Below are 48,881 nucleotides of genomic sequence, written 5' to 3'. Positions count from 1 at the left end.
CCGGGCGCTTCCCTCCGGCCCTTCCGGGCCTTTCGTGTTTCCAACCTTACCAGATCCGTTTTCCGTTCCGTTTCCGGTCCGAATTCCGTTTCCGGCCCCCTGTTGGAGCGGGGTGTTTCGCGCCTTCCGGCGTGTTCACTACTTTAGCGGATTCCCCCGGAAGCTCATAATCGAGCTTTTCGGTCCGGATTTCGGCATGCCGAAGTCGTTCCCGATTGGGGGTCGTGCTGAAGTGGTTTGCCGCCGGTGCGGCTCGAGTGCGTACCGACGAAGCGTTACGGCTCCGTGGCAGCTCGGGGAACATTACGGATCGGTCTGATCGGTGTCAACCCGTGTCGGCCGAATGCCTCAACCGAGGTCGTTCAGGCGCCCGTCGGCGTCCGGTTGGGTCTCCTCCACCCGGCGCAGGACGCGGGTGAGCAGCTCGCCGAGGGCGCCGCGCTCCTCGGAGGACAGGTCCTGGAGCAGGTCTTCCTCGAAGACGGACGCCCGGCGCATCGCCTCCAGCCACTTCTCGCGTCCGCCGGTCGTCAGCTCGACGATGACGCGCACGCGGTTGTTCTCGTCACGCTCCCGGGTGACGAGCCCCTCGTTCACCATGCGGTCGATGCGATGGGTCATGGCGGCCGGGGTGAGGCCGAGCCGCTTGGCCAGTTCGCCGGGGCCCAGCTGGTACGGGGAGCCGGACAGGACGAGGGCCTTGAGGACCTCGAACTCGACGTTGCTGATGCCGAGGGTCGATGACTGCCTGCTGTAGGCGACGTTCATCCGCCGGGTGAGCCGGCTCAGGGCGTTGACGACCTGCTCGACCTGCGGGTCCAGGTCCTGGAATTCGCGCTGGTAGGCCGCGATCTGCTCCTCGAGGGTCAGCAGGTCGTCCGGGTCGGGGGTCTCAGCCATGGGCGGAGTATGGCACGGAAGTCGTTCGCACCGAAGTTCTTCGCCGTGTACTCTTAATCATCGAAATTTAGCTTCGAAGTGTTGAGGCTTCGAGTACATGGGCTTCGTCCGACTCCGTACGACCTTCTCGACCTAGGTAGGTGAGTGTGACCACCGCGATGGGCGCAGCGCTGCGCCGGATCCAACTGGGCAACGCGCTGAGCGCGTTCGGCAACGGCTTCACGGTCCCGTTCCTGTTCGTCTATGTGGCGCAGGTGCGGGATCTCGGTGCGGATACGGCGGGCCTGGTGCTCGCGATGTTCGCGGTGGCCGCGCTTGTCGTGCTGCCCTTCACCGGTCGGGTGATCGACCGGCGGGGGCCGCTGTCTGTTGCCGTCGCGGGTGCGGTCGCCTCCGCCGTGGGATCGCTGGGGCTCGGCCTGGCGGCGAGCGAGCCGATGGTCCTCGCCGCGGCCGGGGTGCTCGGTGCGGGCATGGCGGTGATCCAGCCCGCGCTGGCCACGCTGATCGTGTGGTGCTCGACGCCCGCGACCCGGTCGCGCGCCTTCGCCATGCAGTTCTTCCTCAGCAATCTGGGGCTGGGCGTCGGCGGGCTGCTCGGCGGGCTGCTGGTGGACACCTCGTCCCCGGTGGGCTTCGTGCGGCTGTTCGCGATCGACGCGGTGATGTTCCTGGTGCTGGGTGCCGCGGTGGCGACCGTACGGCTGCCGAAGGGGCCGACGCTCGACGGTGCGGTGCCGACCGATGCGTCCTCCGGCGGGGCGGGCGGCTGGCGGGCCCTGCTGGGGCACCGGGCCATGGTGCAGCTGTGTGTGCTGGGCTTCGTGCTGTTCTTCGCCTGCTACGGGCAGTTCGAGTCCGGTCTTTCGGCGTTCGCGGTGGACGTCGCCCAGGTGTCCCCCGCGATGCTGGGCGTGGCGCTGGCGGCGAATACCGCGGCCATCGTGCTGGCGCAGTTCGTGGTGCTCAAGCTGGTCGAGCGGCGGCGGCGCAGCCGGGTGATCGCGCTGGTCGGGCTGGTGTGGACGGTCGCGTGGGCGGTGGCCGGGAGTGCCGGTCTGGTGCCGGGCAGCCAGGTCATGGGCACGGCCGCGATCATCTCGGCGTATGCGCTCTTCGGTCTGGGCGAGGCGATGCTGTCGCCGACCGTCGCGCCGCTGGTGGCCGACCTTGCGCCGTCGTCCCTGCTCGGGCAGTACAACGCGGCGTTCTCCCTCGTGAAGCAGTTGGCTCTGGCGATCGGCCCGGCAGCCGGCGGGCTGATGGCGGGGGCCGGTCTGTGGGGGACGTACATCGCGGTCCTGGTCGTCTGCTCGCTGGGCATATCGGTGCTCGCGCTGCGGCTGGGCGGGCGGCTGTCGGCGCGGCAGGACAATCCGCTGCGCGGGGCCGCCGGGGCCTCGGTGCCCGCGCCGCGTTCGGAGTCGTCCGCTCCGGTGACCACGGCGGCCTGACCGGCCGCCGTAACCCCCGGCTCTTCACCCCGCCGGAAGGCTCAGGTGCCTCCGGTGGGGAGGGCGAATTCGCACCACACCGCCTTTCCGCCGCCCGGTGTGCGGCGGGAGCCCCAGGAGGAGGCGATGGTCGCGACGATCGAGATGCCGCGGCCCGCCTCGTCGACCGGTTCGGCCCGGCGGCGGCGCGGCAGATGGTCGTCGCCGTCGGTGACCTCGATGATCAGGCGCCGGTCGGTACGGCGCAGCCGCAGCCGCATCGGGGGCGTGCCGTGCTGGAGGGAGTTGGCGACCAGCTCGCTGGCGGCGAGCACGCCCAGGTCGCGCAGCTCCATGGGGAAGCGCCAGCTGGCGAGGACGCCGGAGGCGAAGGCCCGGGCGCGTGGGGCGGCTTCCACTCCGCCGAGGAGTTCGAGGGCGGCGTTGTGGAACAGCTCCGCGTCATGGCCGGTGCGGGCCGGGTGCTGGAGGACCAGGACGGCGACGTCGTCGTCGTGCGCCGCGGTGATGCCGAGCGCCCGGATGAGGCGGTCGCACATCACCTGGGGGGTGCCGGTCGCGCCCGCGAAGACGCGCTCCAGCGCGGCGACGCCGTCGTAGATGTCCTTGTCGCGCCGCTCCACCAGCCCGTCGGTGTACAGGACGGCGCTGGCGCCGGGGCCGAGCGGGACGGACCCTGAGGTGTGCAGCCACCCTCCGGTGCCCAGCGGCGGTCCTGTGGGTTCGGCGGCGCGGCGCACGGTGCCGTCCGGGTCGCGGACCAGGATCGGCAGATGGCCCGCCGAGGCGTAGACGAGTCGGCTCTCGTTGGGGTCGTGGACGGCGTAGACGCAGGTGGCGATCTGGTTGGCGTCGATCTCGGCGGCCAGTCCGTCGAGGAGCTGGAGCACCTCGTGCGGGGGCAGGTCGAGTCGGGCGTACGCGCGGACGGCGGTGCGCAGCTGGCCCATGACGGCGGCGGCGCGGACGCCGCGCCCCATGACGTCGCCGATGACGAGGGCGGTGCGGCCGCCGCCGAGGGTGATGACGTCGTACCAGTCGCCGCCGACCGCCGCGTCCTTGCCGCCGGGCTGGTAGGTGGCGGCGACCCGCAGGTCGTCGGGCTGTTCGAGCTCCTGTGGGAGGAGGCTGCGCTGAAGGGTGACGGCGGCCTCGCGCTGGAGCCGCTCGCTGGCGCGCAGCCGCTCGGCGGACTCGACCTGATCGGTGACGTCGGCGCCGAAGACGAGGACGCCGCGGACCGGTTCGGCCGGGGCCTCGGTGCCGGTCAGGGTGGTCTGCGCCGCGATGGCAACGGCCGGGTCGAGGACCGCCGTGTCGGTGCCCGCCATGTCGGTGCCTGCCATGTCGGGGACGGCCCCGTCGTGGGCGGGAGCGGGCACGGGGTCGGGCGCGCGGGCCGGGCCGGGGACCGGGGCGGCCATCTCGATGGGCGAGCAGGTGAAGGTGTAGTACCCGTGCCGCGACCGCCCGGCGGCCTCGGTCTCGGCTTCGGCGCCCGGCGCGGAGCCGGGACCCGGCTCGGGGCCCGCGGGGACGCGGCGCGCCTTGACCGTACGGGGTGTGCCGCTGCGCAGGACCTGGTCCATCAGCGACAGCAGGCCCAGCTCGCGCAGCTCGGGCAGGGCCTGTCCGGCGGGGACGCCGCGGGTGCGGTGGCCGAACAGGTCGGCGTAGGCGTCATTGACGTAGGCGATGCGGTGCTCGGGTCCGTACACCACCGCGACCAGGGCCGGGACCTGGCCGAGGACGTCGTGGACGGACAGCCCGTCAAGGGTCGGGACGGCTGCGGGCGGCGGGATGTCGGGGGCGCTGCCGGGGGCTCCCGGCAGCGGCGGCTCGCCCGCGGCGGAGGGGTCGGTGCGCTCGCCGCGGGCGGCCGGGACGGAGCCGCCGCCCGCTGCGGGCTGCGGACGCCGCGCGGCACGGTCGGACCGCGCGGCGCTGCGTCGCTGCGTTCGGGGGAGCCGGGCGCTCCAGCGCGTGAAGTTCACTGCGGATTACCTCGTGGGGTGGTGGCTGAGCAGCGCGCCGGCGCGGGATCGGGGAGAGGGTTGCGGGTGCGGGGGACGGCCCCCGGGGGAATGCAGCAAACTTCCGAATCCTCGCGATTGTCACTCTTTGCAGATACGAGCCCACCCATGGTCACACGACCAGTGTGGCCGACCGGACTGACATCCGTGAGACGCCGATCGTGGGAGGGGAGTTCCCGACTCCGCCCCGATGGGGTCAACTGGCTTCGGGATGGCGTCCGGTGTCCGCGGCGAGCTTGAACTCCGCGCGCGGGTTCTCCAGCGATCCGAGCGAGACGATCTCCCGTTTGAACAGCCCGGACAGGATCCATTCGGCCAGCACCCGCGCCTTGCGGTTGAAGGTCGGCACCCGGCTGAGGTGGTAGACGCGGTGCATGAACCAGGCCGGATAGCCCTTCACCTTGCGCCCGTACAGATGTGCGACGCCGCGGTGGAGGCCGAGGGAGGCCACGGAGCCGGCGTACTTGTGCTCGTAGTCCGTGAGCGGTCTGCCGTCGAGTGAGGCGAGCACGTTCTCGGCGAGGACCTTGGCCTGGCGGACGGCGTGCTGGGCGTTGGGGGCGCAGACGGCGCCGGACTCGGCCGCCGTGCGGTCCGGTACGGACGCGGCGTCCCCGGCGGCCCAGGCGTGCTCCACGCCCTCCACTTGCAGCGCCGCGGTGCAGGTGAGGCGGCCGCGGGAGTTCAGCGGGAGGTCGGTGGAGGCGAGGATGGGCGCCGGTTTGACGCCCGCGGTCCACACGAGGGTGCGGGTGGGGAAGCGCGAGCCGTCACTCAGTACGGCGACCCGGTCCTGGCAGGAGTCGAGGCGGGTCTCCAGCCGTACGTCGATGTTGCGGCTGCGCAGCTCACGGACCGCGTAGACGCCCATCTCCTCACCGACCTCCGGGAGGATCCGGTTGGTGGCCTCGACGAGGATCCATCGCAGGTCCTCGGGCGCGATGTTGTGGTAGTAGCGCACGGCGTACCGGGCCATGTCCTCCAGTTCGCCGAGCGCCTCGACGCCCGCGTAGCCGCCGCCGACGAACACGAAGGTCAGCGCGGCGTCGCGGATGGCGGGGTCGCGGGTGGAGGACGCGATGTCGAGCTGTTCGAGGACGTGGTTGCGCAGCCCGATGGCCTCTTCGACGGTCTTGAAGCCGATGCCGGTCTCGGCGAGGCCGGGGACCGGGAGGGTGCGGGATACGGATCCGGGCGCCAGCACCAGCTCGTCGTAGTGGACGTCGATCGAGCCGGTGCCCTCTTCCTCGGTGGCGAGGGTTCTGATGGTCGCGGTGCGTTTGCCGTGATGGATCGCGGTCGCCTCGCCGATGATGACCTGGCAGTCGCCCAGGACACGACGCAGCGGCACCACGACGTGGCGCGGGGAGATCGATCCGGCCGCTGCCTCCGGCAAGAAGGGCTGATAGGTCATATACGGCTCGGGGTCGACCACGATGACCTGTACGGCGCCGTGCCTCAGCTCCCGCTTGAGCTTCCGCTGGAGGCGCAGCGCGGTGTACATCCCGACGTAGCCGCCGCCGACAACGAGAATGCGCGCTGGTTCCTTCACCCTCCCATGAGGCATGCGCGACCGCGGTTTGTCCACAGCCCCGACCAATTGTGTGACCGGAGGTCCGGAACTGCCCCGGGGTAGGACCCTGGTGCCGAGCGGGGCATATGCGCAGGTCAGGTCATGGTCACCGGGGGTTGGGCGGGCCGGGAGGCGGGGTAAGGTGGCCTGGTGGTCCGGTTGGGGGACGGTCTGTCCCGACCTACCCTCTTCATTCTTGACCTGGGCTCAACTATGTTCGTACTTCGTCGGGGTTGTGACTGCCCCGGCTGACAGGGCGGGGAGTCTCCGGGGGGAGACGTCATTACCGGGGGATCACTTATGCACCTTCAGGGTTCGTCATGGTCCGCAGCCGTCGCGTCCTCGGACGGGAACGGCGGCCGGAGCACTCCGCTGCGCGTGGACGCGCAGCGCAATCTGGAACACGTCCTGCGGGCGGCGCGCGAGGTCTTCGGGGAGCTGGGGTACGGCGCTCCGATGGAAGACGTCGCGCGGCGGGCGCGGGTCGGGGTGGGCACCGTCTACCGGCGGTTCCCCAGCAAGGACGTCCTCGTCCGCCGCATAGCGGAGGAGGAGACGGCGAGGCTGACCGATCAGGCACGGGCGGCGCTCGGGCAGGAGAACGAGCCGTGGTCCGCGCTGGCCCGGTTCCTGCGCACCTCGGTGGCGTCCGGCGCGGGCCGGCTGCTGCCGCCGCAGGTGCTGCGGGTCGGGGTCGACGCGGAGACGGAGATCCGGGTTCCGCAGCAGCGGCAGGTGGCGGCGTTAGCCGGCCCGGCACCGTCTGCGGTGCCGTCGGCCGCGTCGGCAGCTGTGCCGTCGACGGCGGTGCAGCCGGGGGTGGTGCCGTCCGCGGCGGTGCCGTCGGCCGCGATGCCGTCCGCGGCGATGCAGTCGGCCGGTGCGCAGCCTGAGCTGCGGCTGGTCGAGGAGCCGGGCGTGCCGCAGACCGAGCCGGACGACGCGGGGGCGGCGGCGCTGCTCCAGGTCGTTGGGCAACTGGTCGAGCGGGCGCGGGCCGCGGGCGAGCTGCGCCCGGATGTGACGGTCGCCGATGTGCTGCTGGTGATCGCCACGGCGGCGCCGTCGCTGCCGGACGCGGCGCAGCAGGCCGCGGCGTCGGCCCGGCTGCTGGACATCCTGCTGGACGGGCTGCGGTCGCGGCCGGTGGGGTGACCGGGGGGAGCCACCTTCTGAGCCATTCCTGACCGATCCGTTCGCCGGGTGCTCTCTGCCCGGCGAACGGCGTTTCGGGTTCGTGGTGCGCGTTTTCCCCGTACGGGTGAACGTATGCGCCCCGTGCTCGGGTCCCGCTCGGGTCAGCGGGTGGCGTCGGCCTCGGCGTCGTCCCCGAAGGGGGCCAGGACCTCTTCGACCAGGGCGATGGCCGCCTCGGCGGTCAGGGCCGTGGCCTCCTCGCGCAGTGTCCCGGCCTCGGCGGTGCCCAGCGCCGCGGCCGACCGCGCCTCGGTCTCCCGGACCTCCGTGAGCGCCCGCGGGGTGCGCGGCAGCCGCCCGCGCCAGCCGTCGGCCGCGCCCAGCAGCCGGACGGCGAGCCGCTCGTGGCCGTGCCGCACCAGGATGTACGCGGCGCACTCCGCCTGCTCGGCCAGCAGCGCCTCCGTACAGCCCACCTCGACGCCCTCGCGGAGGGCGTCGCGCAGCGTGCGCAGCCCGCCCCACGGATCGCCCTGCTCGGCACTGATCCGGCCCTCAAGACCCTGGACCAGGACCCAGAACTGCGGCGGCGGAGTCGCTTTGACAGCCTGCCGCCGGGCGTCCTCGCAGTGCGCCCGTGCCTCGGCCGGATCGCCGCGCAGCAGCTCGATGTGGCCGCGCAGCAGGCTGTTGAAAGCCCGGACGTCCACGGCGCCCCAGCGCTCGGCTTCCTGCTCGGAGTGGTCCAGCAGCTTCGCCGCGCCCTCGGTGTCCCCGGAGGTGAGGGCGAGGTCGGCCACCCGGGTGATGAGGAACGGCACCTCGGTGTGCGCGCCGATCTCCCGGGCCAGCCGCTGCGCCTCCGCGTAGGCGGCCCGCGCCTCGGAGAACCGGCCGCGCAGCGAGGCCATCTCGCCCCCGGCGCTCTCCACCTGGGCGAGCATCCAGCGGTCGCCGACGCGTGCGCTCAGCTCGCGCAGCTCGGCGTAGTCGGCCTCGGCGCGCTCGATGCCGCTCGACGTGTCGATGGCGAGGTGGGCGCGGAACATGAGCGTGACGCCGAGCGCCCAGTCGTCTCCGTTCTCGCGGCAGTTGGCCACCGCCTGGTCTATCAGTGGGATCATCGCGGGGTGGCCGTCGAGGATGTATCCGGCGAACGGCCACAGCAGACCGGGGAAGCGGGCGCTGCGCGGGCCCGGGTGGCTGCCGTAGGCGTCGCGGGTGTGCTGGGCTATCAGCCGCGTCTCGGGGTCTTGCACGTCCGGGCCGTGACCGGAGTCGGCGAGCAGGAAGAACCGCAGCAGCCTCAGGTCCATGTGGTGCCAGTAGCGGGTGGCGGCGGGGTCGTGCCCGTCGGTGCCGTCCGGCGGGGCGGGCGGCATGTCCGTCGCCGGTCGGCCGCCGTCGCGTTCGCCGTCGCGTTCGCGGTCCGGGACGGGGTCGAGGGTCAGGGCGCGGTGGGCCCAGGCGGCGCCCTCGTCGAGGTAGTTGCGCACCCACCAGAACCAGCCCATCGCGAGGATGATCGCGATCGAGGATTCCTCGTCGCGGGCTGTCAGGGAGCGGTGCAGGGCGGCCCGGATGTTGTCGAGGTCGGTCTCGACGCGGCGCATCCAGGGCAGCTGTTCGGCGGAGCGCAGCCGGGGCTCGGCGGCGCGTACGAAGTCCCTGAAGTGGGCGATGTGCCGGGCCGAGGCACCGGCGTGGTCGGCGCGGGCGGCGTCGTCCTCGGCGGCGCGCTCGCCGACGTACTCGTGGATCGTCTCCAGCATGCGGTAGCGGGCCTCGTCCAGCGGTCCGCCCGGCGGGTGGTCGACGGCCAGCAGGGACTTGTCGGCCAACGCCCCGAGCAGGTCGAGCACCTCCGGGGGCGCGATGGGGGCGGCGGTGTGCGCGGGCGCGGGCGGCGGGGTGTGCGCGCGGGTGTCGGCAGGGGCGCACGCACCGGCGCGTATGGCCTCACGCCCCGGCGCGTCCGCGCAGACGGCCTCCGCCGCGGCCAGGCTCCATCCGCCCGCGAAGACCGACGCCCGGCGCAGGACGGTGCGTTCCCGTTCGTCCAGCAGGTCCCAGGACCAGTCGACCACCGCCCGCAGGGTCTGCTGGCGCGGCAGGGCGGTCCTGCTGCCGTTGGTCAGCAGATGGAACCGGTCGTCGAGGCGGTCGGCGATCTGGCGCGGGGTCAGCAGCCGCAGCCGGGCCGCGGCCAGCTCGATAGCCAGCGGCAGCCCGTCGAGGCGGCGGCAGATCTCCGCGACCGCCGCCGCCGTGTCCGGGTCCCCTGCCGGGTCGAAGCCGGGCCGTACGGTCGCGGCGCGCTCCGCGAACAGCTGGTGGGCGGGGGCGGGCGGCAGCGGCTCCACGGGCCGTACGGTCTCGCCGGGCACGCCCAGCGGCTCCCGGCTGGTGGCCAGCACGGTGACGCCCGGACAGTGCGCCAGCAGCGCCTCGGCGAGCCGGGCCGCGGTGTCGATGACGTGCTCGCAGTTGTCGAGCAGGAGCAGCAGACGGCGGTCGGCGCAGTACTCGACCAGGCGGGTGGTCGGGTCGACGTGCTCCGGCCCGCCCGTCCGGCCGTCGAGCCCGGTGGCGAGCAGCGTCGTCTCGCGGCGGCCTATGGCGCTCAGGACAGCGCCGGGGACGGCGGAAGCGTCGTCGAGGGAGGCGAGTTCGACCGCCCAGATGCCGTCCGGGTAGGCGGCCGGATGGGTGGCCGTCACGGTCGCGGCGGCCTCCTCGGACAGCCGCGTCTTGCCGGAACCGCCGGGTCCGGTGAGCGTGACCAGTCGGGAGCCGTCCAGGTCCCGGCGGAGGGCGCCGATCTCGCTCTGGCGGCCGACGAAGCTGGTGAGTCGGGCCCGCAGGTTGCCGGGCGGCGGCACCGGGGGCGGGGCGGGGCGCGGCTCCCGGTCCGGGGCGCGGTCGCCGTCCCGGTCGGCGGCGGGTGGCTCCGGCGTGGGTGTGGGGCCGGTCGGCGGCGGTGTGGGACCGGTCTGTGGCACCGGCCCGCCCAACAGCAGTTGCCGGTGCAGCTCCCGCAGTTCCGTCCCCGGGTCGGTGCCGAGCCGGTCGGCGAGGAGCGCGCGGACCTCCTCGTACGCGGCAAGGGCGTCGGCCGAGTGCCCGGCGGCCCGCAGCGCGCGCATCAGCTGTGCGTGGAACGTTTCGTCGAGCGGATGGTCCGCGACCAGCTCGCGCAGCTCCGGCACCACGTCCGCCGGGCGGCCGCGGGCGAGGTCGGCGTCGATCCGGCGGTGCAGCGCCGCCAGCCGCAGCGCCTCGGCGCGGGCGGCGGCCGCGTCCCGCTCGGGCAGATCGGCGAGCGCCGGTCCGCGCCACAGCGCGAGCGCCTTCCGGAGCGTGGTGGCGGCGGTGTGCGGGTCACCGGTGTCGAGGGCGCGTATGCCGTCGTCGGCCAGCCGCTCGAAGAGCAGCAGGTCGACGTCGTCCCGGGGCGCGGCGGTCGCCAGACGGTAGCCGCCGGGAGAGGAGACCACGGCCTCCCGCCCGATCGCCCGCCGCAACCGGCCCACCAGCGCCTGGAGCGCGGCGGGCGCGTCGTACGGCGGGTCGGTGGCCCACACCTCGTCGATGAGGACGTCGACGGGTATCGGCCCGGGACGCGCGGCACGCAGGGCGAGCACGGCGAGCAGCGCGCGGATCCGGGGGCCGCCGAGGTTCAGCGGGTTCCCGTGTTCGTCGCGCGCTTCGGTGGTGCCGAGGATGAGATACCGCACGGCGGTCATTCTCCTAGGTTTGCCGTGGAAGGGGACGCTCCACCACGAGCGGGTCGCACACACGGACGACCGCGCGGCGCGTGCGGTGCCGGTACGGCCGCCGTGACCTGGTCACGGCGGGCCGCCAGAGCGATGGCCAGAGGCCACCGTAGTGCCGAGCCGCCACGCCGAGTGCCCGGCGGCGCGGCGGCCGAGGGCGACCGCCGCGGCGGGGACTCGACGGGTGCCCGTACGGCGTCCGGAACCGCCGGGGCACCCGCCTGACGCGGCGTCGCGCACGCCCCGGGCCGGGGCGCCGCGTTCGGCGGTCCACCTCGGCGGCCCGGCGCCGCGAGGCTTGCCCGTACGGGTGGGACGGCGCGACGCCCGGCTCGTACGGCAGCTGCCCCGACGGCCAACACCGCACCCCGAACCGGCGGCGCAGCGCCCGCTCGTGCGACGACAGCCCGGAGAGCCGCCTCCGCACCCGCCCCAGCTGCCAGGGCAGCACGCACCGTGGCCACCTCGGCGGCACCGCGGCCGTAACGCCGACGCGACGGGCCGCCCGGCAGCGACGGGGCCGCGCGGCACCCCGACCCGCGCAAGCGGCGCCGCGCGCCCCGGTGTCGCGCCGTGCGCCCCATCTGCCGTCACAGGCTGGGGCGTGGCACCACTCCGCCCGCTACCGCGCGTTGGCGGGGGGCTGCTGTGCCCGTCCAGCAGGTGCCGCGGCGGGACAGGAGGCGGCGGAGCCAGACTTCGGTGGAGACCAGTTCGGCCAGGCCGTCCAGGGGGAGCCGTTCGCCCTCGGCCGCGGCGCGCAGCGCCTTGCGGACGACGCGGGCCTCGATGAGCCCGGCGTCGGCCAGCAGGGGCGCGTCGAAGAGGGTGACGAGGTCGCCGAGCCAGGTGCGCAGGCCTGCCCGTACGGACGCGGCATGGGCGGCGTGGGAGGTGGCGCCCCAGCCGGTGGGGAGGTCGCGGATGCCCGCTCCGGCGAGGACCGTACGCAGGACGGAGGCGCGCGCTCCGGGCTGGACGCGCAGCGCTTCGGGGAGCGCGCGGCAGGCGCGTACGACCTGGTTGTCGAGGAAGGGGGCGTGCAGCCGCTGGCTGCGCACCTCCGCGGCCTGTTCGAAGACGCGGTGGTCGGCGGCGTAACGGGCGAGGGCGGCGTCGGCGCGGCGTTCGCCGGGGCGGCGCAGGAGGACGGGGCGCAGCGCCGCCTCTTCGAGGCGTACGGACACCTCGGCGAGGGCTTCCCCGGTGAGCCAGCGGGCGGCGGGGCCCGGGCGGCACCAGGCGAGGGAGGCGAGCGAGGCGGAGACGGCCCCGGCGGCCACACCCGCGCCGTCGTCGATGAACCGGCGCTCGAGGAGGCGCGCGGCGGCCTCCTGCACGCCGTCCCGGTAGGAGGTGCGGGCCAGGCGGCGGGCGGCGCGGTAGACGGTGAAGGGGACGAAGAAGGAGTGGGCGTTGGGCCCGTCTGCCTTGGCGAGGGCGGTGGTGGGGCGCAGCAGATGGCGTCTGCGGCGGTCGAGCAGCAGGTCGGCGAGGCGGGCCGGGTGGGCGTCGAGCACCTGGCGGGCGCCGTGGCCGACGAAGTGGTCGGCGCTGCCCGCGGCGAGGCGGCGGCGGTGGCGTTCGGCGATGACGAGGGAGGGTCCTGGCTCGTCGGTGAGGGCGCCCATGTCGAGGGCGGCGTAGGGGAGGGCCTCTTCGCCCCCGGCGACGACCACATGGTGCAGCCGGGGGTTGGCGGCGATGGCGCCCGCGCGCTCCAGTTCGGCCTCGCGGCTGCGGGCGCCGCCGGTGGTGGCGAGGTCGTTGAAGGTGACGGCGAGCAGGCGTTCACCGGCCTCGGTGCCGTGGCCGAGGAGGGTGCCGGGCATGCCGGGGAGCCCGGCCGCGAGCAGGGCGAGCGTGGCGGAGGCGCTGCCTCCGGACAGGTCGGCGCCGAGGCCGGGGGCGGGGGCGCCGCGGGCGGCGCGGCGTTCGGCGGGGCCCATGCCGGGGACGGGCCCGGGGTCGAGTCCGTCGGTGGCGGGGGCGTGGCGGGGTGCGGTGAGGCGGACGCGTACGGCGTCGAGCAGGGCGTCCCGTACGCCCTCCACGGCCTTGTCCTGGTCGAGCGGGGGCGCGGCGACGGCGAGCGAGGCGGTGGGCTCGTAACCCGTGACGTCGCGGGCGCCGTCGCGCAGGACGAGCGCGTGCCCGGGCGGCACCCGTCTGACGCCCATGTAGGGCGTGCCGTCGCCGACGGCCTCCGGGGAGTCGGGGCAGGCGAGGAGCGCACCGAGGTGGCTGACGTCGAGCTGGGCCTCGATGAGGTCGGCGAGCGGGAGCGCGGCGGTGGCGTACGCGGTGCCGCCGGACCAGTCGGTGTGGAAGACGGGCCGGGCCCCGGCCAGGTCACCGGCGATGGTGATGCGGCGGCCGACCTGGGCGACGGCGGTGTAGCTGCCGGGCCAGGCGGTGAGGTGGCGCAGGGCGCCGCCGCGGGCGGCGAACAGCCCGACCCGCAGCTCCTCGTCGGTGGCGCCGCAGCAGCCGAAGACGGCGAGCCGGGTGAAGGGGTCGGCCTGGACGACGCGCACCTCGTCGGGCCGCCAGTCGCCGACCGCCCACAGCGGATCGGGGTCGGACCACAGGAGTTGGGCACCGACGGGCTGGATCGCACGGCCTTCCGGGGGGACCGGGCCGGATGCGGTACTGCTCCACCCCACCAACCACCGCATCGCCGCCTCCACAGGCTGTGGGCATCCAGGGCAACCAAGAAGTAGGTGCCATCATGCACAGCATGTTGACGGTTTCGACATCGAACCGGACAACTACGTGGATCTCTTGGATGTCCCTTGACCGCAGATGACCGCGGTGATCCCCGGAGTTGAACAAGGTCCGTCACCGGTCACGACGCACCGTTCCGCCGTGGCCCATGCTGCCACGACCGGGGCGCACAACAGCGCAAGGACGCCGCCGTGTGTGCGAGGAGCCGCCAACACGGCGACAGGGAAAGGGGCTTCTCCGGAGCTAAGAGGGCTTTCCAGGGAAAAGAGGGAACCTTGGGAAAAGGGGCTCGGGAAAAGGGGCTTCCCGCGCCGGGCCTCCCCCTCCTCGGCCCGCCGCGGGAGCCCGGCACCGACAGGCGTGATCCGGCCAAATTCGCCGTGGCGCGCTCGGCGGTCTTGCGGATGCCCCGCCATCACCCGGACCGCCGCGCGCCATTCGCCTCAGCTCGCCTCCGCGTCTTCCCAACACGACAGTCCGGGAGGCGGCTTCCGCCTCCCGGACCGTTCCGCCACCCGCGGGGAATGAGGCGGCGGCGTCCCCCAGCCCACTGGATCCAGTACAGCGGGCCGACCCACGCAGGTCCTATCGAAACGTTCTCGCCGCGACTGAGACAGAGCGCACACACGGGCGCACAGCCACACACACCGGGAGCACGCGTCACGCCCCGCACGCCCGTTCGTACAAGAATCTCGCCATCCGGGACACCACCTCTTAACGGTCGGGATGCGGCGAACTACGCTGGGTTTACGAATGCCCCGCGCCCATGCCGGGGCGGCCGTCGGTGCTGTCGAGGGGTGCGCATGTCCAGGGAGCCACGCGGGCCGAACGAGAAGCTCGGCACCGTTCTCGCCCTCGCTGGGATCAGCAATGCCGGGCTCGCGCGCAGAGTCAACGACCTCGGCGCCCAGCGTGGTCTGACCCTTCGCTACGACAAGACGTCGGTAGCGCGCTGGGTGTCCAAGGGCATGGTGCCCCAAGGCGCCGCGCCCCATCTCATTGCTGCCGCTATCGGGAGCAAACTCGGCCGTCCCGTTCCGCTCCACGAGATCGGCCTCGCCGACGCCGATCCGGCCCCCGAGGTCGGGCTCGCGTTCCCGCGCGACATCGGCCAGGCCGTCCGCTCCGCGACCGAGTTGTACCGGCTTGATCTCGCGGGTCGGCGCGGCGGGGTGGGTATCTGGCAGAGCCTGGCCGGATCCTTCGCGGTCAGCGCCTACGCCACCCCTGCCTCCCGCTGGCTCATATCCCCGGCCGACACCTCGGTCGCGCGCGGGCCCGAGGACGCCTCGCCCGAGGACGCGGCCGCCGGTGCGGACGGCGGTACGGGCGGCAGCGGCGCCGCCGACGCCTTACCGCAGCGCGTCGGCCACAGCGACGTCACCAAGCTGCGCGAGGCCGCCGAGGACGCGCGCCGCTGGGACTCCAAGTACGGCGGCGGCGACTGGCGTTCCTCCATGGTCCCCGAATGCCTGCGGGTCGACGCGGCACCGCTGCTGCTCGGCTCGTACAGCGACGAGGTCGGCCGCTCCCTCTTCGGCGCCACCGCCGAACTGACCCGGCTCGCCGGCTGGATGGCCTTCGACACCGGCCAGCAGGAGGCCGCCCAGCGGTACTACATCCAGGCGCTGCGCCTCGCCCGCGCCGCCGCCGACGTCCCGCTCGGCGGGTACGTGCTGGCGTCGATGAGCCTCCAGGCCACCTACCGCGGCTTCGCCGACGAGGGCGTGGACCTCGCCCAGGCCGCCCTGGAGCGCAACCGGGGCCTGGCCACCGCCCGCACCATGAGTTTCTTCCGGCTGGTCGAGGCGCGTGCGCAGGCCAAGTCGGGGGACGGCCCGGCCTGCGGGGCGGCGCTGAAGTCCGCCGAGGGCTGGCTGGAGCGGTCCCGGGCGGGCGACTCCGACCCGTCCTGGCTCGACTTCTACAGCCACGAGCGGTTCGCGGCCGACGCCGCCGAGTGCTACCGCGACCTGCGGCTGCCGCGCCAGGTGCGGCGCTTCACCGAGCAGGCGCTGGCCCGGCCGACGGAGGAGTTCGTACGGTCCCACGGGCTGCGGCTCGTCGTCTCCGCCGTGGCCGAACTGGAGTCCGGCAACCTGGACGCGGCGTGCGCGGCGGGTGCCCGGGCGGTGGAGGTCGCCAACCGCATCTCCTCCGCGCGTACGACGGAATACGTACGCGATCTCATGCACCGGCTGGAGGCGTACCGCGACGAGCCGCGGGTGGCGGAGCTACGGGAGCGGGCGCGGCCGCTGCTGGTGACGCCCGCGTGACCCGGTTCGCGGCGTTTGAGGCTTTCGCGGCCCTGTTCTTGGCGTTCGTGGCGTTCGCGTGAGCACCGGGGAAAACCCGCGTGATCTTCACGCAGCCGTCCGGATCCGCCCGGATCCCAGGCGCCGCACGGGTTTCGGGCCGCTGTCAGTGGCGCAGGTCATGATAGGGATCGACGGTCGGGCGACCGGATGGCGGTTGTGGCGCGTGGGGAGGTGCATGGCGTGACGGCGGTGGACTGCGACGTGCTGGTGATCGGGGGCGGGATCGTCGGCCTGTCGACGGCGTATGCGATCACGCGCGCCGCGCCCGGCACCCGGGTGACCGTACTGGAGAAGGAGGCGGGCCCGGCCCGCCACCAGACCGGGCGGAACAGCGGAGTGATCCACAGCGGGATCTACTACCGGCCGGGATCGCTGAAGGCGCGGTTCGCGGTGCGCGGCGCGTCGGAGATGGTGAAGTTCTGCGCCGAGCACGGCATCCCCCACGAGGTGACGGGCAAGCTCATCGTCGCCACCGAGCGCTCCGAGCTGCCGCGGCTGCACGCCCTGGTCCAGCGCGGCCGGGAGAACGGGATCCCGGTGCGCGAGCTGGGCCCCGCCCAGATAGCGGAGTACGAGCCGTGGGTGCGCGGGCTCGCCGCGATCCACGTCGGGACGACGGGCGTGTGCGACTTCGGCGCGGTGGCGGCGCAGCTGGCCCGGCTCGCGCGGGACGCGGGCGCGTCCGTGCGGTACGGGGCGGGGGTGACCCGCATCGGGCGGCGCCCCACGGCGGTCGCGGTCCGCACGGCGGACGGCACGGTGCTGCGGGCGCGGGCCCTGGTCAACTGCGCGGGGCTCCAGTGCGACGCGATCGCCCGGCTCGCGGGCGACGACCCGGGCATGCGGATCGTGCCCTTCCGCGGTGAGTACTTCGAGCTGGCGCCGTCCCGCACCTCGCTGGTCAATGGCCTGGTCTACCCGGTGCCCGACCCGGCGTTCCCGTTCCTCGGCGTCCATCTGACCCGCGGCATCGACGGCGGCGTCCACATCGGCCCCAACGCGGTGCCCGCGCTCGCCCGCGAGGGCTACGCCTGGCGCACCGTCCGCCCGCGCGAGCTGGCCGGGACGCTGGCGTACCCGGGCTCCTGGCGGATAGCCCGCCGCCACTGGCGGTACGGGGCGGGCGAGCTGCGCCGGTCCCTGTCCAAGCGCGCCTTCACCGACGCCGTCCGCCGGCTGCTGCCGGATGTGACGCCCGACGACCTGATACCCGCCCCGGCCGGGGTGCGCGCCCAGGCGGTGCTGCCGGACGGCACGCTCGTGGACGACTTCCTGATCTCGCAGTCGCCCCGCGTCGTCCACGTCCTCAACGCCCCCTCCCCCGCCGCCACCGCCTCCCTCCCGATCGGCCGGGAGGTCGCGCGGCGCGTGCTGGAGACGCTGTGAGCGGCCGCGCGGCGGTCGGCGCCGGGTAGCCGGGGGCGGGGCCGCACCCCGTCACCTTCGGCCCCGGGCCCACGCCGCGGCGGACCGCCCAGAGGCCGTCCCGTAGGCCGCGTTCCATGGGCCCGCCCGGTGGGATCGCCCCCGCCCGTAGAATCGGAAGCACTGTGTCCGAGAACTCCACCGCCCCCGATTCCCGCGCGGAGCGCGACCGCACCGCCCCCGCCACGCCCGCTGCCCCGGTCGCACCCGCTGACCGCGACCGCGGGGAGCCGCGGTTCCCCGGCGGGCCCGTCGCCGATCCGGCCGGGTCGCACCATGAGCGCCGCATCCGGTCCTTCCGTCCCCGGCGCGGCCGGGTGACCGTCGGCCAGGGCGAGGCGCTGCGGCGCCTGTGGCCGCAGTGGGGGCTGGACATCGACGGGCTGCACCGCCTCGACCTCGGCAAGCTCTTCGGCGACCCGGACCTGCCCGTCGTCCTGGAGATCGGCTTCGGCATGGGCGAGGCCACCGCGCAGATGGCCGCCGCCGACCCCGGCACCGGCATCCTCGCCGTCGACGTCCACACCCCCGGCCAGGGCAATCTGCTCGCCCTCGCAGAGCGCGACGGACTGTCCAACGTCCGGGTGGCCAACGGCGACGCGATCATCCTGCTGCGCGAGATGCTGGCGCCCGCCGCCCTCGCCGGGCTGCGCGTCTACTTCCCGGACCCCTGGCCCAAGAAGCGCCACCACAAGCGGCGGCTGCTCCAGCCCGAGTTCGTCGAGCTGGCCGCCACCCGGCTGCGCCCCGGCGCGCTGCTGCACTGCGCGACCGACTGGGAGCCGTACGCGGAGCAGATGCTGGAGGTCCTGACCGCCAGCCCGTCCTTCGACAACACCCGGCCCGACGGCGGCTACGCCCCGCGCCCGGACTTCCGCCCGCTCACCAAGTTCGAGTCGCAGGGGCTGAACAAGGGGCATATCGTCCACGACCTGATCTTCCGTCGCAACGAGGCATAACGCCCCTGCGCACATGGGGATAATCACGCAGTCCGCCGCTCCCCCGTTCGTTAGGGTCGGTCGAGTGCATCAGTCCCCGTCCCCCCACCAGCCGCCCGATCCGCAGGTCACGCCGTACGACCAGCAGCCGTGGTTCGACGGCACGGCCGCATCGGGAGGCTGGCCGCACGCGCCGCACCCGGGGCATCCGGGACACGCGGGGCATCCGGCGGGGCCGTGGGGCAGGACGAGCCGGTTCAGCCGCCTCTGGGACAACAAGGCCCTGCGCGCCACCGCGCTCATCGGGCTGCTGTCGCTCTCCGGCCTGGTCATCCTGGCCCTCGTACGCGAGCAGACCGGCACCAAGGGCTTCCTGGTGGGGCTCGGCCTCGCCGTACTGCCCGTACCGCTGATCATCTCGGTGTTCCGCTGGCTCGACCGCGTCGACCCCAAACCCTGGCGGAACCTGATCTTCGCCTTCGCCTGGGGCGCGTGTGCCGCGACGCTCGTCGCGCTCATCGCGAACGGCTTCGCGACCGAATGGCTCATGACGACCATCGCGGACTCCTCCTCACCGGGCAGCAGCCGAGCCGACGCCGATGCCTGGGGGGCCACGCTCATCGCGCCGTTCGTGGAGGAGAGCGCCAAGGCGGCCGCCGTGCTGCTCCTCTTCGTGTTCCGACGACGCGACTTCAACGGCATCGTGGACGGCGTCGTCGTCGCCGGAATCACCGCCACCGGGTTCGCCTTCACCGAGAACATCCTCTATCTCGGCTCGGCGTTCGTCAGCGACCAGGAGTTCGGCTACTCGGGCATCCAGTCCACCACCGCCGCGACGTTCTTCATCCGCGGGGTGATGTCCCCCTTCGCGCATCCCCTGTTCACCTCCATGACCGGCGTCGGCTTCGGCCTGGCCGCCGCGGCCGCGAGCCACCAGCGCGTCCGCCGCGTCCTGCTGCCCATCGCGGCGCTGCTGGCCGCGATGGTCCTGCACGGCCTCTGGAACGGCTCGTCCACCCTCGGCGGCTACGGCTTCATCATCGTCTACGCCGCCTTCATGGTCCCCGTCTTCGGGCTGCTGACCTGGCTCACCATCTGGTCGCGCACGAGCGAGCTGCGCACCGTACGCGAGCAGCTCACCGCCTACCAGGCGGCCGGGTGGTTCACCCCGACCGAGCCGATCGCGCTGTCCTCGATGCGCGCCCGCGGCATCGCCCGCGACCTCGCCCGCCGCACCCAGGGCTCGGCGGCGGCCCGCACGGTCGGCGAGTACATCGCCTCCGCGACCTCCCTCGCCTTCCTGCGCCGCCGCGCGTACCGGGGCACGGCGGGCCCGGACTTCACCACGCGCGAGCGCGAACTGCTCGACGCCCTGTGGGAGCGCCGCGAGACCGCCCAACCGGCCCTGGCCCACGCGGCCCTCTCCCTCCCCCTCCCCTACCCGGGCCCACCCCAGGGCCCCCTCCCCCCGCCGTACTGGCCCTCCGGCGGCTACGGATACGGCTACGGCACCCCGGGCCCGGGTTACGGCTACGGCACCCCGGGCCCGGGTTACGGCTACGGCACCCCCAGCCAGGGCTACGGCTACGGCCCCCAGCCCCCGAGCGCCCAACGGACCCCGCACCCGACGTACGCCTTCCAACCGTCGTACGCCCCACAGCCGCCGCAGCTCCCGGCGGGCCCGCGGGGTCAGCTCTAACCCTCCGGGCGGACAACGCCAGGCATCACCGGGCCACGCCTCCCGAGATCATGCGCTTATATGACTAACGTATGGGTCGACCTTGGTTGATGGATCTTGGGGGACCCATGTGGGACATAGCGCTCGGCGAGGAACGCAAGCGGACGCTGATACAGGGCAAGTACGGCGGTAACTCCCAAAAGGGGATCGCCCACTCCAACTCGTCGGCGAACGTTTTGCTGTTCAGCAACCCCAAGCGTGGCCACAAAGTCGGCTACTTCGACGGCTGGGGCACAGACGGCTGCTACCACTACACCGGCGAGGGCCAGAAGGGCGACCAGCGAATGGCCCAGGGGAACCTGGCCGTTCTTCAGCACGTCCAGGATGGGCGCGCGCTGCGCCTGTTCGAGGCAGCATCCAGGGGCGTCTACACGTACCTCGGGGAGTTCACCCTCGCAGACCCTCCCTGGTACTACCGGGACACGCTCGACGCGAAGGACGAGCTGCGCAGCGTGATCATGTTCCGTCTCAAGCCGATCGGACAGGCGGCCGACCTCGGCGAGGATCTCTCGTTCACACCGCACGATCAAGACGTGATCGAAGACGTCGAAGTCGAGCAACACCAGACGGAGCGCACAACCGTCAGCTCGAAGAACAAGCAACACGAAGCTGAGCGGCGTGAGGCGCCCTTGGTCACGAAGTATCGCGACTACCTGGAAGCGCAAGGCCACACCGTCAAGCGCAAGAAGATCATCCCGGCGGGTGAGGTAAGGGCCCTCTACACCGATCTGTACGACGTCACCGACGACGCTCTCATCGAGGCCAAGGGCACGGTGGCCCGCGAAGCCGTGCGGATGGCCATAGGACAGCTGTATGACTATCGGCGCTACATCTCACCCCAGCCATCGCTTGCCGTCTTGCTGCCCACACGCCCCCGACAAGATCTAATTGACCTGTGCAACATGTCGGGCGCAGCGGTGATCTGGCCCGTGGGCGAGGTCTTCGAGAGCAGCGCCGCAGATCACCTGCACTGATGCTCGTCTGCCTGAAGTCGAGCAATTCACGCGCAGTGTCAGTGCCACTTGGTACAACATCCATGCCACAAAGCGACGAGGGGATGTTGCGATGGTCGAGCACCTTGCGGGCCAGGCCACACCAGTACCTGGCTTGTACGAGCGGCTGATCACCTCTCGCATCGAGGACCAGCTGAAGGCCCTAGACGCCGCAGGGTGGAAGACCATCCAGCAGAAGGTCGGCGAGCACTCATCCCCTCACGTGCTCGCACGCCACGTAGCCGACACGGTGCGGCAGATCTTCACCAACCTGTCCCCTGATGAGCAGGTCATCGCGGCCAACCACGTACTTGATTCGATCAGCACGCTCGACGGGGCCAAGGAGTGGGTGGACCTGATCGCGGACGGGCCTCGGCAGCTGATCGCCGTCGCGGAGCAGGAGGCGCCGGGCGTCTACTCCGTGCGCCCGGCGACGCCGCTCTCCGAGACGGCGCTCATCACCAACTCCCCCGAGGATCCGAACCTGGGGTTCGAGCTGCGAGCCGAGTTGGCCACCGCGGACCGGGTGGACCTGCTCTGTGCGTTCGTGAAGTGGCACGGCCTGCGCGTCCTGGAGGAGTCGCTGAAGGCGGCCCGAGATCGTGGGGTGCCGATCCGCGTCATCACAACCACCTACATCGGAGCCACCGAGCGGACCGCCCTGGATCGGCTCGTCAGGGAGTTCAACGCCGAGGTCAAGGTCAACTACGAGCTACGATCCACCCGGCTGCACGCCAAGGCCTGGCTGTTTCGGCGGAACAGCGGCTACGACACCGCGTACGTGGGGAGTTCGAACCTCTCCAGGACCGCACTGCTCGACGGCTTGGAGTGGAACGTCCGCCTCTCATCGGTAGCGACGCCGCCGGTGTTGAAGAAGTTCGAGGCCACCTTCGACTCGTACTGGAGCGAGCCCTCCTTCGAGACGTACGACCCCGACAGCGACGGCACTCGACTCGAAGAAGCGCTCACCCGGGCTAGCGGAAAGCAACGGACCGGCACCCACGCCATCAGCCTGTCCGGCCTCGTGGTACGCCCATACCCGCATCAGCAAGACATGCTCGAACGGCTCGACATCGAGCGGGACATCCACGATCGGCACCGGAACTTGCTCGTCGCGGCCACGGGTACCGGCAAGACCGTCATGGCCGCGCTCGACTACAAGGCGCTGAAGAGGAAGCACCAGGGGCGCCCGCTCAATCTCCTCTTCGTCGCACACCGCCAAGAGATCCTGAAACAGTCGCTACGGGCCTATCAAGAGGTGCTCGATGATGCGAACTTCGGGGAGCTCCTTGTCGGTGGGGACAAGCCACACGACTGGACGCATGTCTTTGCTAGCGTCCAGTCCCTCAATGCTCGCTCGCTGGAACAACTCGCTCCCGACCACTTCGACGTCGTCGTCATCGATGAGTTCCACCACGGCGTTTCACCGACCTACCGACGCATCATCGATCACTTCGAGCCGCTGGAGCTTCTGGGCCTGACGGCCACCCCAGAGCGCATGGACGGCCGGAACGTCCAAGACGAGTTCTTCGACGGCCATATCGCCGCCGAGATGCGCCTGTGGGAGGCGCTGGAGAATGACCTGCTCAGCCCCTTCCACTACTTCGGCATTGCCGACAGCACTGACCTCGAAGGACTCACCTGGAAGCAGGGTTCGTACGACACGGGCGAGCTGGGCCAGCTCTTCACGGGAAACCATGCGCGCGCTCGTCTCATCGTGAAGGCCGTGCAGGAAAAGGTGACGGATCCCGGCGCCATGCGGGCGCTGGGCTTCTGCGTCACCGTTTCGCACGCTCACTTCATGGCCGACTTCTTCCGCCAGGCTGGCATCAGCGCCCAGGCCCTCGATGGATCCACCCCCACTGCGGAGCGTACCCAGGCCCTGAATGACCTCCGTAACGGCACGCTACAGGTCCTGTTCTCGGTCGACCTCTTCAACGAAGGGCTCGACATCCCCGACGTGGACACCCTGCTCCTGCTGCGCCCGACCGCCAGTGCCACGGTGTTTCTCCAGCAGCTGGGCCGGGGCCTGCGACGCACGCCCGACAAGGCAGTGCTCACCGTCCTCGACTTCATCGGCCAGCACCGCAAGGAGTTCCGCTTCGAGGAGCAGTTCCGTGCGCTGACAAGCTTCACCCGCAACCGGCTCACGGAACACATCGAGCGCGACTTCCCGCAACTGCCCTCGGGTTGCGAAATCATCCTCGACCGCAAGTCCAAGCAGCGGATCCTGGAAAACATCAAGAGCCAGATCAACGTCAACGTTCGGCAGCTGACGCAAGAGGTGGCGGCATACGCCGAACCACGGCTCGATGCCTATCTCCGCGAGAGTCGCCGCGAGCTCAAGGAGCTGTATCGCAGCAACAACTCATGGACGCGTCTCTTGAGGCGAGCCCGCCTCCTTCCCGAGGAGCACCCCGAGGACGAAGAAGCGCTCCTCAAGCGCGTCTCAGCATTCCTCCATGTCGACGATCCACAACGCGTCCATGCCTACCAACGGATGCTCGCCGGTGACGCCCCGCCGTACGCCTCGCTCGATGCACCGGGGCAGGCGTACGCACGGATGCTCTTCTTCTCCCTGTGGCCACTGGGCGGAGGATTCGCCAGCTATGCCGAGGGCTTCGCGTCGTTGCGCCAGCAGAGCGCCTTCCGCAGCGAGCTGAGCCAAGTCCTCGCGTACAACCTGGAGCACACCGACCACTACCCGATCCCGCTCCTGGGCGAGCACGATGGCATCCCGCTAGCCGTCCACGCCTCCTACAGCCGCGAGGAAATCCTGCCCGCCCTCGGCCAGGCGGATGTGGGCGGCTTCATGCCGGGCAACTTCCGCGAAGGCGTGAAGTGGTGCGAAGGGCTTCGGACCGATGCGCTCTTGATCACCCTTGAGAAAGACGACAAGGACTTCTCGCCGCAGACCCGATACAAGGACTATGCGATGAGCCCAGATCGCTTCCACTGGGAATCGCAGAACCAGACGTCAGAAACCTCGCCCACCGGCCAGCGCTATCAGCACCATCGGGAGCGCGGCACCCATGTGCTGCTCTTCGTGCGGCGTTACAAGAAGACCGACATCGGCGGGCCTCAGCCATGGATGCTGCTCGGCCCCGCGACGTACGAATCCCACGAAGGCAGCAAGCCCATGGGCATCGTCTGGCGGCTCCAGCATCAACTGCCTGCCGACGTCTGGACGTACTCGGCCATCGCAGCGGGGTAGCCGCCGCTCAGCCGACCGCGCCGAGCTCCGATTCGAAGTGCATCTGGGCTCGGTCCAAGGCTGTGTCGGGGTCCCGCCCATGGGCTCGGAACCAGTGGAGCAGATCGGCGATCACAGCAATGGCCGCCTCCTCCGCCACGGCGTGGCTCAGCGTCGATGTGGGGCTCGCCCGAAGGAGTGGCTGACCGTAGAGGGTCAGCAAGGCCTCGGCGCGGTGAACCTGAGGTCGGTCAACGTGGGTGTCGTCCCGCCTGAGCTCGGTGGCGATCTCGCACCAGGTGGTCTTGCCTCGCTCGGTCGGGATCACTCCCCAACGGTCGGTCACGGCAGCGACCAGGGCCAGCCCCCGACCCGACTCGGCCGTGGTGGTCGCACTCAGCAGGGTGGGCAATGCACGGCAGTCTGGATCGCTGACTGCAATGCGCAGGTATGTGCCGTTCATGTCGACGGCCATCGTGGTCGGCGTCCCGACACCGACGTGAGTGATGACGTTGGCGACGAGTTCGCTGACGCAGATCTGCGCTGGCTCCACGACATCAGATAGGCCCCAAAGGGTCAGATGCGTCCGCATGAGGCGCCTCAGTGCGGCCACTTCACCCGGTTCCGCCAGGAAGGGAAGGTCCCACGCCTTCCTCTGCATGCACTGCTCGACAACCACGCGCTTCAACCCCTTGCCGGTGCGCCACACCAGGCGATGACCGATCGCAATCACCTTGTGTCTCTTGGTTACTTCGCATGAGAGCATGGCACCGCATATCCCGACATGCAATGTGCATATAGCGATTCGCCCGATTGAGTGACTGACACCTCCCCGAACACAGACAAGACTGAATGAACATCACTAGATGAGGAGTTCACCGTGCCCGGATCACCCACCGCACGACGTCGTCGCTTGGCGATCGAGCTCAAGAAGCTCCGTGAGGAGCACCAGCTCACCTGCGGTCAGGTAGGCGAAGAGTTGGACTGGAGCGGTTCGAAGGTCAACCGTCTGGAGACCGGCCAGGGTCGCGTACAGCCATCGGACGTCGATGCGATCTGCCGCTTCTACGGAACGTCCGACGATCTACGCGACCTCCTCAAGGAGCTGGCCAAGCAGTCCAAGATGCGGGGGTGGTGGCATGCGTATGGCAGCGCGGTGCCGTCGTGGTTCTCGGTCTACGTCGGGCTGGAGCAAGCAGCCTCGGGGCTACGGACCTATGAGTGCGAGTTCGTACCTGGCCTGCTTCAGACCGCCGACTACGCCCGCGAGCTCCATCTTGCCGCGCCTGACCAGGACCCCGACGATGCTGAGCGCATGATCAAGGTTCGGATGGAGCGGCAGGCACTCCTGACGGGCACGGCGCCTCTCAACTTGTGGGCGATTGTGCACGAGAGCGTGCTCCGGCACACCATCGGCAACGCCAAGATCATGCGTGCCCAGCTTGAACACCTGCTGGAGATGGCCCACTTGAAGAACGTCACGCTCCAGGTGCTGCCGTTCGACGCTGGCAGCTACCCCGCCGTCGGCGCATTCACGATGTTGGAGTTCCCGGCTCAGGAGGACCCCGACGTGGTGTACCGCGATGGCCTCACCGACTCGGTGTATCTGGAGCGTCCGGAAGACATCGCCCTCTACGCGAAAGCGTTTGACAATCTACGTGCTCTGTCCTTGAGTCCTCAGCGGTCGAGTGCCCTGATCAGACAGCGATACAAGGACGGTGCTGATGACTGACATAACACCTCTCCAGTGGCAGAGGAGCAGCTACAGCAATGGGACCGGGGGCAACTGCGTCGAGACTGCCAGCCTGGCGAGCAATGCGACCGCCGTGCGGGACTCGAAGCGTCCGGAGGGGCCCGTGCTCGGGTTCTCGCGGGGCGCGTGGGGCGACTTCGTCGCGGCCGTGCGGCGGGATGAGCTGGGCTGAGGTCTCGGAGAGGCCCTGAGAGCGGGAGGTAGCGGGATGGCTGGAGTACCGGCGGGCGTTGTGGCCGTGGGTGGGTTGGTCGGGGGGTACGGGGTGGCCCGGTGGACCAAGAAGCGGCCGCTCGGTGGGGTGGCGTTGGCGGCGGCCGGGGCCTTGGCCGCCAAGGGGTGGCGGGAGAAGGCGGGGAACGGGACGGCGGCCGTGCTCAGCGGGGCGTACGTGGCCGCGTTCGCCGGGTCGCATCCGCTGGCGAAGAAGATCGGCGCCTGGCCGTCCGTTTTCGCCGTGGCGGGCGGGGTCGGGCTCGCCTCGTGGGTGCTCGCCGACCGGCAGCAGGGCTGACCCGCCAGCCCCGGCCGGTTGCGGTGGGTTTGGGCCGTCCGCACTCCGGGCGACGGTGTGCGGACGGCACGGACTCACCGCAAACCCAGGGGCCGTCGGCACGTGGCGGCGAGCTCGCGTCGTGGTGCTTGCCCATCGGCGGGCGGCAGGACAGGCGTTGAGGCCGACGCAAGACAGTGACACGCCGACGACGCAGCGTGTCACTGTCTGGTTCGCGCCTCAACCGTCGAAGGCCGGACGACGAGGCCGCGACCAGGCCCGCCCGCCGATGGTGGGGGTCAGGCCGAGGCTGAGGTGAGGAGGTTCAGCTCGGGCTCGGTGAGGTGGAGGTCGGCCGAGGCCAGCAGGGACGGGAGCTGGGCCGGGACGCGGGCGCTGGCTACGGGGGCGACGACGGTCGGCTGGGCGGCGAGCCAGGCCAGGGCGACGGTGGCGTGGTCGGCGTCGTGGTTGGCGGCCACGTCGTCGAGGGCGGCGAGGACCTTCTGGCCGCGCTCCGTCTCCAGGTGCTTTGCGGCGCCCGTGGAGCGGGCGCTGTCGACCGTGGTGCCGGGGCGGTACTTGCCGGTGAGGAAGCCGGACGCGAGGGCGTAGTACGGGAGCGTCGCCAGGCCGTGGCGGGCTGCGACATCGGCCAGGTCGCCTTCGAAGGTGTCGCGGGAGACCAGGTTGTAGTGGGGCTGGAGGGCGACGTAGCGGGCCAGGTTCTCCTGCGCGGAGAAGGCGAGGGAGGCGTCGAGGCGCTCGGCGGAGATGTTGGAGGCGGCGATCTCGCGGATCTTGCCCGCCTTCACCAGCTCGTCGAGGGTGGAGATGATCTCCTCGACCGGCACCGACGGGTCGTCGAAGTGGGTGTAGTAGAGGTCGACGTAGTCGGTGCCCAGGCGCTGGAGGGATTCGTCCAGGCCGGACTTGATGGCGGAGGAGGAGAGTCCGCGGGGCTCCGGGTGGCCCGCGCCGACCTTGGTGGCGAGGACGATGTCGTCGCGGTTGCCGCGGGAGGCGAACCACTTGCCGAGGACGGTCTCGGACTCGCCGCCCTTGTTGCCGGGTGCCCAGGCGGAATAGACGTCGGCGGTGTCGATGAAGTTGCCGCCCGCCGCCACGTACGCGTCGAGCACCTCGAAGGACTCGGCCTCGTCGGCCGTCCAGCCGAAGACGTTGCCGCCAAGGGAGAGCGGGAAGACGGACAGCTTGCCGATGTTCTTTCGGGTCTCAGTCATATGTTTTGACAACGTGGCAGGCGGAGGGGGTTATTCCGTCAGAGCCCGGCGGAACCCGCGGGAAACGAACCGGCGGCCCTGGCGTCAAGGGGGGAGAGAGCGCCAGAGCCGCCGGAGCGAGGGGCCGCCGGGAGCGGCGGCCGGATCAGGGGGTCACGGGTTCAGCCCGTGGTCGCGCAGCCAGGGCATCGGGTCGATCGGGGAGCCGCCGCCCGGCCGGACCTCCAGGTGGAGGTGGGGGCCGGTGACGTTGCCGGTGGCTCCGACGCGGCCGATGGTCTCGCCCGAGGACACCTTGCCCGAGGTTACGACCATGGACGAGAGGTGGCAGTACCAGATCTCGGTGCCGTCGTTGAGCTTGAGCACGATGCGGTAGCCGTACGAACCGGCCCAGCCCGCCTGGGTGATGGTGCCGCCGCTCAGCGCCTTGACCGGAGTGCCGGTCGGGGCGGCGAAGTCCTGGCCGGTGTGGTCGGCGGACCACAGGTCGCCGGCCTGGCCGAAGCCCGCGGTCAGGGTGTACGAGGCGACGGGGAGGACGAACCCGCTGGTGGCGGCCTTGGCGGCGCGCTCGGCGGCGGCCTTGGCCGCGGCTTGCTTCTTCTCGGCCTCCGCCTCGGCCTTCGCCTTCGCCTCGGCGGCCTTCTTCTTGGCCGCGGCCTCGGCCTTCTTCTGGTCCGCCAGGTCGCGGGCCTTCGCGGCGGCCTTGGCCGCGTCGTCGGCGGCGGCCTTGGCGGCGGCCCTGGACGCCGCCTCGCGTCTGTCGTCGTCCGCCGCGGTCTGCTGGCCCTCGGCCTGCCGCAGGATGCGGGTGCGCAGCGCCTCGCCGGAGTCGGTGGCGCTGGTGGTGAGGGTGGCCGCGGCGGGCTGCGAGGAGTCCTGGTCGTCCCCCATCAGGGAGCCGATGCCGGGCAGGTCCTTGGCGGCGGGCAGCTGGGCCTGGACCTTGTCGGCGACGTGGGCGAGGTCCGGCATGGAGATCGGGACCGCCGGACGGTCCTTGGCGCTCGCCATGCCGCCCGCGCCGACCGCCGCGATGACGCCGACGCCGAGGACGGCGCCGCTGCGGGCCATGGTCCCGCCGCGCTGCTTGCCGACGCGGTGCCTGCCGCGGAGCGGGGCGATGGACTCCTCGGTGGGGTTCCATTCGTCCCAGACGGTTTCCTTGGCACCGGACGGCTCATCCGGTTCGGCGCCGAGGCCGACCGCGGGCCGGGCGCCGGCGTCGAAGCCGACCCCGTACGCGGTCGCGGTGCCGATGCCGGTGCTCGATGAGCGATACGGGGCTTCGTCCAGTACGGACCTGTTGGACGCCACCGGGGCGCACTCCTTTCCTTCCCTCTCGCCGACCGGGTTAGCTGACGGGTTCGGAGCAGGAAGGTCTCCTACGGGTCAGGTTCGACCCGATTCACCCCAAGATGGTGGTTCCCCGGCTCCCTCGGTGCCGCGGATGTCGCGCCACGTACGGGATTAGGCGACGGCGCACGGTGCCGCCACTGCGACGACTGTGTCGACCGCGCTGCGTTATCGAACGTTAATAGAGAGCGCGACATGATTCCAAGCTCTTCTGAAGAATCCGCGCAGCTTTGGCATGAACTTAGTAACCAAGGAAGGACAGATGGGGACGTTTCCCCTCGCTTGAAAAGGGTTGGTAAAAACCTCCCAGGAGCTGATCGTGCGTCAATCGTTATGCGTGGCCGTCACGGTCGACTACGGTCCGTGTCCGGAGCGGGGGGCGTGGTTCCGTTCGGTCCTGGCGGGCGATGGACCGCGAGCAGCGCCATGTCGTCCGAACCCTCCCCGCCCGTATGCAGGGCGATGTCCGCCACCAGCGCGTCGAGCAGCGCGCCAGGACCGGTGAAGCGGCGGCCGCGCAGCCGTTCCTCCGGGACGTAGAACGTGCCGTGCCGGTCGCGCGCCTCGGTCACCCCGTCCGTGAACAGCAGCAGGGTCGCGTCCTCGGGAAACCGCAGCTCCGTCACCCGGTCGGGCCACGCACCCAGTTCGCCCATCCCCAGCGGCAGCGCGGCCGCCGCGGGTTCCAGGGGCCGTACGCCGCCGTCGCCCGGCAGCAGCAGTGGCGGGGGATGACCGCGGTTGATGAGGCGGAGGGTGGAGTCGCCGCGCGGGATCTCGCCGAGGACGGCGGTGGTGAACCCCTCGAACGCCTCCAGCTCGGCCCGCCGCGCGCCCTCCCGTCGCAGCGCCCGCTCCAGCCGCCCCGCGAGCCCCTCCAGCGTCGACTCCTGCTCCGCCGCCTCCCGGAACGCGCCGATGAGGACCGCGACGACCTCCACGGCCTGGAGCCCCTTGCCGCGGACGTCCCCGACGAGCAGCCGCACGCCGTGCGGGGTGTCCTGCACCGCGTACAGGTCGCCGCCGATCGCCGCGTACCGATCGGCCGCCACGTAGCGCGCCGCGACGTCCAGTCCGGCGATGCGGGCGGGCGGTACGGGCAGCACGGCCCGCTGCGCCGCCTCCGCGATGCCGCGCGCCGAGGCCAGCCGCCGGTCGCTGCGGCGGACGACGCGGTTGATCACGAGCGCGAGGAGGGCGACGGTGGCCACCGTGGCGATCTCGGTCGCGGCCTGCGTCGGGTCCTTCACCCCGTGCAGCTCCGCCAGCAGGCATACGGCGATGAGGGCGAGGACGGTCGTGACGATGGTCGGCCGCAGCGGGAAGAGGGAGGCGGCGACCAGCGGGGCCGCGGCGAAGAAGGGGGAGGCGGTGTACGGGGCCGGGGCGGCGAGGTCGAAGGCGACGCCGCCGAGCAGCAGGACGGCGGGGGTCCAGCGGGCCAGCCGGCGCCCCGACGAGACCTGGGCGGCCTCCTCGGCCGTGAAGAGCCTGGCGCCCGCTCCCGGGGGCTCGGCGGCGGGCGTACGGGCGGGCGCGCGGACGCCCGTACGCGCCCTGCTCCCTCGCACCCGCGCCACCGGCCTGTCTCGCTTTCCCTGGTTCGTGACCCCGTTCGTGACCCCGCCCTCAGGCTTCCGGCTGCGGGGGCGGGGTGCGAGCCGGTGGCGGCCATGTGGGTGCGTCAGTGTGCGTCAAGATGCATCAGCGCGTGCGTCAAGGTGCGTCAAGGTGCGTCCGAAAACGCCGAGCGGCCCCGGATGGCAGGCATCCGGGGCCGCAGGGTGAGCCGGTGGCGTTCGCCGGGGCTCGGTGGGCGTCAGCCGCGGCCGTAGCCACCGCCGTTGCCGAGGGCGACGTTGCTGCAGCTGCCGCCCGCGTTGATGTCACCCGAGCTGGCGAGGCCGCCGATGTTGGTGATGAGGCCGGTAGCCGTGCCGCAGTTGTTTTCCTGGTAGGCCGAGGTGCCGTAGGTGTAGTTGACGCAGTTGGGGCTGATGCCGATGTCACCCGTGGTGGCGCCCACAGCCGTGTTGACGATCGGGGCGGTGGCCGTTTCACAGTTGTTGACCTGGATCGTCCCGAAGGGGTCGAAGCCCCCGCCGCCGTGGTGGGCGGCGGACGCCGCACCCGCACTCCCCAGGACCAGAGTGCCTGCCGCCACGGTCAGGACAGCAAGCTTCTTTCCGATGTTCACGAGATTTCCTCCAGAAGAGCCGAATCCGCGGAAAACCACACATTGCGATTCAACGAAAGGAAATCCGCGACATCGGGGAGGCGCGCACGTACTTCACCCGATGGGCCCACTGTCGGATCATTCCGAAGTCGGTGTTCTCAGGGATCGACACGGCCCTCAGAGGTCGACGCCGAGGGCGCGGGCGTGGCGGTCGGCCGCCAGCTCCGCCGAGACCTCGTCGAGGTACACCTCGCACACCAGTCGCCCGTCCCGGGTCAGGTTGTGCTCCAGCTCCCACAGCACGATCTCGTCCCCGCCCGCGAGCAGGAAGGCGTGCTCGTAGAAGCGGCACCAGGTGGCGTCGGGGCCGCCGGAGCGGCGGCGCGGCTTGGGGGCGAGGGCGATGTCATGGGCGAACGCGGTCGCCAGCAGCCGCTCGGTCTCCTCCCCCGGCCGGTCCGGGTTCTCCGCGCGGCGCAGGACGCGGCGGGCGTGGTCGGCCGAGTCGTCGGCCACGTACGCCCGCTGGACGCCCGGGGGCTCGGCGGCCCGGAACAGCTGGTCCGGCAGCCACAGCGGTAACCCGTCCAGCTCTTCCCAGCGGGAGCCGCCGATGCACCGGTGGACGCGGCGCTCGGCGAGCGCCAGGGCGTCCTCGTCCGCGTACAGCTCGAACAGCGGGTGGTCGTCCGGGCCGGTGTTGTGCTCCAACTCCCACAGCAGCAGGCTGCTGCCGTCGGGCAGCAGGAAGACATGCCGGTACGTCGTGTAGCCACGCGGACCTGACGGCTCATTGCACTGCCGGCAGGAACGCAGCTCGGACTGGTGCATCAGGGCGCTCCGCGCCCGGCTCAGCACCGCCTCACCGATCTCGAAGCCGTTCTGCGCACGGGCCAGCAGCCCGTCCATCAGCTCGGCGGGGGTTCCCCCCGCTCCTGAGTGCCCCACGTCTCTCCTCCCGCCCCCGGGTGACTCCCTCGCACACTTAGCGTAGCGACGTGAACACGCGCCGCGCCCGTGGTTCCGCGAAGCAGCCGGTCGGACTTGCGCCTCACTCACTCCTGCGTCGTGGAGCCAGGATGTATCACTTGTTCGACAGGTCGAACAACTCGGAATGTCATATTCCGGAAACCTGGCCGCCACCGGCACGGCATCGGACCGGCACCGGGCCGATCACCGGACCGACCATGAGGCAGGTATCGCTTTTCAGGATTTTCAGGGAGGCGATATGCCAGACGAGTGAATCGAAGTCCCGGCCCAATGCCTTTCCTGAATGCCTTCGTTGAGTCCAGCGTCCGTGAATCCGCGGAATAACCACACGGAGGATTAAGTGAACATCGGCAAGAAGGCAGCCTTCCTGACCGCAGCGGCCGGCGCTCTCGTCATCGTCGGCGCCGGCGCCGCGAGTGCCCACGCCTACGGCGGGGTCTACCAGGGCAACGACTGCGAAACCGCCACCGGCGCCATCATCACCGGCGCCGTGACCGCGCCGTCGGGTGACCTCAACGTCGGCGCCGACTGCGTCAACTTCACCAACTCCGGTGCTACGGCCTACCAGGGCAACGACTGCAGCACCGCCACCGGCCCGATCACCACGGCGCCCGCCCTGGCGCCCACCGGCGACATCAACCTCGGCGCCCACTGCACCAACATCGCGGTCACCCCGTGACGTTGCCGCGGCACTGAACACCTCACGGTGTTCCCGTAGAAACGGCGGCCCTGGAAGCACTCTTCCAGGGCCGCCGCCGCGTGAATGCCGCAATGGCCGCCGCCCCAACGATGTGTTTACTGCGCCATTCGGGTACGGCGACGGCGTTCCGGGGAGCCTCGGCTGGTCGGTGTCGTTCATCGGGTGTTCGCTGATATCGGGGAAAAATCACTTGGAGGCTCTTAGATGCACATGGGAAAAAGGACGGCGCTTCTCGTAGCGACGATGGGCGCACTGGTCATCGGCGGCGCGGGCGCCGCCGACGCCGCCGAGAGCGGCACCGGGCCGTCGACCCTCCCGCTGGGCGGAGGAGTGCAGCAGAACCGTTGTGACTCCAACTCCCTCATCGGCACCATCGAGATCACCGGCGGCGGTGAGGACATCACCAACGAGACCAATTGCGTCAACTACAGCGAGTCCGGGGTCTCGGAGCAGAAGAACCGCTGTCGGACGAATTCCGTGGTCGGGCCCGTCACGATCGCCCTGACGCCCGGTTCCGAGGTCACCAACAGGACCAACTGCATCAACGTCAGCGAGTCGGGCGAGGTGACGAAGCAGTCCAACGACTGCCGTTCGACCTCCGTGCTCGGCCCCATCACGATCGGCCCCGGTACCGAGGTCACCAACGAGACCAACTGCCTCAACATGGCCGGGAGCGGAGAGGGCCAGGGCAGCGGAACGCCGCAGTAGTCGACGGCTGATTTCTCGTCCTCGATCTCGTCGGCCACCTCGGGGCGGGATGAGAAACTCTCTCCCGGACATTCGCGCGACCCCCGGAACATTTTCACGGGGGTCGCGCATTTTTATACGGCGACAAGAGGTGAAGATATCCAAACTGCGGCGGACGGGTGAAGCTCTCCGCGATACCGGATCCTCTGCTCTTCGCCTTCGTTGATTGGGTGTCTGCGGAATATCGCGGAGAATCACCTACGGAGGCACCAAGCAATGAAGATCGGCAAGAAGGCAGCTCTCATGACGGCCGCGGCCGGGGCCATGGTCATCGGCACCGCGGGTGGCGCGAGCGCCTACGGCCTCGGCGGCCTGACCGGCGGCGGCAGCGGCGTCGCTCAGGCGAACTCGTGTGACACCGCGACCAGCGCCATCATCACCGGCGCCGTGACCTCCCCCTCGGGAGCGCTGGATGTCGCCGCCGACTGTGTCAACTTCACCAACGGCGGTGCGGCCTACCAGGGCAACGACTGCGACACCGCCACCGGCCCGATCACCACCGCCGCCGCGCTGGCTCCGACCGACGAGATCGACCTGGCCCCGCACTGCACCAACATCGCGCTCTCCGACCCGCCGCCGGTCGTCGTCAAGACGGTGGAGAAGAAGGAAAAGGCCCAGAAGTCCGTGAAGAAGGAAAAGAAGGCCAAGAAGAAGCACGCCAAGAAGAAGGCGCACAGCCACCACTGAGTTTCAGCGCACCGACGCGGCCCTGGAAGCGGAATTCGCTTCCAGGGCCGCGACCGCGTGCGGGGCAGGTCATCCGGAACAGCCCGCGAGCGCCGGGACGCAGTTGTTGGGGTTGTTGCCGAACACATACGTCGACAACAGCGACACCGAACCGCCGTCGGAAAAGATGCCGCCGCCCTGGCCGCCATTGGCCGTATTGCCGATGATGTTGGTACCGGTGATTTCCGTACTGCCGGCGTGACTGAAGACTCCGCCGCCATTCAGGGTGGCGACGTTTCCGGACACCACGGTGGACTGCAATTTCAGCGCGCTGCCGAAGTTCGCGATACCGGCGCCGTCGCTCCCTGCCGTATTTCCGATGATGCGTCCGCCGTTGAAGGTCATATTTCCGATGGACGTCCAGATACCGCCGCCCTCGAAATTGTTGGTGTGGTTGGTGTCGAGCGTCACGGCGCTCAGGGTGGTTTTCCCGAAGTTCGCGATGGCGCCGCCGGTGCTGTCGCCGGTGTTGTTCGAGAACGTGCCGCTGTTGACGTTCAGCGTGGCCCCCGTACCGACGTGCACGCCGCCGCCGTCGTTGGCGGTGTTGCCCGAGAAGGTGCTCAGGGAGAACGTGGCCGTGGCGCCCGGGGCGACCTGGACGCCGCCGCCGATGCCGCTCGCGGTGTTCGCGTTGACCGCGCTCTGCTGGAGGGTCAGGGAGCCCGCGTCGAGGATTCCGCCCCCGTCCACCGCCCTGCCGCCCGAGAGGGTCACCCCGCTGACGGTGAGCCGGCCGCCCGGTGCGACCTCCGCGATGCGGAAGTCCGGGGCCGAGGCGCTGCGTACGATGGTCGCTCCGGTGCCGGTGATGGTCACGTTCCCGGTGATGATCGGGAGCCCGTCCGGGCCGTTGGTACCCGTCGCCGCCACCGAGGTGAGGGTGTACACGCACCCGGTGGCCAGCTGGACCGTACCGCCCGAGGCCGCCACCTGGCCCACCGCGGTGACCAGGGCGGCCGCGTTCCCGCAGGGCACCGTGGCTTGGGGCGCGTCGCCGCCGCCCGCCCTGGTGCGCCCTCCCTCGGCCGACGCCGGCGCGGAAGCACCCCACGTCAAGAGCGCCAGCACCATGACGGGGAGGGTTCCGCGGATGGTAGTCACGAGTCGCACGAGGGTCTCCTTACGCGTTTCCTGGGGAGCTCCCTTGGGAGCAGCAGGCTTCAGCCTGTGCGGCGAGGAGATGTTCGGCATCCGCTCGGGCGCCGACCGTGTGACCGCCGATCGGCCGCGCACAGGGCGGTCCCGTCCCCCTGGAAAACGACGAAACCGCAGGTCAGCGATGCTGCCTGCGGTTTCTTGCGTGGGTCATCAGGGGCTCGAACCCTGAACCAATGGATTAAAAGTCCACTGCTCTGCCAATTGAGCTAATGACCCGCACCCCCGCAGCATAGCCCGGCCACGGGGTCCGCCCCGAGACAATATCCCCCCGGGTCGAAAGGCCGTGCAACCGCGGGGGGTTGCACGGCCCTCAGCGGCGTCGGTCAGCCGTTGCGCTTCCAGCGCGGCTTGTCGGCGCGGCGGTCGTGGGAGCGGCCGCCGGTGTTGCCGCCGCGGTGGTCGTCACGGCGCGCCGGACGGTCGTCGCGGCGGTCGCGGTTGAAGGGGCGGTCCCCGCCGCGGTGGTTGTGGTCGCGGCGCTCGAAGGAGCGGCCGCCACGGTCACCGTCACGGCGGTCGCGGTTGAAGCCACCGCGGTCGTCGCGGCGCTCGAACGAACGGCCACCGCGGTCGTTGTCCCGACGGTCCCGGTTGAAGCCACCCCGGTCATCCCGGCGGTCCCGGCCACCCGACGGACGGTCGTCACGGCGGTCCCGGTTGAACCCACCGCGGTCATCGCGGCGCTCGAACGAACGGCCACCGCGGTCGTTGTCCCGACGGTCCCGGTTGAAGCCACCCCGGTCGTCCCGGCGGTCCCGGCCACCCGACGGACGGTCGTCACGACGGTCCCGGTTGAAGCCACCACGGTCGTCACGGCGCTCGAACGAACGGCCACCGCGGTCATTGTCCCGACGGTCGCGGCGCTCGAAGTTGCCCCGCTCGTCCCGGCGGTCACCGGCCGGGGCCGCGGGCTCGGCCGCGCGCTGCGCGGGCACGAACGGAACGGCGCCCTCGGCGGTCTCGCCCGCCGTCGCACCGGCCGCCTCGGCACCGGCCGTGGACTCGGCACCCGGGGTGAAAGTCTCGCCGCGCTCGCGGGCCGCGCGGGCCGCCAGCCGGTCGGCCTCCTCGCGCAGCTCGGTCGCGCGCCGCTGGGCCTTCTCCAGCTGCCGGGTGAGGTCCTGCGCGTCGCGCTCGGCCTGCTTGGCGGCGTTCGCGGCCGCCTCCGCCTGCACCTCGGTGAGCGAGCGGGCGCCGGTGATCTGCGCCACGTCCTCGTCGAAGGCGCCCGCTCCGCCGACGATGTGACGGGAGGCGTCGACGCCCGCGTCCTCCATCAGCCGGAAGATCTGCCGCCGCTGGTGCGGCAGGGCCAGCGACACGACGGTGCCGCTCTGGCCCGCCCGCGCCGTACGGCCGGAGCGGTGCAGGTAGTCCTTGTGGTCACCGGCCGGGTCCACGTTGAGCACCAGGTCGATGCCGTCGACGTGGATGCCGCGGGCGGCGACGTCGGTGGCGACGAGCACGTTGACGTACCCGTCCTTGAAGTCGGCCAGGGTCCGGGTGCGGGCGCCCTGCGTCATGCCGCCGTGCAGCGCGTCGGCGCGCACGCCCGCGTCGCACAGCTGCTCGGCGACCCGGTCGGCGCCCAGCTGGGTGCGGACGAAGATGATGGTGCGGCCCTTGCGCGCCGCGATGGCGGCGGTGACCGGGGCCTTGTCCTTGGGCTTCACCACGAGCACGTGGTGGGTCATGGTCGAGACGGCGCCCTGGGACGGGTCGACCTCGTGGGTGACCGGGTCGACCAGGTAGCGCTTGACCAGGGTGTCGATCTCGTTCTCCAGCGTCGCGGAGAACAGCAGCCGCTGGCCGCCGCTCGGCACCAGGTCCAGGATCTCGGTGACCTCGGGCAGGAAGCCCATGTCGGCCATCTGGTCGGCCTCGTCGAGGACGGCGATCTGGACCTTGTCGAGGGACGCCGCGCCGCGCTCGATGATGTCGCGCAGCCGGCCCGGGGTGGCGACCAGGATGTCCACGCCCCGCTCCAGCGCGTAGATCTGATTGCCCATCGAGGTGCCGCCGCAGACCACCTTGAGCTTGAGGCCGAGGACGTCGCCGTACGGCTGGAGCGCGTCGCTCACCTGCATCGCCAGCTCGCGGGTCGGGGTCAGGATGAGACCCCGGGGGCGCTTCTTCTCGGTGTGGCCACCGGCCAGCGTGGTCAGCAGCGGAAGACCGAACGAGAGGGTCTTGCCGGAGCCGGTGCGGCCGCGGCCGAGGATGTCCTTCCCGGCCATGGCGTCGGGGATGGTCGCGGCCTGGATCGGGAAGGGCGTGGTGACGCCGTTCTGCGCGAGCTTGCGGACGATCTGCTCGGGGAGGCCGAGGTCGGCGAAGGTGATGTCGGTGCCCTTGGAGGTCTCGGGAGCGGTGGTGGATTCGGCGCGCTCGGATTGCCCGGGCTGCTCGGCCTGCTCGGCCGGTGCGGACTGCTCGGCCGGTGCGGACTGCTCGGCCTGGCCGGGCTGCTCGGCAGCTACGGACTGCTCGGCCGGCACGGACTGCTCGACCGGGTGGGACTGCTCGCCGTGGACGCCCTGCTCGTCGATGGCGGGCATGACGGCGTGGTCAGTGGAAACGGACATGCGAAATGCGAAACCTTCCGGAGTCTCGGCACGCGCCCAAACTCCGTGTGGTGTCGCAAAAGACCGCCTCTATGCGGTCAGCCACGGGATGGCAAGGAACGCGCCTCGCGGCGCACTTCGATGAGGCGCCGGGCAAATGGGATCAAACGATCTACCACCATACGCACCTCCACCCCCCAAGAGCAAATTCGCTTCCCCAACCCACCATCCCTGCCCCGCGTGCCCCGCGTCACACCGCGCGACACGCCGCATGTTCACCCGTGCTACGCCTGCTATCCCGCGGGCTCGGCGGGCGCCGAGGTGGGCGGGGACTCCGGCTCCGAGGGGGTGGGCTTGGGGTCGGGCGCGCTCGGCGCCTGGCTCGACGGACGCGGCTCAGGGGCGGCCTCGGAGGGCGCGGGCTCACCCGGCTCCGGCGGCGGGGAGGGGGCCGGACGGTGCGCCTGGGAGCCGTGCTTCCCGGCCGACGGCGAGGGCTCGGCCCCGGGCTCCGCGGCGGCGGACGCCGTCGGCGAACGGTGCTCGCCGCCCTTGCGCTTGTGCCCCTTGGCGTCCCGCGGCGCCACCGTGTACGTATGCCCCCGGCCGTCCGTACGCACCACCACGCCGCCGCCGGGCTCGTCCGCCCCGCCGCGCTTGCCGGAGCCGCCGCGGTGCTTGTCCGGCTTCCCGGGGTCGTCGGAGATGCTCATGCAGCCGCCCAGGGCCAGGGCCCCGGCCACCAGGGTCACCACCACGGCGCTCCGCGCCGAGACGCGGGGCGCTCGCGAGGCGCGGGGCGCGTCGGTCCGGGGGGAACGGTCGGTGCGAGGAGCGGGGGTTCCAGACATGCGCGGGCCACCTCCAGGCCGCAGGGCTGTGACGCAGTACCCAACTGGCCCCGCCCCCCTTAGGACACGCGTGCGGCGTAACCCGTCCGCAGGAGTCGGTCACACCCCTGGGCGCGGATCACCCGTAGCGGATCACCCGTAGCCGAGGGCGTGCAGCCGTTCGTCGTCGATGCCGAAGTGGTGGGCGATCTCGTGGACCACGGTCACCTCGGTCTCCTGGACCACGTCCTCCCGGGTCTCGCTCATTCGCAGCGTCGGCCCCCGGTAGATCGTGATCCGGTCGGGCAGGACGCCCGCGTACCACTCGCCGCGGTCGGTGAGCGGCGTCCCCTCGTAGAGCCCCAGCAGCTCGGGGTCGTGGGACGGCGGCTCGTCCTCCACGAACACCGCGACGTTGTCCATCAGCCGCGTCAGCTCCGGCGGGATCCGGTCCAGCGCCTCGGCGACCAGTTCCTCGAACTCCTCGCGCGTCATCTCCAGCACGTGGCCATTGTCGGACAGCCGCGGCCGGAACGGGACGGTCCGCGCCCGGAAACGACCGCCCGTACGCCCGGAAACGACCGCCCGCGCGGCAGCGCATGCGGGTCCGGCGCCCGGGCATACGGGACCAATGGCCCGCGCCCGCGACCGCGACCCGCTCCCCCTCGCCGCCGCCACCGAGCGGCCGCGGCCGGTGCTCCGCGCCGCCGGTCTCGCCGCGGTGACCGTCCTCGGGGCGTGGATGGGGCTGCTGGTCGTCGGGAGCGTCCACGCCTCGGTGGGGCCGATGGACACCCGGATGGCGCTCAGGCCGTCCCTCACCGGCGGCACGAAGATCAACGTCTCCCCGCTCGGCGCCCTCGAACTCCGCAGCCACCACGCCCCGCTCCGCCTCGACGTCGACGTGGACCGGCTCGACCCCATCCGGTCCGCGGCGCTGGTCGACCACCCCGAGCGGCTGTCCGGGCTCCAGGACGAGGTGGCGGGCGATGTCGTCCGCGGCACCCGGGACCTCGCGGCGCGCTCCTGCGCGGCCGTCGTCTTCGGCGCCACTGCGCTGAGCCTGGCGGTCTACCGCCGCCCGCGCCGGGCGCTGGCCGCGGGCGGCCTCGCGCTCGGGCTGCTGGCCGCGTCCGGCGGCGCCGCGTACGCGACCTGGAACCCGAAGTCGGTGCTGGAGCCGCGCTATTCGGGGCTGCTCTCCAGCGCCCCCTCGGTGGTCGGCAACGCGCGCAGCATCGTCACCGACTTCGACGTGTACCAGCGGGAGCTGGCCCGGCTGGTGACCAATGTCACGCGGCTGTACGACGCGACTTCGACCCTGCCCGCCTACCGGCCCGACCCGACGACGATGCGCGTCCTGCACGTATCGGACATCCACCTCAACCCGGCCGCCTGGCACATCGTCCAGTCGCTGGTCGAGCAGTACAAGATCGACGTGATCATCGACACAGGCGACACGATGGACCACGGCACCGCCGCCGAGAACGGCTTCCTCGAACCGGTCTCCGACCTCGGCGCCCCCTATGTGTGGGTACGCGGCAATCACGACTCGGCGACGACGCAGCGCCATCTCTCCGGCCGCAAGGGCGTCCACGTCGTGGACGGCGGCCGGACGGTGACCGTCGCGGGCCTGCGGATCGCGGGCATCGGCGATCCGCAGTTCACCCCGGACCGCTCAGCCGCCGTGGCCGGTGACGCCGCCGAGCACCGGGCGGGCCGGACGCTGGCCGGCGCGATCCGGGCCCGGAAGGCGGCGGGCGCGCCCGTGGACATCGCCGTCGCCCACAATCCGCTGGCCGCCAAGGAGACCGACGGCACGGTCCCGCTCGCCCTCACCGGTCATGTCCACCACCGCCGGACGGAGGTGCTGCCCGGCGGCACCCGGCTGATGACGGAGGGCTCGACGGGCGGCAGCGGGCTGCGCGCGGTGGACGACGCCGAGCCCGACACGGTGCAGGCGTCGGTCCTCTACCTGGACCGGGACACGCGGCGGCTCCAGGCCTGGGACGAGATAGATCTCGGCGGGCTCGGGCTGGCCAAGGCCGAGGTCAGCCGTCATCTCCCGGCCGAGAACCGGCCCGGCGCGACCCCGGCGCCGACCGCTCCGTGATCCGTCCGTAAACAGTTTTGGCGAACCCCGACGGCATCCCATATGCTTCTCGCGTCCCCGAAAGCGCCGCAAGGCGCCCAGGTGGGCCATCGGCCCTCATCGTCTAGTGGCCCAGGACGCCGCCCTTTCAAGGCGGTAGCACGGGTTCGAATCCCGTTGGGGGCACCCACATCGTTTTGGTGCGAAGGCCGCGACTCGCGTGAGCGAGGCGCGGCCTTCGTGCTTTCCGCCTCTGTGCGTACCGCTTTCAGCGCGGCAGCGTGAAGCCGACGCCGAACCGCGTCCGGGCCGCCCGCAGCTCGTACGGGGCGAGGACGCCCGGGCCGCAGGAGGCGGTGCCGATGCCGTGGTGGGCCGCGTCCAGGTCGAGGTGGAGCACCTCGCCCGGGGTCAGGTCGGCCGGGTGCCGGGCGGCCTCCAGCTGTTCGGTGGTCCAGCGGCGCGCGGTGAGCGCGAAGGCGGGGCGGCCCTCGATGCGCAGCCCGCCGCCGTCCGGGCCGCGCAGCTCGGCCCAGCGGACGTCGCCGCGGCTGCCGTTCTCCTGCGGGAAGACGTACGGCGTCTGGAACCCGTCCACGGTCGTCGCCCAGCGGCCGACGCGCGCCGCCCGCCGGGTGTCGGGGTACGACTCGCCGGGGCCGCCGCCGTACCACTCGATCCGGTCCAGCGGCGCCCGTACGCCAAGGGCCAGCCCGAGCCGGGGCAGCGGGCAGGGCCACTCGCCGTCCGGGGTGATGTCGACGGCGAGGTCGAGCCGGGTGCGGTCGTCGGACTGCTCACTGGTCCAGCGGTAGACGACGGACAGGCCGAAGAATCCCCCGGGCGGTGCCACCCGGGCCGTGACGACCAGCGATTCGCCGTCCACCGTGACGCCGTCGACGCGGTGCCGCATCCGGTCCAGGGCGTGGCGGCGCCACTGCGTGGCGAGGGACTTCGCCTCGTCCGGGCCGCGGTCGTTGTCGGTGGTGGCGCGCCAGACGTTCAGCCGGGGCGGGACGGCGATGGGCAGGCCGTGGAGGGTGCGGAGGCTGCCGTCGAGGGGGTCGAAGGAGGCCGGGCCCAGGGTGATGGCGCCGCCGGATTCGGGGGCGCGTACAGGGGTGATGCGCGCCCCGGGCGTACGGATGACAGCGGGGCCCCGGGCGCGCGCCTGGCCCCACGCCACCTCGTGGCCCGCGGGCGCCCAGGCGGTGTCGGCCGCCAGGACGGCCCGTACGGTCCACCACTCCTCGCCCTCGGTCTCCCCATCGGGCTCGGGCAGCGTCACCTCGGCGGACTCCCCGGGGGCGAGCGGCGGCACATCGAGCGCGCCCTCGGCCACCCGGCGCCCCTCCACCTCGTGTGACCAGCCGAAGGCGAGCCCCGACAGATCGACGACGTCGTACTTGTTGGTGACGCGGACGGTGCGGGCGGCGACGTCCACGCAGATCCCGACCGGCTCGACGACCTTCTTGTACTCCAGCAGCCCCGGGGACGGCGTCCGGTCGGGGAAGAGCAGGCCGTCCGCGCAGAAGTTGCCGTCGTGCAGCGGCTCGCCGAAGTCGCCGCCGTACGCGAAGTACGGCCGCCCGGCGGCGTCCCGGGCGCGCAGCCCGTGGTCGATCCACTCCCAGACGAAGCCGCCCTGGAGCCGCTCGTACGTCTCGAACAGCCGCTGGTACTCGGTGAGGCCGCCCGGTCCGTTGCCCATCGCGTGCGCGTACTCGCACTGGATGAACGGCAGGGCGCGGCGGCGGGCGTCCAGCCGGGGATCGTCCAGCGGCTTCTCGGCGCGGCGGCCGATCGCCTCGACCTCCTCGTGCGAGGCGTACATCCGGCTGTAGACGTCGGTGTGCTCGCAGGACCAGTCGCCCTCGTAGTGGATCAGGCGGTGCGGGTCGCGGTTCCGTATCCAGCGGGACATGGCGGCCAGATTGCGGCCGGTGCCGGACTCGTTGCCCAGCGACCACATGATCACGCTGGGGTGGTTCTTGTCCCGCTCGACCATCCGGGCGGCCCGGTCGATCAGGGCCTCCTCCCAGGCGGGGTCGTCGGCGGGGTTGCCGCGCCAGCCGTCGTAGATGAAGCCGTGGGTCTCCAGATCGGCCTCGTCGATCACCCACAGCCCGAACTCGTCGCACAGGTCGAGGAAGGCGGGGTCCGGCGGGTAGTGGCTGGTGCGGACGGCGTTGATGTTGTGCCGCTTCATCAGAGCCACGTCCTCGCGCATCGTGGCGTACGGGACGGCGCGGCCGTGGTCGGGGTGGAACTCGTGGCGGTTGACGCCGCGCAGCAGCAGCGGCCGTCCGTTGACGGTGATCACTCCGTCCTCGACGGCGACGGTACGGAAGCCCAGGCGCAGCGGGACGCGCTCGCCGTCGGTCGCGAGCGTCGCCTCGTACAGCCGGGGCGCCTCGGCGGACCAGGGCTGGACGCCGGGGACGGTCACGGTCTCGCCCGTCGCGAGGGTCAGGCCCAGCTCGGGGACGGTGACGCGGCCGCCCGCGGGCGTCGTGTCCACGCGCAGGGTGCCGTGACCGGTGCGGTGGTCGTACCCGGCGTGCACGAAGACGTCCTCGACGGCGCCCTCGGGGCGGTGGAGGAGCGACACCCCGCGGAAGATCCCGGCCAGCCACCACATGTCCTGGTCCTCGACGTAAGCGCCGGAGGACCACTGGTGGACGCGTACGGACAGCACATTGCCGCGGCGCAGCAGATGGGGGCCGGTGTCGAACTCGTGCGGCAGGCGGCTGCCCTTGGCCGTGCCCAGCTCGTGGCCGTTGAGGTGGACCCGGTAGCAGGACTCCACGCCGTCCAGGCGCAGCAGGGTGCGGCCGCCTGCCCCCTCGTCCGGCCCCGGCCAGTCGTCGGGGAGGTCGAAGACGAGGCGGTGGTCGCCGGTCGGGTTCTCGGTGGGGACGCGGGGCGGGTCGACCGGGAAGGGGTAGCGGATGTTGGTGTACTGCGGGGCGCCGTGGCCGTGCAGGGCCCAGTGGGAGGGCACGGGGAGCTTCTCCCAGCCGTCGTCCGCCGTGTCTGTTTCCGCCGTTTCCGCGTGGGCCACGGTGAGGAAGAGCCGGAAGTCCCACTCGCCGTTCAGGGAGAGGGTCCGCGCGTCGGAGCGGAAGGCAGCGCGGGGGGCGAGTGCTCCGGTGCCGGGCGAGGGGTCCTCGTAGTACGTGATCATGGCTCGATCTGAGCGTCGGCGGAGTCCGATGACTGACCTCCGGAGCAGGGAGCCGCATGGGCGGCGAGACGGTCGCACGCCCGGCAAGGGCGTCCGGGCGCGTGTTGATCATTGTCCGCATCTCTCTCGAAGATCCGAGAGATGCCCTGTTCAGCGAGGGATGTGGAGGCAATGATTCCGACTTAGCAAACAACACTGCACACAGCGAAACAAGTATTGACAGCCATCTCGGAGCGCTCTAGCGTCCCGCCATCTGGTTCGTAGACATAACCAGTGTTCATCTATACGAACGGGCGGTGGCCATGTTCAGACACTCAGCCATGACGAGGCGACTGGCACCTCTGGCATGCGCGGCACTCGCCGGTTCCCTCGTCGCCGGGTGCGGCGCGAGCACCAGCGGCAGCGGCGGCGGCAGCGCCAAGGGGCCCCTGGAGGTGTGGACCCGCAGCGACACCGTGGACGCGAAGGCATACAAGAGGATATTCGCCGCCTTCACCAAGAAAACCGGCATCAAGGTCGACTACAAGCCCGTCGTCGACTTCGACAAGCTCCTCCAGCAGCGCGCCGCCTCCAAGAACCTCCCCGACGTCACCGTCAACGACATGGGCAGCCTGGGGAACTACCAGTCCCAGGGGCTGCTCCAGCCCATCGACAAGAAGGCGCTCACCGGCACCTCCGACATCACCTCCACCGCCTGGTCCGGCGCGGTCGGCACCGACGGCAAGGTCTACGGCATTCCGTTCTCCCGCCAGGCCCAGGGGATGTTCATCCGCAAGGACTGGCTGAAGAAGGTGGGCATGAAGGCCCCCAAGACGTGGGCCGAACTGCTCGACGTCGCCAAGGCGTTCACGGACAAGGACCCGGACGGCAACGGCAAGAACGACACCTACGGCCTGCTCGTCCCCGGCTCCACCAACAACGGCTACCTCGCCTGGTTCGCCTCCAACTTCATCTGGCAGGGCGGCGGCGACATCGTCGCCTCGCGCGGCGGCGGCAAGTACCAGGCGGTCGCCGACTCCCCCGCGAACGTCAAGACGGTCAACTGGCTCAAGGGCCTCTACTGCTCCAGCAAGGTCACCCAGCCCGGTTCGCTCACGATGACCACCGGCGACTCGTACCCCTTCTTCACGCAGGGCAAGGTCGGCATCTCCCTCACCGGTCCCTATGAGTTCCCGCTGTTCGACAAGACGCCGGGCAAGGACAAGCTCGACGTCATCCCCGCCCCCAAGGGCCCGGACGGCAACACCGTGCTGGCCGAGGGCGAGAACGTCTACCTGATGGCCGGGTCGAAGAAGACCGAGCAGCAGCGCAAGCTCGCCGAGTTCCTGATCAGCCCCGAGGCGCAGAAGCTCGGCATGACGGCCCCCGACGCCCCCGTCGTGCGGCTGTCGGTCAACACCAAGGTGGACACCGGCAAGGTCTACAACGACCCGCGCTGGAAGATCTTCTCGGACGCGTACGGACACGACTCCAAGCCCTTCCCGTCCGCGATCAACTACCAGCCCATCCGGCAGGACACCGCCGAGTCGCTGAACAAGCTCTTCGCCAACTGCGGCTCCAGCGTGAAGGGCGGGCTGAGCGAGCTGAACTCCACGCTTGAGCAGGAGCTGAAGTCCCAGGGAGTGGCCAAGTGACCCAGCCCCTGGGCGCCGCAGGGACGCCGCTGGGCCGCTCCGGGGCGCCCCTGGGCGCCCAGGGGGCCTCGACGGCCGTCTCTTCGACGGCGGCCGCCGAGGCGCGGCCCGGCGGTGACCGCCGGGCCGCCGCCCCGCCCGCCGGAGCGGTGAAGCGGGGCCCGCGCGGCCGCCGCTTCACCGCCTCGGCGTGGGTGCCCTGGCTGTTCGTGGCCCCCGCCCTGCTCCTCTTCGTCGTCTTCAAGTACCTGCCCATGGCCAAGGGCGTCCAGCTCAGCTTCTACGACGTCCGGCCGTTCCTCGGCAATCTGTGGGTGGGATTCAACAACTACCGGGCGGTCTTCGACGATCCGCAGTTCCAGGCCGCGCTGGGCCACACCGTGGTGCTGGCGGTCGGCGGAACCATCGGCTCCGTCATCGTCGGCTTCGTCCTGGCGCTGCTGCTCGAAGGCCCGGCGCGCTCCCTGTGGTTCATGCGCTCCGCCGTCTTCCTGCCGGTCGTCACCGCCACGGCCGTCGTCGGCGAGATCTGGCGGCTGCTCTACTACCCGACCAGCGCCGGATTCCTCAACACCGTCCTCGGCTTCCTCGGCATCGGCCCGCTGCACTACCTCGACCACACCGGCTCCGCCCTCTGGTCGGTCATGGCGGTCGCCATCTGGACCGGCGGCCCCTACAACATGGTCATCGTCCTCGCCGGGCTCACCCAGGTCGACCGCGGGCTCTACGAGGCGGCCGCCCTCGACGGCGCCAACACCTGGCAGCGGCTCCGCCACATCACCCTGCCCGCGCTGCGCCCCGTCGTCACGATCCTGCTCACCCTCGCCGCCATCCGCGGGTTCCGCACCTTCACCGAGGTCTACGTCCTCACCGGAGGCGGACCCGCCGGATCCACCGACGTCTGGATGACCCGGATCTACCAGCTCGGATTCACCCGCAACGAGATCGGTGTCGCCTCCGCCGCCGCCACGCTGCTGTTCCTGGTCACGGTGTGCCTGACAGTCGCGATGCAGTGGTACCAGCGACGGAAGGAGGCCCGGCCATGACGCTCTCCCTCTCCCGCGCGCCGTCGGCCAGGCGGCGCCCCGGTGGCGGCGTCGGCGTCTCGCAGAGCGTCGAGACCGCGCTCGGCTGGCGCACCGGACGCAACCATCTGCTGAGCATGGCGCTCCGGGCCCTGCTGTGCCTGCTGGCGCTGGCCCTCTTCGCCGGGCCGCTGATCGTGCTGTTCTCCGGCGCGTTCGACAACAACCCGGACCCGACGAAGCTGTCCATCATCCCCAACTCCCCGACACTGGAGAACTTCAAGGTCGCGGGCGAACGGGACGTCTGGCACTACCTCGCCAACTCCCTCATCGTCGCGGGCGGCGCGCTGCTGCTCCAGGTAAGCGTCAGCGTCTTCGCCGCGTACGCCCTGGCGCGCAAGCGGTTCCGGGGACGGGCCATCCTGTCGCTGCTCTTCCTGACGACGATGATGCTGCCCGAGGAAGTCATCGCGATCCCGCTCTCGCTCGTCCTCGGCGACCTCCCGGTCGTCCATCTGAGCCTCAAGGGCACCCTGCTCGGCATGATCCTGCCGCTCGGCGCCTGGGGATTCTCGATCTTCGTGATGACGGAGTTCATGCGGGAGCTGCCCGCGGAGCTGGAAGAGGCCGCCAAGATCGACGGCGCCGGGGAATGGCGCATCTTCGCCCAGGTCGTGCTGCCGCTGTGCCGCCCGGCGCTCGGCGTGATCACCGTCTTCGGCTTCATCATGATCTGGGACCAGTACCTGCTGCCGCTGATCGTCGCCAACGACCCGTCGGACTACACCCTGTCCGTCGCGCTCTCCACGATGCGCAGCGACACGATCGGGCCGGGTCTTGTGCTGGCCGGTTCGCTGCTCGCGCTCATCCCGAGCCTGGTCGTCTACCTGCTGCTCCAGCGGTCGCTGATCCGCGGCATGACGGCCGGAGCGCTGAAGGGCTGACGGCTGTCAGCTGTCGGACGTCGTCAAAGCGCTGACAGATTTCACCGTCTGTCATCCGCTATCCGACGCCTGTCACCTGCCATCGGTCATCGGTAATCCGCCATCGGCCATCCGCCGTCGGTCATCCACTCTTCGACTTTCCCACCCCCCACTGATGAGGTCCCGCATGAGACTCACCGGAGTGCTCTTCTTCCCCGTCACGCCCTTCACCGCGGACGGCACCGTCGACGAGAAGACCCTCGCCACCCACATCGAGCAGGGCGTCGCCGCCGGACCGGGCGGGGTGTTCATCGCCTGCGGCACCGGTGAGTTCCACAGCCTGGAGCCCGGCGAGTACGAACGCGTCGTCCGCATCGCCGTCGAGGTCACCGACGGCCGCGCCCCCGTCTACGCGGGCGCGGGCGGGCCGGTCGCAGTGGCCGCCCAGTTCGCGCGCGCCGCCGAGCGGGCCGGGGCGGACGGGCTGCTCCTGCTGCCCCCGTACCTGGTCACCTTCCCGCCCGAGGGCATGGTCCGCTACGTCGAACAGGTCACCGCCGCCACCCGGCTGCCCCTGATCGTCTACCAGCGCGGCAACGCCGTCTTCACCCCGGAGACCGCCGCCCGCATCGCCGCCCTCCCCGGCGTGACCGGCTTCAAGGACGGCATCGGCGACCTCGACCTGATGCAGCGCATCGTGCTCACCGTGCGCTCCGCGGTCGGCGAGGACTTCCAGTTCTTCAACGGCATGCCCACCGCCGAGATGACCGTGCCCGCCTACCGGGCCGTCGGCGTGGACCTCTACTCCTCAGCGGTGTTCTGCTTCGCCCCCGAGGTCTCCCTCGCCTTCCACCAGGCGGTCGGCTCCGGCGACACCGCGACCGCGGAACGGCTGCTGACCGACTTCTTCCAGCCCCTGGTCGCCCTGCGGGACAAGGTCCCCGGATACGCCATTTCCTTGATCAAGGCGGCGGTGCGGCTGCGTGGGCTGGACGTCGGCGGGGTACGACCGCCGCTGGTGGACCCGAGCGAGGAACACCTCGCCGAACTTCAAAAGATCATCGACTCCGGACTGG

General features: G+C 71.3%; 35 protein-coding genes, 2 tRNA genes and 1 riboswitch (1 of these 38 running past the window's edge). Of the genes, 20 read left to right on the top strand and 17 right to left on the bottom strand.

Annotated features, from left to right (window positions below; genetic code table 11):
• Nucleotides 1-348: 348 nt before the first annotated feature.
• The gene (locus ACH4TL_RS17625; protein ID WP_398314884.1) at nt 349-900 is read right to left on the bottom strand and encodes a MarR family winged helix-turn-helix transcriptional regulator; all 552 of its coding nucleotides are present in this window, start codon (nt 898-900) and stop codon (nt 349-351) included.
• Nucleotides 901-1,046: 146 nt separating this feature from the next.
• Here ACH4TL_RS17625 and ACH4TL_RS17620 point away from each other — a divergent pair, with 146 nt between their 5' ends.
• The gene (locus ACH4TL_RS17620) at nt 1,047-2,354 is read left to right on the top strand and encodes an MFS transporter (protein WP_398314955.1); all 1,308 of its coding nucleotides are present in this window, start codon (nt 1,047-1,049) and stop codon (nt 2,352-2,354) included.
• Between the two features lie 41 nt (nt 2,355-2,395).
• On the opposite strand, the gene ACH4TL_RS17615 is transcribed toward ACH4TL_RS17620, so the two are convergent.
• Together ACH4TL_RS17615 and ACH4TL_RS17610 are read right to left on the bottom strand one after the other, a co-directional pair.
• Nucleotides 2,396-4,348 carry a SpoIIE family protein phosphatase gene (locus tag ACH4TL_RS17615; RefSeq protein WP_398314882.1) on the bottom strand — a complete coding sequence of 651 codons (1,953 nt, stop codon included), beginning with the start codon at nt 4,346-4,348 and terminating at the stop codon, nt 2,396-2,398.
• A gap of 235 nt (nt 4,349-4,583) precedes the next feature.
• Nucleotides 4,584-5,954 carry an NAD(P)/FAD-dependent oxidoreductase gene (locus tag ACH4TL_RS17610; protein WP_398314881.1) on the bottom strand — a complete coding sequence of 457 codons (1,371 nt, stop codon included), beginning with the start codon at nt 5,952-5,954 and terminating at the stop codon, nt 4,584-4,586.
• Nucleotides 5,955-6,260: 306 nt separating this feature from the next.
• On the opposite strand from ACH4TL_RS17610, the gene ACH4TL_RS17605 reads away from it, so the two are divergent.
• Entirely contained in the window at nt 6,261-7,115 is an 855-nt protein-coding gene (locus ACH4TL_RS17605; protein WP_398314879.1) for a TetR/AcrR family transcriptional regulator, read from the top strand.
• A 143-nt stretch (nt 7,116-7,258) separates the two neighbouring features.
• On the opposite strand, the gene ACH4TL_RS17600 is transcribed toward ACH4TL_RS17605, so the two are convergent.
• Together ACH4TL_RS17600 and ACH4TL_RS17595 are read right to left on the bottom strand one after the other, a co-directional pair.
• Entirely contained in the window at nt 7,259-10,834 is a 3,576-nt protein-coding gene (locus ACH4TL_RS17600; protein WP_398314953.1) for an AfsR/SARP family transcriptional regulator, read from the bottom strand.
• 629 nt (nt 10,835-11,463) lie between these two features.
• A complete protein-coding gene (locus ACH4TL_RS17595) occupies nt 11,464-13,551 on the bottom strand; it encodes an asparagine synthase-related protein (RefSeq protein ID WP_398314877.1) in 2,088 nt (695 codons plus the stop codon).
• Between the two features lie 852 nt (nt 13,552-14,403).
• On the opposite strand from ACH4TL_RS17595, the gene ACH4TL_RS17590 reads away from it, so the two are divergent.
• From ACH4TL_RS17590 to ACH4TL_RS17565, 6 genes are all read left to right on the top strand, one after another.
• Complete coding sequence (locus ACH4TL_RS17590) at nt 14,404-15,876, top strand: MFS transporter (protein ID WP_398314875.1); 1,473 nt, start codon at nt 14,404-14,406, stop codon at nt 15,874-15,876.
• Nucleotides 15,877-16,098: 222 nt separating this feature from the next.
• Nucleotides 16,099-17,304, top strand: coding sequence for an L-2-hydroxyglutarate oxidase (gene lhgO, locus ACH4TL_RS17585; protein ID WP_398314873.1), 1,206 nt, complete (start codon nt 16,099-16,101; stop codon nt 17,302-17,304).
• Nucleotides 17,305-17,420: 116 nt separating this feature from the next.
• Nucleotides 17,421-18,302 (top strand): tRNA (guanosine(46)-N7)-methyltransferase TrmB, encoded by an 882-nt coding sequence (gene trmB / locus ACH4TL_RS17580; RefSeq protein WP_398314871.1) that lies wholly within the window; start codon nt 17,421-17,423, stop codon nt 18,300-18,302.
• A gap of 64 nt (nt 18,303-18,366) precedes the next feature.
• Nucleotides 18,367-19,980: a PrsW family intramembrane metalloprotease gene (locus ACH4TL_RS17575; protein WP_398314869.1), complete on the top strand. Its 1,614-nt coding sequence runs from the start codon at nt 18,367-18,369 to the stop codon at nt 19,978-19,980.
• Nucleotides 19,981-20,087: 107 nt separating this feature from the next.
• Entirely contained in the window at nt 20,088-20,993 is a 906-nt protein-coding gene (locus ACH4TL_RS17570) for a restriction endonuclease (protein ID WP_398314867.1), read from the top strand.
• Nucleotides 20,994-21,084: 91 nt separating this feature from the next.
• Complete coding sequence (locus ACH4TL_RS17565; RefSeq protein WP_398314865.1) at nt 21,085-24,225, top strand: DUF3427 domain-containing protein; 3,141 nt, start codon at nt 21,085-21,087, stop codon at nt 24,223-24,225.
• A 7-nt stretch (nt 24,226-24,232) separates the two neighbouring features.
• Here ACH4TL_RS17565 and ACH4TL_RS17560 read toward each other — a convergent pair whose 3' ends face one another.
• Complete coding sequence (locus ACH4TL_RS17560; protein ID WP_398314951.1) at nt 24,233-24,865, bottom strand: ATP-binding protein; 633 nt, start codon at nt 24,863-24,865, stop codon at nt 24,233-24,235.
• Between the two features lie 252 nt (nt 24,866-25,117).
• Here ACH4TL_RS17560 and ACH4TL_RS17555 point away from each other — a divergent pair, with 252 nt between their 5' ends.
• Genes ACH4TL_RS17555 through ACH4TL_RS17545 form a run of 3 tightly spaced genes read left to right on the top strand, consistent with a single transcriptional unit; the run spans nt 25,118 to nt 26,471 of the window.
• Nucleotides 25,118-25,936 (top strand): helix-turn-helix domain-containing protein, encoded by an 819-nt coding sequence (locus ACH4TL_RS17555; RefSeq protein ID WP_398314863.1) that lies wholly within the window; start codon nt 25,118-25,120, stop codon nt 25,934-25,936.
• The gene (locus ACH4TL_RS17550; RefSeq protein ID WP_398314861.1) at nt 25,929-26,129 is read left to right on the top strand and encodes a DUF397 domain-containing protein; all 201 of its coding nucleotides are present in this window, start codon (nt 25,929-25,931) and stop codon (nt 26,127-26,129) included. The genes ACH4TL_RS17555 and ACH4TL_RS17550 overlap by 8 nt, the downstream gene beginning before the upstream one ends.
• Nucleotides 26,130-26,165: 36 nt before the next feature.
• Nucleotides 26,166-26,471, top strand: a complete 306-nt coding sequence (locus ACH4TL_RS17545; protein WP_398314859.1) for a hypothetical protein — start codon at nt 26,166-26,168, stop codon at nt 26,469-26,471.
• A gap of 278 nt (nt 26,472-26,749) precedes the next feature.
• Here the strand turns inward: ACH4TL_RS17545 and ACH4TL_RS17540 are convergent, their stop codons facing one another.
• The 5 genes from ACH4TL_RS17540 to ACH4TL_RS17520 form a co-directional block, all read right to left on the bottom strand.
• Nucleotides 26,750-27,694, bottom strand: a complete 945-nt coding sequence (locus ACH4TL_RS17540) for an aldo/keto reductase (protein ID WP_398314857.1) — start codon at nt 27,692-27,694, stop codon at nt 26,750-26,752.
• 153 nt (nt 27,695-27,847) lie between these two features.
• Nucleotides 27,848-29,011: a M23 family metallopeptidase gene (locus tag ACH4TL_RS17535; RefSeq protein ID WP_398314855.1), complete on the bottom strand. Its 1,164-nt coding sequence runs from the start codon at nt 29,009-29,011 to the stop codon at nt 27,848-27,850.
• An 11-nt stretch (nt 29,012-29,022) separates the two neighbouring features.
• A riboswitch (cyclic di-AMP (ydaO/yuaA leader) is annotated at nt 29,023-29,181 on the bottom strand.
• A 213-nt stretch (nt 29,182-29,394) separates the two neighbouring features.
• Nucleotides 29,395-30,621 (bottom strand): PP2C family protein-serine/threonine phosphatase, encoded by a 1,227-nt coding sequence (locus tag ACH4TL_RS17530; RefSeq protein WP_398314853.1) that lies wholly within the window; start codon nt 30,619-30,621, stop codon nt 29,395-29,397.
• A gap of 248 nt (nt 30,622-30,869) precedes the next feature.
• Nucleotides 30,870-31,247, bottom strand: coding sequence for a hypothetical protein (locus ACH4TL_RS17525; protein WP_398314851.1), 378 nt, complete (start codon nt 31,245-31,247; stop codon nt 30,870-30,872).
• Nucleotides 31,248-31,403: 156 nt separating this feature from the next.
• On the bottom strand, nt 31,404-32,174 hold the full coding sequence (locus ACH4TL_RS17520; protein WP_398314849.1) for a DUF6227 family protein: 771 nt from the start codon (nt 32,172-32,174) through the stop codon (nt 31,404-31,406).
• Between the two features lie 382 nt (nt 32,175-32,556).
• On the opposite strand from ACH4TL_RS17520, the gene ACH4TL_RS17515 reads away from it, so the two are divergent.
• The 3 genes from ACH4TL_RS17515 (at nt 32,557) to ACH4TL_RS17505 (ending at nt 34,350) form a co-directional block, all read left to right on the top strand.
• Nucleotides 32,557-32,895, top strand: coding sequence for a hypothetical protein (locus tag ACH4TL_RS17515; protein WP_398314848.1), 339 nt, complete (start codon nt 32,557-32,559; stop codon nt 32,893-32,895).
• Between the two features lie 264 nt (nt 32,896-33,159).
• Nucleotides 33,160-33,624, top strand: a complete 465-nt coding sequence (locus tag ACH4TL_RS17510; protein WP_398314846.1) for a hypothetical protein — start codon at nt 33,160-33,162, stop codon at nt 33,622-33,624.
• Nucleotides 33,625-33,879: 255 nt separating this feature from the next.
• Nucleotides 33,880-34,350, top strand: a complete 471-nt coding sequence (locus tag ACH4TL_RS17505; RefSeq protein WP_398314844.1) for a hypothetical protein — start codon at nt 33,880-33,882, stop codon at nt 34,348-34,350.
• Nucleotides 34,351-34,419: 69 nt separating this feature from the next.
• Here the strand turns inward: ACH4TL_RS17505 and ACH4TL_RS17500 are convergent, their stop codons facing one another.
• The 5 genes from ACH4TL_RS17500 to ACH4TL_RS17480 form a co-directional block, all read right to left on the bottom strand.
• The gene (locus ACH4TL_RS17500) at nt 34,420-35,502 is read right to left on the bottom strand and encodes a right-handed parallel beta-helix repeat-containing protein (protein WP_398314842.1); all 1,083 of its coding nucleotides are present in this window, start codon (nt 35,500-35,502) and stop codon (nt 34,420-34,422) included.
• 191 nt (nt 35,503-35,693) lie between these two features.
• Nucleotides 35,694-35,766: transfer RNA gene (locus ACH4TL_RS17495), tRNA-Lys, on the bottom strand.
• A 107-nt stretch (nt 35,767-35,873) separates the two neighbouring features.
• Nucleotides 35,874-38,135, bottom strand: a complete 2,262-nt coding sequence (locus ACH4TL_RS17490) for a DEAD/DEAH box helicase (protein ID WP_398314840.1) — start codon at nt 38,133-38,135, stop codon at nt 35,874-35,876.
• A gap of 272 nt (nt 38,136-38,407) precedes the next feature.
• Nucleotides 38,408-38,965 carry a hypothetical protein gene (locus ACH4TL_RS17485; RefSeq protein ID WP_398314838.1) on the bottom strand — a complete coding sequence of 186 codons (558 nt, stop codon included), beginning with the start codon at nt 38,963-38,965 and terminating at the stop codon, nt 38,408-38,410.
• 132 nt (nt 38,966-39,097) lie between these two features.
• Nucleotides 39,098-39,448: a metallopeptidase family protein gene (locus ACH4TL_RS17480; protein WP_398314836.1), complete on the bottom strand. Its 351-nt coding sequence runs from the start codon at nt 39,446-39,448 to the stop codon at nt 39,098-39,100.
• Between the two features lie 127 nt (nt 39,449-39,575).
• Here ACH4TL_RS17480 and ACH4TL_RS17475 point away from each other — a divergent pair, with 127 nt between their 5' ends.
• Nucleotides 39,576-41,057, top strand: a complete 1,482-nt coding sequence (locus tag ACH4TL_RS17475) for a metallophosphoesterase (RefSeq protein WP_398314834.1) — start codon at nt 39,576-39,578, stop codon at nt 41,055-41,057.
• 92 nt (nt 41,058-41,149) lie between these two features.
• Nucleotides 41,150-41,222 (top strand) — tRNA-Glu (locus ACH4TL_RS17470).
• A gap of 82 nt (nt 41,223-41,304) precedes the next feature.
• Here ACH4TL_RS17470 and ACH4TL_RS17465 read toward each other — a convergent pair.
• Nucleotides 41,305-44,223: a glycoside hydrolase family 2 TIM barrel-domain containing protein gene (locus tag ACH4TL_RS17465; protein ID WP_398314832.1), complete on the bottom strand. Its 2,919-nt coding sequence runs from the start codon at nt 44,221-44,223 to the stop codon at nt 41,305-41,307.
• A 320-nt stretch (nt 44,224-44,543) separates the two neighbouring features.
• On the opposite strand from ACH4TL_RS17465, the gene ACH4TL_RS17460 reads away from it, so the two are divergent.
• From ACH4TL_RS17460 to ACH4TL_RS17445, 4 genes are all read left to right on the top strand, one after another.
• On the top strand, nt 44,544-45,857 hold the full coding sequence (locus ACH4TL_RS17460; RefSeq protein ID WP_398314830.1) for an ABC transporter substrate-binding protein: 1,314 nt from the start codon (nt 44,544-44,546) through the stop codon (nt 45,855-45,857).
• The gene (locus ACH4TL_RS17455) at nt 45,854-46,903 is read left to right on the top strand and encodes a carbohydrate ABC transporter permease (protein WP_398314828.1); all 1,050 of its coding nucleotides are present in this window, start codon (nt 45,854-45,856) and stop codon (nt 46,901-46,903) included. The genes ACH4TL_RS17460 and ACH4TL_RS17455 overlap by 4 nt, the downstream gene beginning before the upstream one ends.
• Nucleotides 46,900-47,826 (top strand): carbohydrate ABC transporter permease, encoded by a 927-nt coding sequence (locus ACH4TL_RS17450; protein ID WP_398314826.1) that lies wholly within the window; start codon nt 46,900-46,902, stop codon nt 47,824-47,826. Before ACH4TL_RS17455 ends, ACH4TL_RS17450 begins: the two co-directional genes overlap by 4 nt.
• 166 nt (nt 47,827-47,992) lie before the next feature.
• Nucleotides 47,993-48,881: the 5' portion of a 5-dehydro-4-deoxyglucarate dehydratase gene (locus ACH4TL_RS17445; protein ID WP_398314824.1), read on the top strand. It continues 11 nt past the right edge of the window; 889 of the gene's 900 nt are visible here — the first part of the coding sequence; it begins with the start codon at nt 47,993-47,995; the stop codon falls past the right edge of the window.

Origin of the sequence: Streptomyces sp. NPDC021115 (assembly GCF_044333065.1) — a bacterium.
Taxonomy (GTDB): Bacteria; Actinomycetota; Actinomycetes; order Streptomycetales; family Streptomycetaceae; genus Streptomyces.
Note: the sequence above shows the minus strand (reverse complement) of the source record. Positions and strands in the feature narration are given on the sequence as shown.

Bases quoted from the DNA above. Each gene is read 5' to 3' on its own strand.
- ACH4TL_RS17625 (WP_398314884.1), bottom strand. From the start codon at position 900: ATGGCTGAGACCCCCGACCCGGACGACCTGCTGACCCTCGAGGAGCAG.
- ACH4TL_RS17610 (WP_398314881.1), bottom strand. From the start codon at position 5,954: ATGCCTCATGGGAGGGTGAAGGAACCAGCGCGCATTCTCGTTGTCGGC.
- ACH4TL_RS17605 (WP_398314879.1), top strand. From the start codon at position 6,261: ATGCACCTTCAGGGTTCGTCATGGTCCGCAGCCGTCGCGTCCTCGGAC.
- ACH4TL_RS17595 (WP_398314877.1), bottom strand. From the start codon at position 13,551: ATGCGGTGGTTGGTGGGGTGGAGCAGTACCGCATCCGGCCCGGTCCCC.
- ACH4TL_RS17590 (WP_398314875.1), top strand. From the start codon at position 14,404: ATGTCCAGGGAGCCACGCGGGCCGAACGAGAAGCTCGGCACCGTTCTC.
- trmB (WP_398314871.1), top strand. From the start codon at position 17,421: ATGGGCCCGCCCGGTGGGATCGCCCCCGCCCGTAGAATCGGAAGCACT.
- ACH4TL_RS17570 (WP_398314867.1), top strand. From the start codon at position 20,088: ATGTGGGACATAGCGCTCGGCGAGGAACGCAAGCGGACGCTGATACAG.
- ACH4TL_RS17565 (WP_398314865.1), top strand. From the start codon at position 21,085: ATGGTCGAGCACCTTGCGGGCCAGGCCACACCAGTACCTGGCTTGTAC.
- ACH4TL_RS17560 (WP_398314951.1), bottom strand. From the start codon at position 24,865: ATGCAGAGGAAGGCGTGGGACCTTCCCTTCCTGGCGGAACCGGGTGAA.
- ACH4TL_RS17550 (WP_398314861.1), top strand. From the start codon at position 25,929: ATGACTGACATAACACCTCTCCAGTGGCAGAGGAGCAGCTACAGCAAT.
- ACH4TL_RS17545 (WP_398314859.1), top strand. From the start codon at position 26,166: ATGGCTGGAGTACCGGCGGGCGTTGTGGCCGTGGGTGGGTTGGTCGGG.
- ACH4TL_RS17540 (WP_398314857.1), bottom strand. From the start codon at position 27,694: ATGACTGAGACCCGAAAGAACATCGGCAAGCTGTCCGTCTTCCCGCTC.
- ACH4TL_RS17510 (WP_398314846.1), top strand. From the start codon at position 33,160: ATGGGCGCACTGGTCATCGGCGGCGCGGGCGCCGCCGACGCCGCCGAG.
- ACH4TL_RS17505 (WP_398314844.1), top strand. From the start codon at position 33,880: ATGAAGATCGGCAAGAAGGCAGCTCTCATGACGGCCGCGGCCGGGGCC.
- ACH4TL_RS17490 (WP_398314840.1), bottom strand. From the start codon at position 38,135: ATGTCCGTTTCCACTGACCACGCCGTCATGCCCGCCATCGACGAGCAG.
- ACH4TL_RS17485 (WP_398314838.1), bottom strand. From the start codon at position 38,965: ATGTCTGGAACCCCCGCTCCTCGCACCGACCGTTCCCCCCGGACCGAC.
- ACH4TL_RS17475 (WP_398314834.1), top strand. From the start codon at position 39,576: ATGGCCCGCGCCCGCGACCGCGACCCGCTCCCCCTCGCCGCCGCCACC.
- ACH4TL_RS17465 (WP_398314832.1), bottom strand. From the start codon at position 44,223: ATGATCACGTACTACGAGGACCCCTCGCCCGGCACCGGAGCACTCGCC.
- ACH4TL_RS17460 (WP_398314830.1), top strand. From the start codon at position 44,544: ATGACGAGGCGACTGGCACCTCTGGCATGCGCGGCACTCGCCGGTTCC.
- ACH4TL_RS17450 (WP_398314826.1), top strand. From the start codon at position 46,900: ATGACGCTCTCCCTCTCCCGCGCGCCGTCGGCCAGGCGGCGCCCCGGT.